Source organism: Flavobacterium sp. FG19 (genome assembly GCF_057809475.1).
The window spans coordinates 115344-173014 of record NZ_JBMDKA010000013.1 but is presented as its reverse complement, the minus strand read 5'-3'; the positions used below and the strand labels follow the sequence as shown (position 1 = coordinate 173014).

Genomic DNA, 57671 nt, shown 5'->3' with positions numbered 1-57671 from the left:
CAGGTTTATCCAACAAGCCAGCATCCGATTGTGAAAAGTCTGGGCGGAATTAAATTTGATTTTGCCAGCCCTATTGATACTTTGAAAAACGGAATTAAAAAGACCGTTTTACTTCAGTCTTCTTTCTACTCTAAACCTATTGGAACTCCTTCTGAAGTTAATCTGAATATGGTAACGGAAGAATTTTCAAAAGATAATTACACAGGAAACAAAGGCAGTCTCATTCTTTCGGTTTTATTGGAAGGCAGTTTCCATTCTGTTTTTGAAAATCGTGTCCTGCCGTTTAAAGAAAATACATTTCTGGCAAAGGGCAAACCGGCTAAAATGATTGTGATCGCTGATGGCGACATTGCCCGAAACCAGCTGGATAAAAATGGTATGCCAGTAGAACTGGGTTATGACCAGAGAACGGGAAATCTTTATGATAACAAAGATTTCCTTATGAATTGTGTTAATTATCTTTTAGATGATACCGGACTTATTAACATTAGAAGTAAAGATATTGAACTGCCTTTAATGGATAAAGAAAAAGTTTACGAAAATTATACCGTAACGCAATTCATAACTATCGGACTTCCAATCCTAATTTTACTGGTTTTCGGATTGGTATTTACCTTTATCCGAAAAAGAAAATACAGCCGATAGATGTTAATAAAAAATTTGCGAAACTAAGAATGTTTACGATATATTTGTAAAACCTTACTTAGTTGAAGAGAAACTGAGAGAAAGAGCAAAAAATAAAACAAAAGACGATGAAATTTATAGTATCGAGTTCGTACTTATTAAAACAATTACAGGTTTTAGGCAGTGTTATTAACAGTAACAATACACTTCCTATTTTAGATAACTTTTTATTTGAACTGGATAATAGCGAGTTGACTGTTTCGGCTTCAGACCTTGAAACCACTATGTCGGCTACATTATCAATCGATTCTAAAAGTAAAGGAAGTGTTGCTGTACCGGCAAAACTTTTACTTGAGATTTTGAAAACATTTCCGGAGCAGCCTTTAACTTTTACCGTTGAAGACAACAATACTGTTGAAATCAGTTCAAATTCTGGTAAATATGCTTTAGCATATGCGGCCGGTGAAGAGTTTCCTAAATCTGTAAGTCTTGAAGATCCGTCTGTAACTTTAGTGCCTGCCGATGTATTGGCAACTGCTGTAAGTAAAACTATTTTTGCTGCCGGAAACGATGATTTACGTCCGGTAATGTCGGGAGTTTTCTTCCAATTTTCTCCGGAAGGATTAACTTTTGTGGCAACAGATGCCCATAAATTAGTAAAATATGCCAGAGCTGATGTAAAAGCGTCACAAGTGGCTGATTTTATTATGCCTAAGAAACCTTTAAATATCTTAAAGATTATTTTAGGAAGCTCTGATGCTGAGGTTAAAATTGAATACAACGATTCAAATGCGACTTTCTCATTTGACAATTATATCTTAATGTGTCGTTTAATTGATGGAAAATATCCTAATTACGAAGCGGTAATTCCAAAAGAAAATCCAAACAAATTAATGATTGACCGTTCTTTATTCTTAAGTTCTGTTCGTCGTGTTGCGATTTTCTCAAACAAAACTACACACCAGATCCGTTTAAAAATTGCAGGAGCTGAATTAAATGTTTCTGCTGAAGATATCGACTACTCTAACAAAGCTGAAGAAAGGCTAACCTGTGATTATCAGGGAGATGATCTTCAGATTGGTTTCAACTCTCGTTTCTTAATCGAGATGCTGACAAACCTGCAGTCAGACATGATTATGCTGGAAATGTCATTACCAAACAGAGCCGGAATTTTAACTCCGGTTGATGGTCTGGAAGAAGGCGAAACAGTAACGATGCTGGTAATGCCTGTAATGTTAAATAGTTAACATCAAAACTTCTTTTTGTTACAGGGATTTTTTTTAGTTTCGAATTAAAGACATATCATTGTAAAAAAAAATATCGCTATTAACCAACCATTTTTTATACCTAGAAACCGCAGTTCTTTTTTAAGATCTGCGGTTTTTTAGTTTAAGCTGATTTCATGTTTCTGGTTTTGAGTGAAAGCGATTTTTTTTTTTTTTACCGCAAAGACGCAAAGTTTTTTGATATGCAGAATCTATTTTTACCGCAAAGACGCAAAGTTTTTGATATGCAGAATCTATAAAAACGCAAAGTCCGCAAAGCATTGTGTAAAAACTTTTCGAACTTAGCGTAAACCTTTGCGTGCTTTGCGGTTAAATATCAATACTTAGTTCAAAACATTTTATACCCAAAAATCATTTATTTTTTACCACAAAGACGCAAAGTTTTTGATAGGCAGAATCTATAAAACACAAAGTCCGCAAAGCAATGTGTAAAAACTTTGCGAACCTAGCGTAAACCTTTGCGCGCTTTGCGGTTAAATTATGCCTCTGGTAAATCAACCTGAAACCTGAAACAAATTTTTTCAGTACTTTTGTAAAATGAAAATAGAAATTTGGTCGGACATCATGTGTCCGTTTTGTTATATCGGAAAAAGACAATTGGAAACCGCTCTGGCGGAGTTTCCTGAAAACGAATTTGAAATTGAGTGGAAAAGTTTCCAGCTCGATCCTACTATCACACCGCAGTCCGGAAAAGACGTTTATGCGTTCTTAGCCGAACGAAAAGGCATGTCGCTTGAACAATCAAAGGAAATGCACAAAGGTGTTGCAGAACGTGCTAAAAGTGTTGGTCTGGACTACAACTTTGATAAAGCTGTTATCTCTAATTCTTTAGAGGCCCACAGAATCATTCAGCTGGCTAAAACCAAAAAGCTGGGCGATGCAATGGAAGAAATTTTCTTTAAAGCGTATTTCACAGAAGGAAAGGATTTAAATGACGGTCCTACTTTAATTGAATTGGCTGAAGAAGCCGGACTGACCCGAAATGAAGTACTTGAAGTTTTAGAAAGTGATGATTTGTATCTAAAAGAAGTACAGCACGATATTAAAGAAGCACAGGAAATTGGTGTACAAGGTGTTCCTTTTTTTGTTTTTGACCGAAAATATGCGGTTTCCGGTGCCCAGCCTGTTCAGGCTTTTGTACAGACTATCAGAGAAGGATTAAAATAACAACTTAAACAAGTAAAAGAAAACGGATGAGTATTTACTCATCCGTTTTCTTTTTAAACTTAATTAGAAAGGAAACTTACTGCTCCGAGCAAAGCTGCCATTTCATTATCAGTAGAAACAGAAACCTGTATATTAATACCAGATTCTTTTACGTTTTTTTGAAATGAAGACAAAAAGAAAGTACTCGCATTGGCTATTTTTCCTCCAATGATAATATGATCAGCGGAAAATTGCTTTAACCATGGTATTAACACTGCTGCCAGGTTTTCTCCCATGGTTTCAAACACTGTAACTGCTGATTGGTCTCCCCTATTTGCCAGATCATAAAGTTCCAGACCATTTTGAAGCGAGATACCGCTTAAACTTTTATAATGGGCCAAAAGACCACGCACTGAAACATAATCCTCTGCAATACCTTCTTTAAAAGGCAGATTGTAAATTTCACCATCTTCAGGCACGAGATTTCCTGAATTGATGGACACACCTTTATCAATAAAACAAGCCCCTAAACCAGTGCCTAAAGTAACCGCAATTACCTTTTGAGACCGGTTTTCCAGCTGCTTAAAAACTTCCCCTTTTCCAAAACAGACTGCATCATTCTCAAAAATTACCGGAAAATCGGATGAAAAATTAAGGCTTTCCAGAAGCAGATCTCTTACGTTCAGTCCGTAAAAATGTTCGTATTTTGACTGTTCTTTGATCCAGCAGATTCCTTTTTCATAATCAAAAGGTCCGGGCATACAAATCGCAATTCCATTTATATACTCTGTTTTCGAATTTTCAATAGCATTATTAATAACCCTTTTCCAAATATCCATAACCTCGCTTACTGGTAAATTAGAATCGAATGATTCTTTATATAAGGAGGTTTCCACCGCTTTCATTTCGGTTTTATCGATAACAGCAGCCGTAATGTGCGTTCCTCCAATATCCAGCCCAATGGCATATGATGTACTCATTTTTCCGTATTTAGCTGTTTATATTAGATATTTTTATCTTTTAGGATCTGCGGATAATGAACACTGGTATGTGCAATCATTTCACCAAACAAAGTATTGGCCCAGGCAAACCATTTACGCGTAAATTTATTTACATCGTCTTTATGAAATGATTCGTGCATAAATCCTGTACCGGCATTGGTTTTAATCAGATTACTGATACAGGCCCTGATTTCTTTTTCATCAACACTTGTAATGGCTCTTAAAACGATACTCATAGGCCAGATCGTATCTACTCCTGTGTGCGGGCCTCCAATACCTTCTCCGGCTTTTCCTTTATAGAAAAACGGATTATTGTCTGACAACACTACTTTACGGGTATTAAGGTACAAAGGATCATCAGGTGCGATAGCTCCTAAATACGGAAGTGATAATAAAGAAGGTACATTAGCATCATCCATCATATGGAAACTTCCGTATCCGTTTACTTCAAAAGCAATGATTTTTCCAAATTTTGGATGGTCTATAATGCCGTGCTCTTTAAGTCCTTTTTGTACCTGATCTCTTAATTCTGTCGCTTTAGCAACCAGATCATTGTCTTTTAAAGCTGGTAAAGAGAAAATTTCGATTAAATAACCTAATATCTCAATAGCAAACATATTACTCGGAATCAGATAACCAAACAAGGTGCTGTCGTCACTTGGCCTGAAAGTAGAAACGATTAATCCGCAGGGTTTTACCGGATAACCGTAACCGCCTAGCGGAACTCCGTCTGTCGCCCATGCTGTCTGACGCTGGAAACTATATGGTCCGCCTTTGCCATCCATTCGCTGCTGTTCTTTAAAAGTCTGTAGAACTAAAAGCATCGCTTCTTTCCATTTTGCATCAAATAAACTGATATCTCCGGTTTCTTTCCAATATCCGTGTGCTAAACGAACCGGATAACACAAACTGTCAATTTCCCATTTTCTTTCATGAATTCCGGGCTGCATTTTGGTCAAATCGTTTTTCCATTCACTTTCCTTAGTAAAATCTTTATAAAAAGCATTGGCATAAGGATCGAGTAAGATACATTTTGCCTGACGGTTGATTACTCCTTTTACCAATTCAGCCAGTTTAGGATCTTCTTTTACAAAAGGAATATAGGGCCAGATTTGCGCTGTACTGTCACGCAGCCACATCGCATCAATATCGCCCGTAATAACATAGGTATCAGGTTTACCGTCAATAATTTCAAAATCAACAGTGGTATCCAGTGTATTTGGGAAACAATTTTCAAATATCCAGGCCAGTTCAGGGTTTCCAATTTGCTTTTTGATTTTTACGATAGCCGCTTCGACTGCTTTACTGGTAAATTTTCTCTCTGCCAGCGGAGGTCTCTGAGTTACAAAATCTTTTAAAGGAAACTGAAAAGAATCCAAATTAAGTCCAAAAACATCGGTCTGAAGAGCTAATAATCCAGCGGAAAAAATTCCGGTATTTTTTATAAATTTTCTACGTGACTGCATCATATTATTTTGAATTTGAGTAAGAGTATGGGTATGAATCTTTTGTTGTACCTCTGTTAAGATTAGGAGAACTGGTCATATCAAAATTGAGTTCGCCTCCTTTCAGCATATCAAAATGATTGATATAATTTTTAGTATGAACAGAATTATTCCATCTTAACTCGTTTACATACCGGTTGGTTTCTGAATTTTCGGGTGCCTTAATAATAAGCTGCTTTCCGTTTTCAAGCTGTAAAGTGGTTTTCTTAAACAAAGGAGCTCCTAGTACATATTCATCTGTTGCCGGACAAACGGGATAAAATCCCATTGCGGAAAATATATACCAGGCAGAAGTCTGTCCGTTATCCTCATCGCCGCAATAACCATCTGGTGTCGGCTTATACAAACGGTTCATAACTTCTCTTGACCAGTATTGTGTTTTCCATGGTTCGCCAGCATAGTTATACAAATAAATCATATGCTGAATAGGCTGATTTCCGTGAGCGTACTGCCCCATATTCATAATCTGCATTTCTCTTATTTCGTGTATAACGGCTCCGTAATAAGTATCATCAAAAACAGGAGGCGTTGTAAAAACAGCATCCAGTTTTGCTGTAAATTTTTTCTCTCCGCCCATTAAATCAATCAGCCCCTGTATATCATGAAATACGCTCCAGCTGTAATGCCAGCTGTTACCTTCTGTAAAAGCGTCTCCCCATTTAAAAGGATTAAAATGAGCCGGAAAACTACCGTCTTTGTTTCGTCCGCTCATCAACCCGACGGAAGAATTATATAGTTTTTTATAATTCAGCATCCGTTTTTCAAGCAGATTAATTTCCTTTTTAGGTCGGTCTAAGGCCTTGGCCAGTTTCCAGATCGCAAAATCATCATAAGCATATTCAAGGGTCCTCGCTGCATTTTCGTTTATATTTACATCATAAGGAATATACCCCAGTGTATTATAATACTGTACTCCTTTTCGGCCCACAGCATCCATTGGTCCCTCATTATTGGCACCATGCTGCAGGGCTTCATATAAAGTATTGATATCATAACCTCGTAATCCTTTCATATAGGCATCAGAAACTACTGAAGCGGAATTATTTCCAACCATTACGTTTCTAAAACCGGGACTTGACCATTCCGGTAAGAAGCCGCCTTCTTTATAATCGTTTAATAAACCTTCCTGCATTTCTTTGTTAACCGAAGGATAAATCAGATTTAACAAAGGATATAAGGCACGAAAAGTGTCCCAGAATCCGGTTCCGGCATACATATAACCCGGCAGTATTTTTCCGTTATACGGACTGTAATGTACAATTTCCCCGTCTTTACTAATTTCATACTGCTTTTGCGGAAAACAGACCGTACGATACAAACAGGAATAAAAAGTCTTTAACTGGTCAATATTATTGTCTTCGACCTGTACTTTTCCTAAAATCCTGTTCCACTCGTTTTTAGATTGTACCACGTTTTCATCAAAAGAGGCAGTACCTAATTCATTTTTTAAATTTAGTTCAGCCTGTTCCGGGCTTATAAAAGAAGAGGCAATTCTAACATTCACTTTCTCTCCTTTTTGGGTTTTAAATCCAACCACAGCTCCTGTATGAAGCCCCGCAGCTTCCAGTTTGTCTTTGATAAGTATTTTGTCTGTCCAGGTTGAAATGTTTAAAAACGGTTTATCAAATACTAAAACAAAATAATTTTTAAAATTCTCAGGAACACCGCCGCTGTTTCGGGTAGTATAACCTGTCACTTTGTTTTCAGACGGGATGATTCTGATATAAGAACCTTTATCAAATGCATCGATCACAACTGAAGAATGTTCATTCTCCGGGAAGGTAATCTGAAAATGAGCCGCTCTTTCTGTTGTTGTGATTTCGGTTGTCACATCATGGTCAGCCAGATAAACACTGTAATAATACGGTTTGGAAACTTCTGCTTTATGACTGAACCAGCTGGCTCTTTCTTCTTCGGTAAAAACGGCTTTTCCCGTAACCGGCATAATTGAAAACTGACCGTAATCGTTCATCCACGGCGAAGGCTGATGTGTCTGCTTAAATCCTCTGATTTTTTCAGCAGTATACGTATATGCCCATCCATCGCCCATTTTACCTGTCTGCGGTGTCCAGAAATTCATTCCCCAGGGCCTGCAGACTGCCGGATAGGTATTTCCGTTAGAAAGATTGTGCAGAGACTGTGTTCCCATTAACGGATTGACATATTCTACAGGATCTAAGGTTTTTACCTGTGCATTTAGAAAAAGACAGGACTGTACTATTCCTAAAAAAAATAAACTTTTTATTTTCATCATTTTGATTTTTATGCGGTAAGCTCTAGACTTTAATTTAACTTATAATGCTACCTGCAAGGTTTTGCAAATCTTACAGGAACTATAAACGGAGACTGCGACTGAAAACTAAAACGGTCTGTCTTCTTTTTTAACTCCCCAGTCTGATGAAGGTTTATTTCCCATATACAACTTCAATTCTCCTCCTTTTACAATCATATCATGTGTAATATAGGATTTTGTATAGGGTTTTCCGTTGTACTCGGCTTTTTGGATATAAATATTAGCAGTACTATTATTAACCGCATTTATGGTAAAAGAAATATCTTTTTTATGATGAATAACAGCACTATCCACTAATGGACTTCCTAAAACATATACTCCGTTTGCCGGATTAACAGAATAAAATCCCATTGATGATAAAATGTACCAGGCTGACATCTGGCCCAAATCTTCGTTTCCGCATAAACCATCTGGTTTATCAGAATAGAATTTTTCATCAATTTCACGAATCAGCTTAGCTGTTTTCCAAGGCTGGCCTGTATAAGCGTATAAATACGGAATATGATGATTAGGTTCATTACCCTGCGCATATTGTCCTATCAAACCGCTGATATCAGGAGAAACATCTTCACCTTCTACTTTATCTGTAATTAAAAAAAGGGAATCCAGTTTGGCTGTAAATTTTTCTTCGCTTCCAAACAAATCAATTAAACCGTACGGATCATGAGGAACAAGCCAGGTATACTGCCAGGCATTTCCTTCTACATAATCGTCTTTACGATGAGCTGACGAAAGCGGATTAAAAGGAGTTCTCCAGTTTCCGTCAGTTAATTTACCTCTCATAAAAGTGGTTTCTTTATCAAAATACAATTTATACAAATTGGCTCTTTTGCTAAAATAGGTATAATCTTCTGTTTTGTTTAATGCTTTTGCCATTAGGGCAATGCAGTAATCATCAATGGCATATTCGAGAGCGTTTCCAACAGATTCGAGCATTTTATCGGCAGGAATATATTCTAATTTTTGTACATAATCCATTCCGTCACGAGTCTGCATCGCCGTTTGTTTGATGGCCTCATAAGCCAGTTCGGTATCATAATCCCGGTATCCTTTCAGATAAGCATCAACAATAACGGCTATTGAATGATTTCCATTCATGGTATTGGTTTCATTACCCATTAAATGCCAGACCGGAAGTCTTCCCTGCTGTTCATAAATGGCTAAAAATGATTTTACAATATCATTAATTTTATCCGGCTGCGTAATGGTATATAAGGGATGTAAAGCTCTGTAAGTATCCCAAAGTGAAAAAGTGGTATAGTTAGTAAAACCTGCTTTTTCATAAACTTTTTTGTCGGTTCCCCAGTAATCTCCGTTTACATCGTTAAAAACAGAAGGCGCAAACATAGTGTGATACAATCCGGTATAAAAAACTTTCATTGTTTTTTCATCTGCTTTTATCTGAATTTTGCTCAGTTCTTTATTCCATTTGGAAGCAGCTGTTTTTACAATCTGATCAAAATCCCAGTCCGGAATTTCTGCTTTGATATTGGCTTCTGCATTTTCTGAACTCACAGGGGAAATTCCCACTTTCACCAAAACCTGTTTCTTTTTCAGGTTTTTAAAATCTAAAACGGCTTTCATTTTCAGACCTTCACCTGCATTTCCTTTTGCAACAGCAGTACTGTCATACAATTTTACATTCGAAAATGGTTCTGAAAATTCCATTGTAAAATAAATACGCTGATCTGCCGCCCAGCCGGCAGAATAACGATAACCAACAATTTTAGTATCGCTTACCTTTTTTATAAAAGTTTTTACAGGCCGGTCCCAGCCTACACCATCTGCAAGATCTACTAAAATATGAGCGTCATTGGCTGTGTTAAAAGTATATTTATGAAAACCTGTTCTTTCACTGGCGGTTAATTCGGCTTTGATTTTATATTTATCCAAAACAACACTATAATAGCCTGGTTTCACTACCTCTTTATCATGTGAAAAATAAGAACCGTAACCATTTATCATATCATCTTTAGTTCCTTTGGTCAAGGCTGTTTTCCCGCTAAATGGCAACACTAAAATATCATTCATATCGCCAATTCCTGTTCCGCTTAAATGCGTGTGCGTAAAACCTAAAATAGTATTACCGGCGTAATTATAACCGCTGCACCAATCCCAGCCTTCAAAGACATTCACTGGTCCCAGCTGCACGGCGCCAAAAGGAACATTGGCTCCTACAAATACATGACCATGCCCTGCCGAACCAATAAGCGGATTGACGTACTGTGTATAATCAGGACTCGTTTGTTTTGTTTTTTTCTGCTGTGCCGCCGCCGGATTGGCAAAAAATAAATGTAAAGCCACAAAACCGCTAAATAGTATTCTCATATATTTTTATTTTTTTTAAAATTTTTATAGAAAGATTCACTAAAGCATACTTCTACATTCAAACCTTTTCATATTTGTCTCGCTGAACCTTTGCTCCTCTTTATTCCTATTTTTTCAGGACGTCAAAAAGAGAAAAGATCTTTATATCCTCTTTAGCCATTTTTCCTTCAGAGGAAATTATTTTTTCTTCTTCGGCTTTCAGATCAAAATAATTATCACTCCATTTTCCGGTATATCCTTTCATTGAAATGTAAACATATTTTGCCGGTTTTACTGCTTTCACAATCATTTTATTTCCTTTCAGCTTCCAGGTCAGATGCGGATCCTGTAATGGTAAATCTTTTGGACGGGTAAAATCAGTTTTGGGAGTTGTATCGTCTCTGTAAGCTTCTTTTATAGCGTACCATCCTGCTTTGGGTTCCCGATTGTTATAATCTGTTATACTCCAGCTTGCTGTGGGCCAGCAGTCATTCAGCTGCCATACCAGAGTTCCCATATTATACGGTGCTTTTGAACGATGCGTTTCCACAATATTTTTAATGGAATAATATTGCAGACATTGTGTCAGATACGTATAATCCTCTACCGACATACTCTTAATTTTAGCTGAATCAATAAAATACCGGTTCAGATAGGAGTCTAACTTTTCAAATCCTTTTCCTGATTTTTGATGGGCCAGCAGTACATCAGAATATAAAAAACGGTCTTCCGGTTTCGTAAACACTTCAAGTGAAGTATAATTTGGCATAGACAGCATACCATATTCGCTTACAAACCTTCCCGTTTTTTTAGTAACTGCTTCAATATCTTCCAGTCCCCACCAGATTCCCCAGTAATGACTGTCGCCTTCTGTAATACTTTTTGGTTTAGACCAGTGATATAAAGGAGAAGAACTTAAATAGGGACGTTTGCCATCCACTTCTTTAACCCATTTGGGAATACTGTCCTGAAACAAACGAACATAATCTTTCCACAAGCGGGTTGAATCCTGTTTTGTGATTTTAAAATTCTTCATCCAGCCCCAGTTTTTAAAGGCTTCATCTGATTCGTTGTTTCCGCACCATAATACAATACTCGGATGATGACGGAGTCGTTTTACCTGATACTGTACTTCTGCTTTTACATTATCAAAAAAGGCTTTGTCGCCCGGTACCATTGTCCCGGCAAACATAAAGTCCTGCCAGACATTAATCCCGTACTGATCGCACAAATCATAAAAATAGTCGTCTTCATAAATACCGCCTCCCCAGACCCGAAGCATATTCATATTGGCTTCTTTGGCTGTAGAGATTATCTTTTCATACTCTTTTTTTGTTACTCTTGACAGAAAAGCATCTGACGGAATATAATTGGCTCCTTTCATGTAAACAGGCTTTCCGTCGATCTTAAAATAAAAAGATTTCCCCAGACTGTCCGACTGCTGTATTAGCTCTATTTTTCGGTTTAGAACGTATGGTTTCTCTGCTGCTTTTGCATCGTAAGCTTCTAAACGTGGTGTTTTCCAGATTCCACAAGTAGTATATTTAGGCCCCCAGTCCCATCCAAAATGATACTGTGCTTTACGTACATACGCACGGGGATTATCGGGAATCACATAGGGCAGATCGTTTTTAGCCAGTGAATCTACAACGTTTTGAGCCGACCGGAATACCACTACCAAATCGTTATTGCCCAGGCGAACTGCTTTTTTTATATCAACCCTCCATTGGCGAAACATATTATCCGCTTTTAAAATCAGCTGGTTATTGAGATATACAGAAGCATAGGTGTCCAGTCCGTCAAAAACCAATTCTGTTTTTTTCTTTTTCAACAGCGCCGCCGAAACTTTAAAAGTGGTTTTGTATTCCCAGTTTTTTCGTTCTATCCAGGACAATTTCTTTTCGCTGTCTCTGTAAAACGGATCAGGTATTTGTTTGTTCCGTAATAAGTCGGTATGAATTTCTCCCGGAACGGAAGCCGGAAACCATTCTTTTGTTTTTTCTTCACGATAACTCCAATTCTCCTTTAAATCAAGTGTTTGAGAAAAAACAGCTGATGTAAAACTGATCATATAAATACAGAGTAACCTGCGAAGTGTTTTTGCATTATTCATTCTACTGCATGATAGTATTAGTCCCTTTTTTTTAAAATCACCCAAAAGGTAAGACATTTTTAGTATTTGGCAGTCCAGAGAAGGAACAGGACGTACTAATAGTTCCTTCTCTTTAGAATTTAAATCCTGTTATTAACTCAAAAAATAACCAGAAACATTTCCTTACTACTGCCTGAACTTTAATTTGTTGGTTTTGTTTTTAAATATGCTTATGCACTGATTTTTAAAACAATTAAACTTAAAAACTTACAGAGAATAATCCCTTCTTTTTCAGCATCAGTTTTTCCACTGCGAAAAAAAAGGTATTTCTATCTCATCAGTAAAAGCTTTTTTAAGTTGTTTTGTTTTTTATTCCGGAACAAAAGAGATTTAAAAATAAGCCGGGCATGCTCAGTACCCGACTTATCTTAACTAACCAACCAAATTTAAAAATTATTTATCCCACCAAATTCTTGTGGTCATTAGATCTAATCCCTGACGCTGAATGGCCTCTTTGTAATTTGCAGCATTGGTAATAAGTTCTGACTGATCGTAAATCAATCTTCTTGGAATTGTTCCCTGTGTTTCGCCTGTTGGATCATTAACCGGAACTAAAGCAGGATAACCTGTTCTTCTGTACTCAGAGAATGCTTCAAAACCATTGAAGAGTAGTACAATCCATTTTTGTGTAATAATCTGTTCGATTTTCTGCGCTTCTGTTCCCGCTGCTTTAAAAGGATAAGTTGTTATATATGTATTGTATTCAGCTGTAGTAACGGCTGGTACTTTATCACCAAAGATTGTCAGGATATTCATCGCTGCCTTTACTCCGTTTTCATAATAGGTCTGTGCCGAACCGCCTACATTCCATCCTTTTACGGCAGCTTCTGCCAGAATAAATTGTACTTCGGCATAAGACATAATCAGGGTTGGTGCATCTAAACGTAATACTGTTGATGTATTGGGATCTGAGAAAAGCTTTTTATCTCCTCCCGGAAATTCTTTAGCATCATTAGCAAGCCCCTGCTGACTCGCCGGATTATTATCTCCTGTTGCTTCTAATTTTGCATAAATTCTTAAACGCGGATCGTTTGTATTTTTCAGTAAATCAATAAATGTTTTGCTGAATTTAATATTAGATTCTCCTCCGTTCAGATCATTTCTAACCCAAGAAGACGTAATTGGATTTGTTTTTACCCCGGCCGGACCAGCATCGTGTTTTAAAACCAGACTGTCATCATTGGAAGTAAAAACTCCTTTCGAATACGCTTTTTCTACATATTCTTTTGCTTTGGCAGGATTCACTTTAGACAAACGCATCGCTACTCTCAACATTAAAGAGTTGGCCAGTTTTTTCCATCTTGCCACATCACTCTGGTAATATAAATCGGCGTTGTCAACAAAAGGTTTTGACGCATCTAATGCTGTACCGGCTTCATCCAGTTCTTTTAGAAGGTCATTGTAGATGGCTTCCTGCGTATCATACTTAGGAGCAAAAATATTTCCGTTATATCCTTTTCCAGCTTCGAAATAAGGTACTTCGCCATAAGTATCTGTCAGTTTTTGGAAAAGAAAAACTTTCATAATCCTGCAGGCCTGAATCATATTTGAATTTTCTGCATTATTATCCACTACGGATAATAACTGGAAAATCTGGTTTAATCCTTTACCATAAGTTTCGCCAAAAAGCGCTGCTGAATATTCAGAAGAGTAGGTATATTTAGAACCCGGGCCTCCTAAGGAAGAAAAATGCTGAACAATCTGGGCAGCGTATAAGTTGTTTCCTCTTGTATTAGAAAAATCCTGTCCGTCAACATAAATCTCAGCCAGCGTAAACATTGATTTTACTGCCGGATCTGTTAAAGCATTCGGATTCTTGTTCATTTCTTCGAATCCTTTATCACATGAAGCTAATGTCAGGGCACTAACTGCTGCAACACAAAATATTTTGATATATCTGTTTTTCATCTTTTTAAATATTAGAATTTGACATTAAGTGCAAAACCATAGTTTCTTGTCAAAGGCATAGAAGCTCTTTCCATTCCCTGTGCATTGCTGTTAGAGTAATTAGACTCCGGATCAATGTTAGGAACCTTGTCATAAATCGTCCATAAATTATGTGCTGAAAAAGCTAAACTTACAGATTGAAATGGTGTTTTTTGTAAAAACGCTTTTGGGAAATTATATGCAAAAGAAATTGCTCTTAGTTTCACAAAATCAGCATCGTATACAAAGTTTGAGGTAACATCACTATAACTTCTCCAGTAATCGTAGGCAGAAACTGTACGGTTAACCGGATTTCCGTTTACATCTGTTCCGCTGACCTGTACTCCGTTTTCACGGCCCGGAAGCGTAATTTCTGTTAATCCGTAACGTGTCCCTAACTGGTTCGTTGCCGAATAGATTTCGCCTCCAAACTTAGCATCCACAAAAACAGACAGTGTAAAGTTTTTATATGAAAAGTCATTTGAAAGTCCCATAGAAGTTGGAGCAACACCCTGACCGGCAATAATAAGATCTCCTCTCAGAAATCTGCCATTAGTATCCAGAACAATATTTCCGTTGGCATCTCTTAAATAATCATAAGCTTTAATTACACCAAAAGGCTGTCCTTTTTCTAAGACTACAGAAGCTCTTCCGTCTCTGTTTCCTTCTAATGATTTCGTATTGATTTTATCTGAAAGACTGATTACTTCACTATCATTGTATGCAAAGTTGTACCCAATATTCCATGAGAAACTTGGTGTTTTTACTGCTTTTACATTTAAGGCAAATTCTACTCCTTTATTCAGGATTTCACCCACATTAATTTTAGTTGTTCGGTAACCCGATGCCTGAGAAATATCGGCATCAGCAATATCTTTTGTTGTTTTCTTGCTGTAGAATGTTAAATCTGTACTCACTCTGTTATTGAAGAAAGTATTTTCAAAACCAAATTCAATAGTACTTACATTATACGGTTTTAAAAACTTATTAGGAACCGTTTCACCATTAACGCCTAAAATAGGCTGTCCAAGCGAATCTGTCTGACCGTCTGGTGTATTATAAGTTAACAGTAAAGCATAGGCTTCCTGTAATCCTCCTCCAACATTACCCCATCCTGCTCTAATTTTACCATAAGACATCCATTCCGGTAATTTTATAACTTCAGAGTAAATAAAACTGGTACTTACAGATGGATAAAATATACTGTTATCTTCGATATTTAAAGTCGAGAACCAATCCTGACGTCCTGTAAGACTTACATAAAGGAAATCTTTATACCCTAAATCTGCTGAATAAAACATAGAGTTTACCTGCATTTTCGAGAATAATTTTTCTGTTCTGTCCGGTTGTGTATTGGCATAAAAGTATTTGAAGGGAACAATAAAATTATTTCCTTTCATTTTAATACCGCTGTATCGGTTGTCCTGACGATTGGCTCCTATAAAAGCATCCAGCGAAAGATTCTTTACGATATCGCCTTTGTAGCCCACATACCCTGCTGCATTAAATTCAGAACGGTTTTCCACTCTGTTTTCATAAGATCCTCCAGGGCTGTAATTAATTCCGGTAGGTTCTATTTCAGTATATTCATAATTAATATCATCAATTCCAAGCACAGCCTTTGCATAAATCTTGTCTGTAATGTTATAAGTCACTTTAGTTGAACCAATAAAACGCTTTCTTAAATCATCGTTTAAAGGCGATTTAGTAGCAAAATACGGGTTAGTATGGTATACGTTAGCTCCCAGATAATCTTCTTCTCCTCCATTGGCATCATACGGATTGCTTAACCATCTGATATCTGTGCCCGGTGTCATAAAAGTAGTCGGGAAAGAAGGGTTTCTTGGTGAATCGTTTAAGTATGGACGGTTATGGCTTTTTTCGGAAATATACTGCGCATTACTTTCTACGTTAATTTTTTTATTAGGCGCAGAATTTAAACTTAAAGCCACATTGTTTCTGCCAAAAGTTGTTCCCGGCATAATTGATTCATCTTTGGTATTTCCAAAAGACAATCTGAAGTTTGTCGTTTCATTTCCTCCTGAGACCGCCAGTGTGTTACTGAAAGAATATCCTGTTCTGTAGAAATTCTCAACATTGTCTTTTCCGTAAGCCTGATATGGTCTGGTATTTCCGTCAAGACCTATAGAAGGTGTTCCGTCATATTTATCTCCCCAGGCAAAGTAGTACGAATCCCTAAGTTCCTGTAAGTTGGTAAATCTGGCAGGTGCACCACTAGCATTAGGAGCTCCCGCACCGTACTGATCCTGCCATCTCAAAAGACTTGCCGGTGTGTTGAATGTTGAGTTAGTACTAAAATCAACTCCTATTCCAGTTCCGTTTTTTCCTTTTTTAGTAGTAATTAAGATAACCCCGTTTGATCCTCTGTATCCGTAAAGAGCTGATGCAGCACTACCTTTTAAAACCGAAATCGAAGCAATATCATCCGGATTAAAAGAAGACATACCGTCACCTTTATCTGCTCCTCCCCACATTCCGGCATTTCCCTGCTGGGTATTATCGATTGGGATTCCGTCTACAACATACAACGGCTGGTTAAGTCCCGATGCTGAAGTTGCCCCTCGAATTACCACACGGCTGGAACCAGAAGGACCTGTAACGGGTGCAGAAACGTTTACCCCCGCAATTTTACCCTGAAGAGCATTCCCTAAGTTAATCTCCTTATTTTTGGTAAGGTCATCGCCTTTTAATTCCCCAACGGCATAACCCAGGCTCTTTTTCTGTTTTTTAACCCCAAAAGAAGTAACTACCACATCTTTTAATTCCTGTGTTGTTTCTTCTAATATTACTGAAACTCTGGTTTCATTTTCCTGAACTTGTATCGATTTGGACTGAAATCCTATTGAAGATACGTTTAAGCTCACTTTACCTTCCGGTACATTCATTCTAAAACGCCCTTCGGCATCTGTAATAGCACTAAATGGCTTTCCCTGGACTTCCACTGATGCGGCCACAATTCCTTTGTTCTCTGCATCCGTCACTATCCCTGTTATTAATCGGTTTTGCGCTGCAGCACTTAAGCCGCTCAGCAATACCAGTCCTAACACTGCTAATAATCGTTTCATAAGCATTTTTTTTGGTTATTTGTTTGATTTGATTTTTGTTTTAATGTTTAGTTTTAGTGTTTCCTTTTTAAATTATTAATAGATTATTTATTGAACTTTTTATTTTAAAAGCCTTATGGTATCAGGCAAAGAAATCCCGGTACACTATTATTTTTTCATAATAATGTATATGGTATGTAATTCTAAAATCAGCAGCTTAGTTAACTAAAACGATTTAGTAAAATGATTAAAAAAAAAGCTTTTCCCTTTTTTCATTTTTCATGATTTTTAATAATATATGAGGTATAATTTAAACTGATTCTCTAACAATGAGTGTTCCTTTTTTGAGCACTTTTTCAATTTTAAAATCATCCAGATTTGTCATCTGATCCATCAGCAATTGTATTGATTTTACGGCTATTTCTTCTATTGGCTGCGCCACTACCGAAATTGTGGGGGTATGCAGTCTGAAACTGTCATGGTCATCAAAACTGATAACCGAAAGATCATCCGGTATCTTATACTTTAAACTTCTAAAAGCCTGCAGTCCGGCCAGTCCCAGGTAATTTGCTAAAAACAATACAGCATCTATCTCCGGGCGTTCTTTAAAAAAACGTATAATAGCATCGATACGGTTTTGTTCGCTGGCATGATAATCTAAATAAAGCGTATACTCTTTATTATAAATTCCTTCCTCTTTTAAAGCTTCGGCATATCCTTTTTCCCTCAGTTTCATCTGAATCATTCCTGACTCATTATTTACAACCGCAATATTCTTACGGCCTTTACTAATCAAAAATTTTGCAGCTGAATAAGCTCCTTCATAATTGTCCATTAAAACGTGACTCACTTTCTGATGGGCAAAGTACCTGTCAATTAATACTACAGGCTTCTGCATTTTTAAAAGACTTCCGATTGTTTTTTCGAGGTTTCGGGTCGGTGTAATAATAAATCCTTCAACATTCGCCTGTAAAAGACTCTGCACTAATTCTTCTGAACGTTCATTATCATCACCTGTACTGCAATAAAAAACTCTGTAATTAATGTTTTTTGCTTCGTCTTCGATTACCCTGGCCAGGTCAGCAAAAAACTGGTTTGATATGTCTTCTACTATAAGTCCTATAGATCTGGTTTTTCCAGTTCTTAAGCTGCTGGCAATCATACTTGGCTTATATTGAAGTTTTTGAGCAACATCCTGCACCTTTCTTATTACTGCCGGACTAATTGCCATTTTCTCTCCTTTCCCGTTGATCACAAAAGAAACTGTTGAAATAGACACCTCTGCCTGTTTAGCAATATCTCTAATTGTAATCTTTTTCATCTGCTACGTAAATTATTGTTGAATATTTTAGTACATCACAAATATATGCAAACGAAACTTACAAAAACGTTTTAGTAAAATTTATTTTTAATAAATCGTTAATTTATTGCCAAAATAAAACATAATAATCAGTAATTACAGTATTTTGATTAGTTATTGTCATTTTGACTTTTAATATTGATTTTGTTGTTTTTACCTCAATCTGATGGGTTTTTGATGTGGTATATAAGAATTTTATAATCTGAAAAAACAGAAACATAGCACTGATAAATTCTTTTGAGTTATTTCCAAATTTTAAAAAATAAAGCAAAACTTATAAATGAGAACATCAAAAAAACAATACTGTTTTCTAATAAAAAAGCCGGAAGAATTTTGACACTACTCCGGCTTCTTATTGCTATAAATTTATTTACTGTAAAATCCCAAATTCCAAATCCCAAATTCCAAATCCCAAATTCCAAATTCCAAAATCCAAATTCCAAAATCCAAAATCTACAATCCCTAAATAACTCCCATTTTCTGCATTAAAAAAGTAGCGCTTCTGTTTTTACAGATTCCGCTGCGGAGTTTGTAATCGAAATGCAGTTCATTATTTTGGATTTCAACTTCAAAACACTGATTGGTTAATACATCCGGATATTCATTAGTTGTTAAACAAACTTCAATATCATGTGTCGCAATAGCTCCTATTGCTCTTTTAGTAATAACTTTTTTCACTACTTCAATGGTACCGTTTCGTTTATCATCAGAATTGGTTCCCCTTAAAATTTCATCCAGTAAAACAAAAGCCGGACCTTCTGCAAGTGTATCCATAATCTGTTTTAAACGCTTAATTTCGGCAAAGAAATACGATTCACTATCCGCCAGAGAGTCGGATAACCGCATTGAAACTAATACTGGAAGTGGGTGTACATGAGCTTCTGAAGCACAAACTACTGAACCTATTCCCGATAATACCATATTAATCCCTAAACTTCGTAAAAAAGTACTTTTTCCTGACATGTTGGATCCCGTTAAAATCATGAACGATTGCGGATAAAAATGAGTATCATTTCCTACTCTGGTTTTCGGGTTTAATAACGGATGGCTTAAATTTTTAAAACCTATTTTATAGTCGGAATTGATTTTAGGAAAGACAAAATCAGGACTATTAAAACTTAAATTCGCCAGACTGTTTAAGGCTTCAAATTCGCCAATTACACAGATCCACTTTTCAAGATCTTCGGAATGTTCTTCTTTCCATTTTAAAAGTGCTTTTAAAACATGCAGATTAAATAAAAAGGAGCCGTTGAGAACAATAGCGGTAACCAAATTGTTGATGGTATCCATTCTTGAGAACAATTCTGAAAGCTGTTTTAAATGGGAACTGGCCGGAGCATTTTTAGCTTTGAGCTGCTCCTGCAAATCGATTAATCGTTTGGAACTAAACTTTTCGTTTTCAATTTTCTCAACAATCAGACTGTAATGTTTAATCGTTTTATCAATATTGTCTGCCTTGGTAATCTCAGACTGAATTCGTTTAAGTGACCTTCCTAAAACCATTAAATTACCAATAAAAACATAAGTGGCATATGATAAAAGGATTGCTTTTGAAGTGATGAAATAAGCGGCGATGCAGCCCAAAAACACTGTCGGGAGTATAATAGAAAGTGCTGCTAAAACTTTAGGTAAACTGTTATTTTTAAATGATGTCCAATAAATTAAGGAGTCATAACTGATTTTATTGTCATAACTGACAGCGGCCAGAGCCTGAAAATCCTGACGCCAGTCAATTTTTGACGAAAGCTCTGCAACTGCTTCCTGATTGGCCAGAATAGTTTCGTTTGAAAAATGGCGCAGTAAAGTATCGGCCAATGTTTTTTTTCCAATAAAAGTGGCCGTCCTGTTTAAATTCTGGAACAGTGAATACTCTCCAAAAATATCTAAATCGTACGCATAAGGATGATGAAAATCATTAAATTCTATCCCGTTTTCAAAATCCGTTTTTTCTCTTTTTAAATACAGGATTTCGTCTTCATTTATTTTGAGGATTGCTTTTGTAAGTTCTCTTTTAAATGAAAGTTTAGAATGAATTCTCATCAAAAAAAGAAAACCAGCAAAAGATACAAAAGCAAGTATTGCGTATAAATTTTCATTTGTTTTAATGTAATAAAACAACATGAACAAACCGAAAAATACACTTAAAAGTCTCAGAAGACTGATGCTGTTATATCTTTTGCTGATTTGGGTATAAACTTTTGAATACTGCTCAACCTTGTGTAAATATACTTCCATTTTATAATTTTAATGAAATACAAATATAGGTTTTACACTTTCAAAAAAGCCAATCCGCAACTGTTAATTCTCATGCATAACCAATACCGGAACAGATACTTCTTTGGTGATTTTTTTACTGAAACTCGAATCAAAAATAGATTCAAAGAAAGAGCGTTTGTGCGTGATCGTAGTCAAAATATCGATATCCTTATACAATATAAAATCGAGTATGGTTTCCTTTACTTCATCACTCGGCAGTATCTGAAATTCTACATTTTCACCTGCAAATTCTTTTTCCCATTCTTTAATCACCTGATCTGAAACATCAGAATCTGAAGTTTTTACATACAGACTTTTTACCTTTGCCTCTGTCTTTTTTGCGATTTTAAGAATCTTTCTCAGCACGGCTTTATCTTTCTCACGATATCTGGTAGTAAACCCGATCGTTTTAATTTTTTTAAACTTCGCATCAACAGGAACACATAAAACCGGTACATTGACTTCCGAAATAACGGAATTGGTGTTAGATCCGGTAAAGAATTTTGTCCAGTCAGAAACTCCGGTAGTTCCCATTATCACAAAATCGATCTCGTCTTCTTCCACTGCATTTTTAAGATTGTATATCAGATCACCATCCATCAGGCGGTGTTTTATCACAATATCGTCGAGTTTACGTTCTGCCGCAATAGCTCTGAGTTTTGGGATCTCATCTTTAAACATTTCAAATTTTGCTAACTCAATGGAGCTGTATATAGAAGCATAATTTTCAGGGAAAAACTGACTGTCGTAAACCGGGATCTCAAAAGTATGCAGTAAAACGAGTTCGGCTTTGACATTTTTTGCAAATTCTAAAGCGTGTACAAACGCATTTGTTGCGGCTTCAGAGAAATCTGTAGGGAATAATATCTTTTTCATTTTGTTGAGATTTTAGGTTTGTTACTCAAATTTAATCATTCTAAATGCAATATAAACTGACAATTATCAGGAATTTAACAGTTAATAATTTCTTAATAAGCCCTGCTTTTCATTGCTGAATATCATTGTTTATCCTCATACTTATGACTTTAGAGTTTTCTGCTTTTTTCATACCTTTGCACCATGATAAATCAAGATTCTATTGTGGCATTGGCTACTCCGTCCGGAGCCGGAGCTATTGCGGTTATTCGTATTTCAGGGGCCGAGGCCATTTCAATAGGCAGTTCGGTTTTTAAATCGGTTAAAAATAAAGATTTAACAAAACAGAAAACGCATACCCTGCATTTGGGACATATTGTAGATAATGAGAAAACACTGGATGAAGTTTTGGTTTCTGTTTTTAAGGGACCTAACTCTTATACAGGTGAAGATACCATTGAAATTTCCTGTCACGGATCGACTTATATCCAGCAGCAGATTATACAGTTATTACTTCGAAAAGGCTGCAGAATGGCAGACGCAGGTGAATTTACTCTTAGGGCTTTCCTTAACGGAAAACTGGATTTATCGCAGGCAGAAGCTGTTGCTGATTTGATTTCGTCTGACAATGAAGCTTCTCACCAGATTGCCATGCAGCAGATGCGCGGCGGATTTAGTAATGAAATTGCCAAACTGCGTGAGGAACTTTTAAATTTTGCTTCTTTAATTGAACTGGAACTCGACTTTGCTGAAGAAGATGTGGAATTTGCCGACAGAACGCAGTTTTATGAATTGCTAAATCGTATTGAATTTGTTTTGAAACGCCTTATCGATTCATTTGCTGTTGGAAACGTAATTAAAAACGGTATTCCGGTGGCGATTGTTGGAGAACCTAATGTAGGGAAATCGACTTTACTGAATGCTTTGTTAAATGAAGAACGTGCTATTGTTTCTGACATAGCCGGAACTACCCGTGATACTATTGAAGACGAACTGGTGATTGGCGGTGTAGGCTTTAGGTTTATCGATACAGCCGGAATTCGGGAAACGAAAGATGTTGTAGAAAGCATCGGGATCAAAAAAACATTCGAAAAAATTGAACAGGCACAGGTGGTTATTTACTTGTTTGATGGTTTAAAGTTTAAAGCTTCAAGTGCCGAATTTGTTTCGGAAATAGAACAAATTAAGAATAAATATCCGCTAAAACCTTTAGTCATCATAGTAAACAAAAAAGATCTTTTATCTGAAGAAGATGTCTTAAATATCGCCAATCAGCTTGAAAACTTAAATGCGAAACTCCTTTTGATTTCGGCAAAAGAGAAATTGGGTGTCGAGGATTTAAAGAACCAGCTGCTTTCTTTTGTAAATACAGGCGCACTTCGTAATAATGAAACAATTGTTACCAATACAAGGCATTATGATTCTTTACTTAAAGCACTTGACGAAATACAAAAAGTAAAATTCGGACTCGAAACCAATCTTTCAAGCGACCTGATTGCACTGGATATCCGGGAAGCTCTCTACCAGTTTGGATTGATTACCGGTCAGGTAACCAACGATGAATTGCTGGGTAATATTTTTGCTAATTTCTGTATCGGGAAATAGAGGGACAAAATATCACAAAACAAAAACAAACAAACGAGTTAAAGTATTGACAAACAATATTTTAACTCGTTTTTTAATTTCGTTTTCTTTTGGATATTTGGTGATGTTTTGATTAAATTTGTACCTCATTTGTACCTCGAAAAAACGAGCTGCAGATAATATTTTTTTTTGGCCAAATGATGGCACGTAGAGACACACATAGTCACAGTGGGACACTTAAAGTCACATTTCTATGAGTTCAAAAATCGAGATTACCAGAATCTGCAATTTCTGTAAAAATGAGTTTACAGCACGCACAACAAAGACACTTTACTGTTCGCTTAAATGCAGTTCAAGAGCCTATAAATCAAGGACTAGGCAGTCAAAAATTGATAAAAGCAACAAGGAGGCAGAATCGGCCAAAAAGGTCAATTTAGAAGCAATTAAAGCTAAAGATTTCATCGATGTTAATTTGGCCAGTAATTTGCTCGGTATCAGCAAAAGGACTATCTACAGGCTGATTGAGCGGGGTGAACTTGATATCGCAAAATTCGGCAGAAGAACCATCATTCGAAGATGTGATCTGGACAGCTTTTTCTCTATTCCCTTAGAAGAATGGATGTTGCGGCCTGTTCAGGAATTTCCAGGGCTGGACAAATGCTACAACATCACACAGATACAGCAGAAATTTAAAATTTCAGCAGGTGCCCTGTATATGCTTATACAAAGGCATGGAATAGTTAAATATTCTGTTGGAAAGTTTAATTACGTCGCAAAAAAAGATATTGATATTATATTTAATGCAGGAGAAAAATGAAAAAGACTAATGTAACATTGAGAAAAAAAGTGCTGGCTGATGGCAGAATATCCCTTTATCTGGATTTTTATCCTCCAATACTGGACCCTGAAACTAACAAACATACTAGACGAGAATTTTTAAAACTGTATCTTTTTGAGAAACCCAAAAAACAGATTCAGAAAATTGCAAACATCGAGAATCTTCATACGGCTGAACTGATTCAAATCCAAAGACAGAATGAACTCCGTAAACATAACGTGTATTCGACCTTTGAAAAAGAACAACTTGAATTACAGAGAATAGGTAAAGGTTCGTTTATAAATTATTTTAAGGATCTGGCTGAGAGAAAAGAGGGAAAAAATTTCGCAGTCTGGAATAGTGCAATTGCACATTTTTTAGATTTTGCTGAAGGTAATGATTTATGTTTTAAGGATATTACTGTGACTTTGGTAAATGACTACAAAGAGTATCTTATCAAAGCTAAAAGCAGAAGAGAAACCGGAAATGTTCTAGCCCGCAATACGGCACTTTCCTATTACAACAAGCTAAAAACTACACTTAAAAAAGCTTATAAAGAGGGAAAATTGAGAACTGATATTAACGCTGGGATCGACTCAATAAAAGAATCTGAAACGCAGCGGAATTTCCTGACTTTAAATGAGGCTAAAAGACTTTTTAAAACTTCATGTTCAAGCCAAATTGTATTTAAAATATCTATGTTTTCTACATTGACAGGACTTAGGTACTCAGATATAGCAAAATTAACATGGTCAGAAATTGAATTTATTGAAGATGACGGATACTACATAAGGTTCAAACAGAAAAAGACCGAAGGCCTCCAGACCATGCCTATTTCGGAAGAAGCTTACCAATTGCTAGGCGAGAGGACTAATGAAAATGAAAAAGTTTTTTTGGGACTAAAAAAATGGGACGTAGATAGAGTTCTTCCCGTATGGCTTGCTGATGCAAATATAAAAAAGCACATCACATTTCACTGTTTCCGCCACACCTATGCTACATTACAGATTTTTTCGGGTACCGATATCTTTACTATATCCAAAATGCTTGGCCATAAAAGTGTAAAAACAACTCAGATATATACCAAAATAATTGACGAGAAGAAAAGGGAAGCGTCACTGAAAATTAGTTTAAAATGAAATACTATAAATAAAAACAAAGACATTCGATATGTCTTTGTTTTTATTTAAACGATTCCCTCAAATTAAATTTTGCTTCAGTTTCATGCTGTATTTCAGAAATGTTTTTAATACGCCCTAAATTTTATCCAGTTAAGTAACTTTCTTTACAATTAAAAGTAAAAAGTTAAGCAGCAACACTTAAACAATTGTAATAAAAAACTTTATTCTTAAATATTTTTAAATCTAAAAGTCTTTCCAAATCTTGCAAAAATGGGTGGTTTGGAATTTGTATCGTAGAGTTCACTACTCGGGACAAAAGAAAAATATCATCTTTTGTTCCGTTTTTTTTTGCCCGTAATCTATTGTTTACCAAATAGATACAGTTGATCATTTCATTGATTCGGGTGGTGCGGATTTTCTTTTCTTCAAATGTGAAATTTTCGGGAAAAATTAAACCAATTAGTTCTCTACAATCGGCTAAAGTCGCACTATCAAAGGCCTCACCTAACTTTAAAAGGTTTTCCAATCCTGTCGTCGTTAGATGCTCTATACTTGCCCTATCGTCTTCTACATTTCCAATGTCTTTTTCCAGTTTACTGATAACTGCATTGTATTCAGTTTTCATCAGATTATAATCTTCAGCATCGATTTTCTCAGTAACTAATAAATTTCTGGCAACTGATAATTTCTTTTCATAAACCGCAATCTGCTCAAGGGACTTCTTTTTTTCACCAGCTATTACTCCGGTATGCTCTCTATAACCTTCAAGCAGAACTGCAGTATATAATTTCTTTACTTCTGCTAAAGGTTTAAATTTATTCAAATGTTCCTTAAATATTTTATTGACTACTTCTGAGTTTATTCTCCATTTGCAAACTTTATCACAGTGATAATAGTAGTAATATTTATTTCTCCCTTTGCATTTACTTCCTGTTAACTTCTGACCGCACTTTGGACAAAGAAAAAAACCTCGCAAAGGAAAATTCTCAACAGTCTTAATTTTCGGTCTGTACGTCCGCGCTTTACTGTCAAGAACATCCTGCACCCTGTAAAACAATCCCTCGCTTACAATCGCATCATGCTGTCCTGCCACCCACTTTTCCTCTTCATCCTTGTATTTAGGAACAACTATTTTTCCGCAGTAAAGCGGATTTCTCAGAATTACCCACAAATTGCTCTTAGACAACACAAGACCTTTATCTTTTGCCATCTGATAAATAGATTCAGTACTGAAGACATTTCTTGCAACCTGTTCAAATATCCAAATAAGTTTTGCTGCTTTCTCAGGCACAATGGCTATATATTTCTTTCCATCCTCAGTAACCTTATTAGCATACCCATAGGGTGCCATACCCATATGCCTTCCCTCCTTCTTTCCGCGTCTAAGTCCTTGAAAAGTATTTAAGGCCCGACGGTCATTTTCAACTTCCGGCGCGGCCAGATAAAATGCCAGCATCATTTTGTTCTCTGGAACACTTAGATCAAGAGGTTGCTCTATAGCTTGTGGCTCGACCCCTAATTTCCTCAACTGATTAATCATTTGGTAAGCGTCTCCGGCATTACGGCTGAACCTATCCCATTTCATAAAAAGAATAAGATTGATCTTATTTTTATGTTTTTTTATATTGGCGAGAAATTTTTTCCATTGAGGTCTATTGAAGGTCTTAGCCGAATGATCTTCATATATTACAGTACGTATCTGTATGTGATTTATACTGCAATATTTTCTCAGCATTTCCTCCTGATTGCGCTGTGAGAAACCTTTTTCTGCCTGCTCGTCAGTACTTACGCGAATATACAAATCTGCTATCTTGCTCATTTTATTCTATTTAAATGTTTCAACACGGCGATATTAGCGATTATTCTTAAGAAATACAAAATTTCCTGTGCTTGTTCAATAGTAACATCTAACCCCTCAGATTTAAGCATTTGTAAAGCTTTTTCTGCTGTTAACTTTGAATTACTATAGTCTATATCTTTTTCCATAATACACTTTTTAAAATCCACAAAATGCAATTTAAACTAAAAGTGTTTAAACCTTATTGATCATCATGATTTGTCATTGAAAGGAAGTCTATTTCCTCCTTCAATCTTTTACCTTTAAGTACAATAACAAACTCATCTCTTAAAGCAATTCGAATAGATCACAAAAAAGGTATCTCCTACTACAGACTAATTCAAAAAAAGTGGTCAGTATAACTAAATACTGACCACTTTTAGAAAAGCTTTAATCTTGAATTAAGAATTTCTACTAATCATCTGTTTCAACTGCAAGTTCAATAACGTGATGAACCAGAAAAGCATCGATTAGAGAAAGTGCATAGTCACGATCAATTGGTATCATTTCTGGTTTTAACAGGATGTCATCAATATAATCCTCAGCATTCCATAGATTTCTAACTAACTCTGGATGTTTCGGTTCAACTCTACCCAAGACTTTCTCGAAAACCAAATCAGCCGTTCTGATAAACTCCAATCTGTCTTCACCAGCTAATGGTAATGCAACAATTTGTACAGGTGTCTTATTCATCCTCTTCTTTGGTTTACCATTTTGATTTTTATCTGATACTTTTTCAGATTTTGATAATCGATAATCATATCCATCAGATTGATGACCATCTACTTGATCAAAAACTGTTTCAAAGATATCCAGTTTAAGATCGTCATCGAAGGCAAAACCGTTCTCTCGCTCTTGTGCTGAGATATAAATATCCCATTCAATAATGCTAATCTTATGCATATTTCTAAACAGTAGTTCAGATAGTCTCAATGCTGAAGAAGAAGCATCCAGCATTTCGGTCCATTTTCTAAATCCAGCCAAATTTGCAATGTAATGCTGAGCTTTCATTAGTGTAAAATTTGCTTCTTCGATATCAAAATCAAGAACAAGAGCGTTTATATCAAAATACTTGGGCGTATATTGATAAAATTCACGGCCATAATCGGCATCAAAATAAGGGGTTTGTGTTTTAAAATCTTTGTAAAGATTTTTTGCTTGCAGTTTGAAGTACTCAATAGTTTCCATAATACATTCCTTTTAACACCGGCTGCACTATCCTATTTCTTTGCGTTCGTAATCTTGTTTGGATAATAAGCAGGCAGGTTTGCATTATTAAACTATTGGCTGATCAAATCTTTGCACGAACGGGCATGCTTGCCAACAAGCATAAACAAAGATAGCAATAAATCTAATAATCACAATACACAAATCGTTTTTAATTAACGTTTTACATAATTTGTATCTAAAGAAGATTGTAGAAAATCATGTCTACAAGGTCTCTCGTGTGCATAAAAAAACCTAACCAGTGCGAAAAATATTGATTTAATTAGCGGTAAAACAAGAAGAATATTTTTTAAAATTGAATTAACCTTCTATTTTTGCATATTCAATTTAACAATATAAAAACATGAAAGATTTAGTAGCAAAAATCAATGCGGAAATCGAAACATTTAAAACAGAATCAGATTCACTAATTGAAAAAGGTGTGAAAGCCGCTGGAGCCAGAGCTCGTAAATCAACCTTGGAAATTGAGAAACTTTTAAAAGAGTTTAGAAAAGTTTCTATTGAAGAATCAAAAAAATAAATTCATTCTTACTTTTATTAGATTGGCCTTTCAGATTCTGAAAGGCTTTTTTATACTATAATATTAATGTTCATTAATCTTTCATATATGAGAAACCATTATTACTAGCAATAGTAATTAAAGGCTGAATGGTTTCTTTAAATCTTAAATAATCCCATCCGCTGTCATCTAACTCAGGAAAAATGCTAAGATATTCTTCCAAATATTTATTCTTGGAGTTATAACTTTTAACTATTTCAAAAGCTGTCTTCTGCAGAGTATAAAATTTATCAAAATGTTTATCTATCACAGGGAGCCTATTACTCTTAAATGAATTAAAATTTTTATCGATTGGAATTAAATTCCAAATTAAATCATGAGAAACAAATGCATGAGGAACAAAATGGTCCAAAGCATATTTTTTCTCATCAAAAACTAATTTTTTATTAGTAAAAATACAATCTACTGCTCCTAATTCATTAAAGACAAATTTCCAATATTCGTTTGTTTGCTTGATCAATGAATTTCTTGTAACTGTCTTGCATATTTTATTTGGAATGTCTGGAACATTTGGATTTCTTTTTTGAAGAAAAAGCGACAAATTCCAATAACAGAAGTCTTTTAATATTTTTGAATTCGACTGTAAATAGCCAGTCCAAACAGGGTTAATTTCTATATAATCTCTTTGCAAACGATACAGCGCACCGTGCTCAAAATTTTGAGAATTGGCGTATATTTCATTACGCCCCCCTGAAAACCAGGATGAAATAAACCAATGCGGGACATTTTTATCAAAATGATTTAATATTTTTACAGTTTCGGTCTTCTTGGTATTTTCTAAAACAGAATTTATGATATTTTTATTTTCATTTACCTTAAGATTTTCAATACTCATAATAGCTCTCACTGCATCCTGAATAAGATCTTGCTTGCCAAAAGATACTTGAAAATAATTAACCGTATACCATGAGTTACTAATCATCCTTGAGAATATTTTTCTTTTCTCGATATAAAAATTATCCATTTCCACTAACTCGAGAATTGCTAGAAACCAATAAAATTTATAAGTAGCAGATGTACTTGAAAATACCGATGATAATTTATCTATTTGAAGATGCTGAGAAATTGGAAGATTCATAGAATTTTATATAAACTTAAGCTATTCTTATTATCTAAATAACAAATTATAGATATAAGTTATCTTTGCATATTCAACTAATTTTTCAAGTTCAATAAAACTTTCTTTTGCCAGTCGATTCATTTCTTTGGTCTCCTGTTCAACTAAACTCCTATTTTCCTTTAAATTGTCTTTGTTTGGAATAAAATAATGATCACCTCCATACAAATGCACCGAACTATATTCGTGAAAATCGTTTAATTTTTCAGTGAAATTATTTATTAAAGCTTGAAGCTTACTGTCGGTTACTCTATTTTTTATCAATCGAGCATTATAAATAAAGCTGATACTCTTCCTGATCGCCTCTTTTTTATATCCATACCAAGAATTCTGTTCAAATATATCTTCATGAAAACTGTCTAAGTCTAAAACTTGTAATAATTTCTGAATTATTTTTTTATCACTTTTTTTTGGAACAAAAACTTATAATTCCTTTTTAAGATTTCTCAATTCATACATTAAAATAGAGACAAGTAGAACTAATGAGACTATTACCGAATACTGCCCGTTCTTAAAAATATCCGGATGTGAAAAATAAGAGGTAAAATACGTGAGAAGTATGGGGATAATAAAAATACTTAAATACCATTTTTCAACTATTTTTTTCATTCGTCGCAAATTTTGTTTCTTGCTGCAAATATATCCTTATCAGCTTACAAATTCAACATAGTGCCTATTGATTCTGAAATACAATAAAGATTAGCCGTCTAATGTAATAAAACGTTAATTTAAATTAACATTAATCATTTTTATTATGCAAATAGTCAACACAATATTCGCATATATCAAGATCATCCTCAAGATCACTTTCAAAAATTTGACTGCATTGACTACAAATTCTAAGATCATCATTTTCGTTAGTTTCAAAACAACTAAAACATACATACCCGTCATCTCCTTTTGCTACAAATGTATCAGCTTCGTAACAGTGAATACAATCAATCACTGGAAATTCGCCACCATCTTTTGCGCATATAAAAGAGCTTTCTCCTAAAATATTTTCAGCATACAGCACGGCAACTTTATGTGGTTCGTCTGAATATCCACAAAATAAACACTCCAAAGGCTCATTCAAAACAAAAGTAGATTGTCTGCAAAGAGGACAACTTTCGATTTTAAATTCCTTCTGAGCCAACTCTAGCTTTGATTTTATCTGAGATGCACGTAAAAGCACAAACTCTTTAAATTTAGCAAGGGCTTCTCTTAATCTTTCAACGTATTCTTGAGAAGTTGCTGAAAGAAATTTAAAATCAAAATTATTATTTATAAAATTTAATATAACACAGAGAACCTTTGAAGAAATTGACTTTATTGCTTTTATATTTTCATCAAACTCGAAATGCTCGATTTTATTTCTAAGTTTTTTTAATTGTCTAAGAATGGATTTATCCTTATCAGAAAGCTCAATTAAACATATATTAGTTAATCTAACTAATAAAGTTTCAAAATCGACACTCTTAAAATCACCTATTTTTAATAATTCAAATTTTGCTGAATTTGGGTTTTCAAAAATTAAAGACCAATGCTCATTTTTAAGTAACTCTTTTAATAAAAGTTCTGTCCCCGCAGATAAATGAAGAATTGCATATTTTAATTTGTGCGGAGAATAATCTACTAAGACATGTTCTATCCCTGAAGCAATAAAATCTAGTCCATTTTCTAATAAATCAAATTGTATGTTCTCTAAATATCTATTTTTCATAATATTATTTCAACAATTAAATTCAATGATAGATTAACTACTTAACTCAAAAATAGCAAAAAAAATATCATATACCCTTCTATTTAGATCATAAAAAAAAATATATTTGTCAAATAATACGTCTGACAATATTATTAATTAGCGAAAATAAAAACATTAAAGTGGTCTCAAAATTTCGGTATATGCAACTTTCAAAGTATTTTAGCAGACTTAATCATTTCAACGATTATAATCAATAAAAAACTGCAATAATATTCTTTCTGTTTTTTAAATACTATTTAAGGTTTATTTCAACAAATCAATTATTTTAAATGCAAACTTTAAAAATTTTATAATAACTGTAATAAATATGGGAAAACCTTTTAGAGACGAAATAAGTAAAATACAAGAGACATATAATTGGGCATTAAATGTAGATATAGAGAATTTACAATCTATTCGTGATTTACTATTAAAAAAATCTCTCTTTATAGTTGGATCTGGTGGATCTACGTGTAGTTGTTGTCTTTTTTCGATGCTTCATCAAGAGGAAGGAAAAATGGCAAGTTCAATTACTCCATTAGAACTTCAATATGTTAAAAATGTAATCAACAAGAATACAAATGTAGTTTTCATTAGTGCTGGTGGAAGAAATTCTGATATATTATTTGCCTTCGATACGGCAATAAATCAAGAACCTTCTAATATTCTGAGTATTTGTTTTAATGAAAATAGTCCTTTAGCAAAAAAAAGCGCGAAATTTTCTACTGCTAAAATGATGAATTTAGAGAATCCTGCTGGAAAAGATGGTTTTTTAGCAACTAATTCAACAATAGCTTACTTTACTATAATTTCAAGATTATATAATTACCCAATAAGTCTTAAAAATTTAATACCTTCAAAATCGTTTTTAACGGAAATTTCTAAGTTCTCAAATTTACTACACGAAGACTTTACAATAACTGTTCTTTATAGTGGGTGGAGTAAGCCGGTTGCGATAGATATTGAATCTAAATTTTCAGAAGCTGGATTAGGAAATATATTGTTGACTGACTATCGAAATTTTGGACATGGCAGACATAACTGGTTTGACAAAAAGCAAAAACAATCAGCAATAGTTGCATTAATAAATAATGACGACTTTGAACTTGCAAATAAAACCATAAACATATTACCTCACAAAATCCCTGTATTGAAAATCATTTCGAAAAATGATGCATGTAATGCAAGTATTGAACTTCTTGCTAAATCATATTATTTAGTTGATGAAATCGGCAGATTAAAAGGTATCGACCCAGGAAGACCTGGTGTCCCTTCCTATGGTAGTGAACTTTACCATTTAAAATATTCTAAGTATTATTTAAAAAAGAGCAAACTAAAAAGTAATATTAGAATAGCTATTAAAAGAAAATTTGGTGACCCTGATCACCCGTCAAATGAATCTTTTCTTCCAAAATGGTTACATTCATATAAAAATTTTGTTAGTAGTATTCGAAAAGCCAAGTTTAAAGGAATAATGCTTGATTATGATGGGACAATTTGTTCTACTGAAGAACGTTTTGACTCACCAAGACAAGAGATTATTAAAAAACTAATCTTTTTTTTAGAAAATAATATAACAATAGGAATTATTACAGGAAGAGGAAAATCAGTCCGAAATACTTTTCAGGATTTAATTCCTAAAGAATATTGGTCAAAATTTTTAATAGGATATTACAATGGTGCACAAATTGGTACATTAGATGACAACAATTTACCGATTGTTAACGAAAATGATATATTATTTACTGAAATATTTAAAACTTTAAAAGCTGAAGATCTGATTGATCTTAATAGTGAAATTGAATTAAGAAAAGGTCAATTAACTGTTATAATTAAAAATAAAAATAAATCAGAAGTAATTAAAAACATGATGAGAGATATTTTAAAAAGATTATATCCATTTGAAGTACAAGTCTTGGAATCGAGCCATTCAATTGATATAATATCTTCAAAAACGTCCAAAAATTCAATTTTAGATTATTATCGACAAAATCATGGTGATTACGATAAAAATGATATTTTTTTATTTATTGGTGATAGAGGAAAATGGCCGGGTAATGATTTTCAATTACTATCAAATGACTTTTCTCTAAGTGTTGACGAAGTTTCAAGTGATCCGTATACATGCTGGAATCTATCTTCCATTGGAAATAATTGTGTGGAGACAACTCTTGAATATTTTGAAAATATAAAACCTTCCGAAAATGGTTATTTTAAAATGACATTGTAATATATGAGAGCGGCACTAGCAGAAAAACTCTTAGTTAAGATAATGGAATGGGATTCAACACAAATAACTAAAGAACGCCCACTAATTCAAGCCTTATCAAGTTTTAAATATAACGAATATCAACAGTTTTCAATTGGAACAAGATTTATTGAGAGCCTCGTTAAGTGGCTAAACCAATTCGAAACACTGGAAGAGCGAAACATAGCATATGATTTTATTATGCAGAGACTAATTTTCATCTCTAACGATCAAATGTTACATCTTGTAAATATAACATTTAGTGATAAAATTAATCCCTTTCTAATAAAGAAAAGTGCTGAAGCTCTGAAAATTAATGCTTTTCATATCACAAAAATAATTAAAAGCACCGAATATGCTTCAATAACCAGAAGAAGCTTATTTATTGGCTTAAGTGATGGTTCCAGAATTGATCAGCTTAGACGATACAGTGGGCTTAACAATGAGCAAGTAGTTCCTACCTATCAAATCAATAAAGAAAAGATTGATGATATGATTAATGAATTAAGGAATAGCAATGTAAAAGATAGCTTTAATACAATTTTTTTAATTGATGATTTCACTGCTAGTGGGACAAGTTATTTTAGAATAGAAGACGAAAATAAAAGAAAAGGGAAAATTTACAAAGTAATCTCTGCTCTTTATGACAATGAGGCTGATTTATACAATTTAATTGATCATTCCGAAAATGCTGATGTTATCGATATAAATATAATATTTTATATAGCTACAGATGAAGCTATCAACAAGCTTGAAACAGAAATAAATGAATGGCAAAATGAATTTTCAGATAGATTTAAATTTAATATTGAAGTTGTACAAAAAATAAATGATGCGGTAAAAATAAATCCATTAACTGATAATAATTTTATTGAATTGTCAAAAAAATATATCACATCTGATATTGTTGATATACACTTCAAAAAAGCAAAACACGAAATGTATTTTCTCGGTTACAATGAATGTGCACTACCTTTAATATTAGTCCATAACACCCCAAACAATTCAATGCCTCTCTTATGGTGGACACCAGCCAATAAAGACTTTATTGGTCTGTTTCCAAGAGTTACACGTCACAGATAATTATGAGTAATAAGCTTAGAAATCCCTTCAAAATAAGAGCATCTGAAAAAATTGATTCAGAAGCTGGCTTTTTACGTTTATTTAGCCCCTTAGTTCTTGAATCACTTCATGAAAAATATCAATCTGGTAAATTATGGGATAATGTCATGTATATACATAGTTCCCCAGGTGCTGGTAAATCATCGTTAATTAGAGTTTTTGAACCATCAACGCTAAAAATACTGATTAACAGTAAGTCTTCACCAGATTTCAAAGAGCTCTTCAATTCATTAAAAAAAATTGAAGTAATTAACCAAGATAAAATAGAGATTCTTGGTGTATCAATGCAATGTACAAGAAACTACGAAATATTAGAAGAGTTAAATATAAATTCAGGACAAAAAGCTCGATTCTTCTTCTCTCTTTTAAATTCAAGAATAATCATAGCTACACTTAGAAGTACTTGTGTAATGCTAAATAAGAGATTTCCAGAAGATTTAGAAGAAATTAATTTTAATTACAATAATTCTGATAATTATTTTAAGACATTAAAACTTCCTTGCACTGGTCAAGATCTTTATCAATGGGCATCCAAAATTGAGAGAAATATCTATAAGGCAATTGATAGTTTTTTACCTCTTGAAGACACAGAATTAGAAGGGCATGATGAATTATTTTCCCTAATTACTCTTACACCTGAAAATCTTAGTTATAAAAATCAATTAATCTGTTCAAAAATTTTATTTGTATTAGATGACGCACATAAATTGTCAACTGATCAAAGGAGAAGACTGAAAAAGTATTTAGCAGAAAAAAGAGGAGATTTCTCTATTTGGATTTCTGAAAGATTAGAAGCATTAGAATCAATTGAAAACTTAGGATCAACGCTAGAGAGAGATTATAATGAAATAAATTTAGAAGATTTCTGGCGAGATTATCCAGGCAAATTCGAAAAAATCGTAAGAAGTATCTCAGAAAAAAGAGCAAACATTTCCACTGAGGATGTATCTTCATTCCAAAATTATTTATCCGATAATTTAAATGAGGAAAACAATAAAGAGCAATTTTCAGATTATAATATTTCCAAAATTAATTTTTTTGGTGAGATTTCTAAATACACTAATAAGTTTGATGAATGGATAGAGTATGTAACGACTTTAAATATTAATGAATATGAAAAGGCATTAGCTTTAGGTGAATTAGAAATACTAATTAATAGAAATATGGGAAAGCAACAGTTAAGTTTTGAGTTCCCACTTACAGTTGAAGAATACAAACATAAAAAAAATTATGATGTAGCGACAGCATCAAATTTGTTCTTATCAAATTCTATGAAATTACCATATTATTTCGGTTTTGGTTCATTAGCAAAGGCTTCTTCATCTAATATAGAACAATTCTTGACTTTTTCAGGTGCATTATTTGAAGAAATGATTTCAAAAAAAATATCTGGAGATGATTTAGTACTAGCAGATTTTGAACAACATAAGATTTTAAAAGATGTTTCAAAACAAAAATGGAAAGAATTAAGACGAATTATACCATTTCAAGAATCAGTGATTAGTTTTCTAACTTTCCTAGGAGAGTTCTCTAAAAAAGAAACTTTTAAACCTAATGCCCCGTATGCACCTGGTGTCAACGGATTCGCAATTAAGCCTAATAAAGAAATTAAACTAATTCATAATTTTAATAATTGGACAGATGAACCATCTTACGAATTATTGGTTAATGTTTTGTCAACATGTGTAGCATACAACTTATTAGAGATAAAAAGTACCAATCAAGGAAAGAAAGATCAAAGTTGGGACGTCTATTATTTAAATAGATGGCTGTGTATTTTTTTTGATTTGCCCTTGTCCCATGGAGGATGGAGACATAAATCACCATCTGAATTAACTAAATGGTTAAAGTAATGAAAGAAAATAGATGGAATCCGTACATTCTATTACAAAACAATTCAGTAGAAGAATTGTGGTGTAATCATTTTGCTGATAAAAATAAGAAAGTATTATTTATACTTGGCAAAGGCTTTGATGTAAGAATGAATATAGGAATAAGTAGTTTAATTGATAAATGTCCTACTTTAAATTTAGACTGCATACTTGTGGGACTGACAGAAGGTAAAGATTCAAGTTCCCATAAACTACAGGATCTAGTTAATGAAAATGTAGAAGAAATAACAAAACTCTTAGCTGGTAAAACGATCATAAATAAAGAATTAAAACTTTGGATTACCAAAGAAAAAAAGAAAATAAAAATCGGGGATAGAGAAGCAGCAAATTTAATTGGTTCATATGATGAAATAAAAGATTATACAGATATTATTGTTGACATTAGTTCTCTTCCTAGAGGAGTTTATTTCTCATTAATTGGCAAACTACTGGCGCTAATTGACTTATATTCAAATAATTCACAAAACTTAATGATCTGTATCGCAGAAAATGCTAAAATAGATGAACTTACAAAGGAGAATGTTTCAGAGGGAGATATAAATTTTTTGCATGGTTTTGGCGGAGGTATCGAAGTAACATCTGAAAATGATAAACCTTTAGTATGGTTTCCTGTATTAGGAGAAGATAAATTACCGCATGTTAGAAAGGCATTTGGTAAAATTACAGAAACTAAGAACAGACTTTACGAAATTTGTCCCACTTTCCCATTCCCATCTAAGGATCCTCGAAGATCAGATTCAATTTTAATTGAATATCATGAATTGTTGTTTGATGAGTTAGGTATTGAACCTCAAAACATAATGTATGTCTCTGAGAGAAACCCTTTTGAAGCTTATATTCAATTGAATAATGCAATAAAAAATTACAAAAAATCGTTAGAAATAATTAATGGATGCAAAGCAGTTTTATCTAATTTTTCAAGTAAACTTTTGTCTATTGGAACTCTTCTTGCCGCTTATGAAGATCGAGAAGATATAGGTGTTCTAAACATAGATTCTCAAGGATATGATTATGTTAATAAAAATGAAGTAAAAAAACTAAGATCTGAAAGTGAACTTTTCGTAACTTGGCTGACTGGAGAACCTTATAATGATTAGTATAAATAAAATAGAAAATAAGACGTCAATTTGTGTCGGTAGTGGACTAATTGCTCTTGACGTAATTTTGAATGGAAAACCATCTACACCTGCTAAGCTTTGCGCTGGTGGATCATGCGGTAATGTCCTTTCAATCCTTGCCTTTCTTGGTTGGGAATCTAAACCTATCGGAAGATTAGCAGAAAACAAAGCATCTGAAAAGTTATTTGATGATTTTTTAAAATTTGATGTCAATTTAACTTTAATGACAACTACCCAAGATGGGAACACTCCTATAATAATTCATCGAATTTTAAAGGACAAAGAGGGAAATGCAAAACATAAATTTGAATTTAAAAACCCTGCAACAAATACATGGTTACCTATGTATAAGCCTGTTTTGGCATCATCGGTTGATTCATTAACTTTAAAACAAGCGCACTCTAATGTTTTTTACTTCGACAGAGTTTCAAGAGCAACAATAAATTTGGCAAAATATTACAAATCGAAGGGAGCATTAATCATCTTTGAGCCTTCTTCTTACAAAGAGGATAAGCAATTTAAAGAATGTTTAGAAATCTCTAATATTATTAAATTTTCAAGTGACAGAATACTAAACTACTCAATTTTACACCCTACTGCAAAAGCTGATTTAGAAATTGAAACACTTGGCAGTAAAGGGCTAAAATATAGACTAAAATCGGATAGAAAGTCAGATTGGAAAACAATATCTTCTTTTGAATTTAGTGACATTAAGGATTCTGCAGGGGCAGGTGATTGGTGCACAGCAGGAATAATAAATGAACTTGGTTTTAATGGAATCAGATCTTTTGAAAACGCGGATCGTAATGCCATTGAAAAAGCACTACTTATTGGTCAGGTGTTTGGCGGTTTAAACTGCAATTATGATGGTGCTAGAGGTATAATGTACAATATCAATTATTCCTCATTTATTGAAATCGCTGAAGCTATACTAAATAAAACGATTACACCTCTTCCGCAAAGTAGTGGTATAAAAATCACTTCAATCGATGATTTTAAATTTGAATCAATTTTGTAGAACTTTTGTACTACTTAAAAAATAAAAAAGATGCAATGTGCATCTTTTTTATTTTTTAAGCTTTATTATCTTATATACAAGCTAAATAATATCTAAAATAACAATTTTGCGATTATAAGAGATAATACTCCCAAAATTATTAGTAAACCACTAATGAGTGATAAAATATTCTCGATAAAAGGTGTCAACAAGGAACTTCTATAATTTTTAAAGCCTTCACCGCCTAAAGAATTTCTACGATAAAACTTTCTCCTACCAATTAAGAGTTTAAATACAATTCCTATTATTAAAGCCAAAACACCAAAAATTATGAGTACAGCATTGTTTCTATCCATAATTATTTAATAATGTTTAAATAAAAGTTCTTTTCTTTAAATCAACTTAACTAGTCACTTTAAATATTTTCTATACGAAATTATACTTTATCATTAGATTTCGCTACAAAGTCATCATTGATTTTTGAACCATGCTTTTCTTCAATCAGTCTAAAAAAATCTGAGAGTGAAATCTTCTTATAAAAACACATTATTGCCAAAGTTGACATCGGAATTCTATATCCATCTACATCTTTTATCTTGGTTAGTATATGTCTATGGACTCCCAATTCTTTACTCTGTTTATTAATTGATTTTTTAGTGTCAATCCAATTACTAGAAATAAAATTGCATACAAACTTATCAAGTAAAAATACTTTACCTGTTTCCTGCATTATGTCCTTATCTCTACTATTCTTAGCCATTATAACAAAAAAAGAAATTATTTACAAATATTTTTGTCACGATAGTGACAGTTTTGTGATATTTTAGTATATTTGCAATTGATTATATATATTTGCGATTCTTCATAGAAAATTTTTGAAGCATTCGCTTTGAATCTTGCACTAGAAAAAACTGGACACTTTTTCAAATGCGCGCAAGAAGATAAGTGCAAATGCTCACGCCATAAATGGCGTGGGCTCACTTATGCGCGCAAGGTCGTCCAGTAAATCCTTCTAGTGTATAAGCTGAGAACGACCCACGCCTCCTTTTTTGGATATATCTCAACTTCTCAAAGCTACTTCTGATTTATATAAAGATTTGCATATAGCAACAACTTTAAATTTAATTATATGGAAATAGCATTACTCAACCCAAATTAGAAAAAGGAATATTACTGCTAATCTTAAATCTTTTAAAACAAATGCCCATGAAACAATCAAATTGAGTCACATTTGGGACCTCAATTTATTTTAATATAAAAATGGCCCTCTGCAGTAGCGACTAAACTTTAGCAGAGGACCTTAGCTAATCAAATACCATTTAACTAACCAATCCCAATATTATGAATTATTTTTCATTTTACAAGGATGGGAAAGCGCTTTATTGCCTTATTTTTGCAAGCTTGCTGCTCTCTTCCCCTCCTTCTTTAGCCAAAACAAGCATACGGAATTCAAAAACATTCATCCAACAGCATCAGATACAGGGAACTGTCACTGATGGAAGCTCTCCCCTGCCGGGTGTTACCATCGCTGTAAAAGGCAATCCAAAAACGGCTGTAATTTCAGACTACAATGGAGAGTACAATATTTCCGCATCTGCTCAAGACACTCTGATGGTTTCTTATTTGGGTTTTAAAACAGTTTTTATCCCCATAAAGAACCGTTCTAAAATTGACATTGCGCTTAAGTATGACACCACTACTCTGCAGGAGGTAAAAGTTAATGCAGGCTATTATTCCGTAAAAGAAAGCGAACGCACAGGGAATATTGCCCGTATTACTTCCAAAGATATAGCCACACAGCCTGTCACCAATGTTCTGGCCGCAATGCAGGGACGCATGGCGGGAGTTAATATTACACAGAATACAGGTGTTCCCGGCGGAGGTTTTAATATTCAGATTCGAGGCCAGAACAGCATACGTGCAGATGCCAATTCGCCTCTCTATATTATTGACGGAGTTCCCTACGCTTCTGAAACAATCGGCTACAGCCAGACCTCTACGATTTTTCCATCCACAACAAGTCCGCTTAACAGTATAAATCCAGATGCCATAGAAAGCATCGAAGTGCTTAAAGATGCTGATGCCACCGCAATTTACGGTTCACGCGGAGCAAATGGTGTAGTTCTTATAACCACAAAAAAAGGGAAAGAAGGGAAAACAAAATTTTCCTTCAATGCTTCAACGGGAGCCGGAACCGTGACACGTTTAATGACTATGATGAACACGGAGCAATATCTTGAAATGCGACGTCAGGCATTTGCTAATGATAAGGTAAGCACCTACCCGGCCAGTGCTTATGACATCAACGGAACATGGGACCAGAACCGCTATACCGACTGGCAGAAAGAACTTATAGGAGGCACATCAGTCCTCTCAGAACTGCGTGGAAGTGTCAATGGAGGAACACAACTCACCCAGTTTCTTTTCAGCGGCAACTATCACAACTCGACCAGCGTATTTCCAGGCAGTTATATCTATAAGAAAGGCAGTTCAAATCTTAATCTTAACCATCAATCTTCAGACGGTAGGTTTCGCATGAATTTTTCTGCCGGCTATACTGTGCAGAACAATGACCAGCCTGCTTCAGATTTCACAAACGAATCAAAATTGATTGTTCCCAATGCACCTGCCCTTTATAGTGACGACGGCAGTCTTAACTGGGAGAATGGAACATGGAATAATCCGCTACGAGGCTTAAAAGCAGAATACCTTTCCAAAACAAAAGATATTCTAGCCAATACTCTTCTCTCCTATGAAATTGCGCCTGATCTCATACTCAAAAGCAGTTTCGGCTATACTGACCTTCAGCATAACGAATTAAGAACCGCTCCTTCTACTATGTACAATCCTTCCTTGGGCTATACAAGTGCCAACTCTGTATTATACCATAACAATACGGCAAGAAGTTCATGGATCATTGAGCCTCAGATCAATTGGGATAAACAATTCGCTGGCGGAAAGCTTGGAATAATTGCTGGCGGTACATTCCAGAGACAAAATTCTCTTCGGCTGATACAGTCTGGAAGCGGTTTCAGCTCCAACAGTCTTATCTATGATCTTGCCTCGGCAGTTACTAAACAGGTGCAGTTCAGCGATGAAACTATTTATAAATATCAGGCCTTCTTTGGAAGAATTAACTACAACTGGAAAAATCGGTATATAATTAATCTCACAGCAAGACGTGACGGATCAAGCAGATTCGGTCCCGGGAACCAATTTGCAAGCTTTGGCGCAGTGGGAGCTGCCTGGCTGATATCTGAGGAAAGCTTTTTAAAAAACAGTTCAGTTATTAGTTTTGCCAAAGTTCGAGGCAGTTACGGAACCACTGGAAGTGATCAGATTGGAGATTATCAATTTCTAGACACCTATACATCCTCGGGAGTGAATTATCAAAATATTATCGGGCTTCAGCCCTCTAGACTATTCAACCCAGATTTTGGTTGGGAGATCAATAAAAAGCTGGAAGCTGCTCTCGAAATTGGATTTTTTGCCGACCGTTTGTTTATGACCGCAGCATGGTATCGAAACCGTTCCTCTAATCAGCTGGTTGGAATTCCCCTGCCTGGAACTACAGGTTTTCCACAGCTGCAGGCAAATCTAGATGCGGATGTTCAAAACACAGGATATGAATTTACACTGCGTACCGTCAATTTTAACCGTAAAAATTTTAACTGGATAAGCAGCTTCAATATTAGTCTTTCCAGAAATAAACTGCTCAGCTTTCCTAATCTGGAAAGCTCAACCTACAAGGATAAATACAGAATTGGACAGCCGCTTAACATTCAGCTGTCATACAGATATTTAGGAGTTGATCCCGATACTGGAATTTATCGATTTGCAGATGAAAACGGAGATGGTCTTCTATCCTCGCCAAATGATAAGCAGACTGCGGTAAATTTAAACCCAGAGTTTTTTGGCGGCCTGCAGAATCAGATCACATTTAAAAACTGGAAATTGGACTTCCTTTTTCAGTTTGTCAAGCAGCGCAACTTTAGCTATGGAAGCATTCCGGGAATGATGTACAACCAGCCCCGGCGTATTGCAGGCAACAGCTGGCTCAATCCGGGCGACAATGCGACATATCAAATATATACCGCGGGATACAGTGCCGCTGCCATGAATGCACAATCACGCTACAGCAGCAGTAATGCAGGTATCGTGGATGCATCTTACATAAGACTGAAAAACATAGCGCTGACCTACCAGATCCCGCTGCATTTAAAAGACATGCAGTGCAATTTTATCCTGCAGGGACAGAACCTGCTGACTTTTACCCCATACAAGGACGGAGATCCTGAATTTACAAGCAGCGGTTACCTTCCTCCTCTTAAAATCATTACCGGAGGCATCCAATTCACTTTTTAATATTCAATTATGAAACCAACAATCCAAAAATACCATTCATTTTTCCCTGCAGGCGGAATAAAAATCTTTTGTCTGCTGTCCATATTTTTCTGCTCATGCGATTCATTTTTGGAGACCGATATGCCGAAATCCCAGCTTAACCGCGACAATGTCTTTGAAGATTATCTGACGGCTAATGCTGCAATGGCCGATGTATTTTCAAAAGTAAGGGACAGAGGCGTACTAACCGGCACTCAGTTTGGGCTCAACAACTATCTAGGGAATTACACCGATGAACTTACATTTTATGGTTCTGCCTCCAATGCAACCTCTGCTTTTTATACCAACACGGTGCTTCCATCAAACAGCACCTTGGCATTATTCTGGAATAATTCGTATAATCAGATTTATGCTTCAAATTCAGTACTTGAAGGTGTTCTCTCCTCTGCGTTAAGTTCCAGAGAAAAAAGCCAATTAGAAGGTGAAGCTCTATTTGTGCGCGGACTGCTGCATTTTTACCTGCTGCAGCTTTTTGGCGATGTTCCATATATCAAATCTACTGACTACAAAACAAACAGCACGGTAAGCCGAATGCCGGAAAACCTAGTCTATGACAACATTATCGACGATTTGAAAACTGCTTCAGCCCTCCTTCTTCCAGCTTACTCGTCAACGGAGAGGGTAAGGCCCAACCGTTTCGCCGCCAAGGCACTTTTGGCAAGGGTATGCCTTTACAGACAAGACTGGCAGCAGGCTTCTCAATTCTCAACAGAAGTTATCGAACAGACCCAATTATACACATTTGAGGAAAATCTCGATAATGTGTTTCTTAAAGGTTCTACCGAAGCTATCTGGCAGTTTATGCCAAGCATTACCGGTAAAAATACAGACGAAGGCGTTTTATTTACTTTTATTTCGGGGCCTCCCTCTTTAATCTCTCTGAGCCAGTCTTTGCTAAATTCTTTTGAAGTTAATGACAGGCGCAAACAGCGCTGGACCACAGCGGTCAGTAATGCATCCGGCACTTGGCATTATGCTTCTAAATATAAAGAGTCTAAAGTTTCAGGCACTTCAAAAGAATATTCTATGGTGCTGCGTTTGACTGAACAGTATATGATACGGGCTGAAGCCCAACTGAAATTGAAAAATACAGCAGGCGCTGTTGAAGATCTCAATAAGATTAGAAAAAGAGCCGGTCTGCCTGCTGTTGAAATAAGTACGGAGGAAGAGATAATGGATGTTATAATTCAAGAAAGAAGAAAAGAGTTTTTCACAGAATACGGGCACCGCTTTTTTGATCTGAAGAGAACAGACAGACTAGATGCTGTATTGAATGTGAAACCTGGCTGGAACTCCTCTGACAGGCTTCTTCCGATTCCTGAAAGTGAATTTATTGTTAACCCTAATCTGGGATCGCAAAATCCTCATTAATTGGATAAAAGATATGATATGAAAATATATTTTAAACCAAACCTTAGAATACACCGCCGTAAGGCATCCTTTATATTCGTTTTATATTTGCAATTAGTGGCCTGCCCTTTAATGGGGCAGGTTAAGCAAAAAAAATGGGTTACAAGCTCAGATTATTCGAAATGGGGAACATTGCGAATTAATAACTTGAGTCCTGAAGGAAGCTGGGCTGCTTATAGTCTTTCATACGAAAGTGCACATGATACCTTGTTCATAAAAAACATAAAATCTATGCAGACTTTTGCTTTTCCGCAGGCAAATACGGAGACATTTGCGGGCTCAGAATGGTTTTTCTTCCGTAATGCTCAAGGCCTTAATATTTTTAATCTAAAGACAGGCAGAAACACCATCATTGCAAATGTCCTGCAATATATTTATTCACCTGCCGCAAAAAAAATTATCGTTCTGACAAACTCCAGTGAAAGGGAAAAAACACTGCTGATCTGTGGCTTGGATGGAAAGATCCAAAAGAAGATTTCCAAAGTGGACCAGTTTATAGCCAGCAATGATAAAAAAATGCTCCTTTACACTACATCAAAAAATGGCACACAAACCATTTCTATATCAGATCTAACTGGAGCAAAACAAGATAAAGATCTTTTGAACTGCCGGACTTCATTTTCAAATCTGATCTGGCATCCTAAGGGGAATGCATTGGCATTTACTCAAACTCCAGAAGCCGCAAACACGTCAGCCACGACTCTTATATATTACAGCTTGTCAACTGATAAAATATATAAATCCAGCAAGGAAGATCTTACAAGGAATGTTTTGGGAGATTCACTTGCTGTAGCAGGGAAAAACAAACTGAAAATTTCAGATGATTTCCATAATTTTTTTTTCTTAGCAGAACTGAAATACAGCGCAAAAAAAAGTAGCAGTTCGGATTTGCAGTTTTGGAATACAAACTCAAAATGGATCTATCCGATCGATGAAAAACGCAAAAAATCCAGAAAAACATATCTAGCTCTCTGGATTCCTATGGAAAATAAGTATGAGCTTATTTCGAATGATACCTTGCCAAGTTATATGCTGACAGGAGATCAGCGTTACGCTGTCCTTTCCAATCCCCAGAAATACGAACCCCAGTTTGATTATGAAGCAAAAAGGGACTTTTATATAAAAAATCTTTCTAGTGGAGAAAGCAGATTATTATTAAAAAGTCACTCTGCCCATTATGATCACACAATTCCTTCTCCCTGCGGGAAATATATTGCCTACTTTAAAGATGAAAACTGGTGGATTTATGACATCAAAAACGGAAAACATAATAATTTTACACAAAACTTAGGCAGCACTTTTGCCAGCATTGAAAAACAGCACCCAAATAAAGATGCCTACCCTGTAATAGGATGGACTCAAAATGATAAGGAAATACTGTTATGTGATGCTTATGATCTCTGGGCTTTAACTCCTGACGGAGCTTCTGCACGGAGACTTACAAAAGGCAGGGAAACCCATACGCAATTCCGTCTTTGTAGCAATTTACAAAAGAGCGGCGCTAAATCAGATTACAGCGGAATAATTAGTTTACCTATAGACATGGAGCAAGGTTTACTGTTGGAAACTATAGATAATAATGGTAATTATGGGTTTTATAAATGGCATCCTAATACTCTGAAACAAATTTTATCTTCAAGCAATGCGCGCCTGGATCAGCTGATAGAATCCGCGGGAAGAGATGTTATCGCTTACACCGAGGAGCGTTATGATCTTCCGCCACGGCTTATGATAAGAAACCTGCGTGAAAAAAAATCAAAGTGTATTTTTCAAAGCAACCCGCACCAAGAGTTTTTTCATTGGGGTAAATCAGAAATGATAAATTATAAAAATTCTAAAGGAGAATCTCTTAAAGGAATTTTATTTTATCCAGCACAATACAGCGTAGAGAAAAAATATCCTATGATTGTCTATATTTATGAGAAACTTGCAAAAGATCTTAATCATAAATACTTAAACCCTTCCCAATACTATGGTGACGGTTCTTTTAATATTTCCAATTTTACCACTCAGGGATATTTTGTACTGGCGCCTGATATATCTTATGAACTCGGAAACCCTGGATTATCAGCCGTTGACTGTGTTGAAGCAGCTACAAAGAAAATTATCTCCGCTGGGCTGGTATATCCAGATAAGATCGGAATTACGGGCCATTCGTTTGGAGGATATGAAACAAATTTCATAATTACACAATCCAGTCTCTTTGCCGCGGCACTATCAGGAAGTGGAGCTTCAGATCTTACAAGTTTATATCTGAACATTGGAAATTCAGGCCGGCCTGACATCTGGCGTTTTGAAAACCAGCAGTGGCGTATGGGCAGATCACTATTCGAAGATAAAGAAGCCTACGACAGAAATACACCTATTTTATACGCTAAAAATATTACAGCACCTCTTCTTTTCTGGACAGGGGGAGATGACAAACAGGTGAACTGGAATCAGAGCATTGAGTTATATCTTGCTTTAAGACGGCTCAAAAAAAAACATATATTACTGCTGTATCCTGGCGAAGGCCACACACTTGCAAAAAAAGAAAATCAAAAAGATTTATCTGAAAAGTTTCAAGAGTGGTTTGATTATCATCTCAAAGATATTACGCCAGCAAATTGGATAGAAACAGGTCTTCAGTAAGTAAAACTATACAAAAACAGCAATGCAGTTCAAAATGAACTGCATTGCATTAAATTAAAATTAAAAAATCACTTTATGGACGATAAATCTCTTGAGAGCAAGATGTTTCGCTGTCATCATCCAACGCTTTAGCCTGTGGCCCGTCTGGGTAGAAAAGTCGGCATAACTGCCCAACCTGATCACTGCATTCTACCTGAATGCCGCATGGATCATCGGGAGTAGCTACGTATCCTATCACAGGAGCCATTTCTGCTTTTGCGGACTGCATAGAGGTTGTAGCAAATGCTCCTAAAATTCCCAGTGCAAAAATTGCAATGGGCAAAACTTTTTTAAAATTTATTAATTTCATAACAATATAATTTAAAGTTAATAGCGATCTACTTTTTTCTACAGGTGTTCGATCTCGTTCCTGATACTTGCGCTAGTATATTTTAAATGTATCATCGGTTGTTAGATACTATTTTCATCACTTTTTTAAGCAGTTCCCCAAGTTCATATATCACCATTTTTTCATCTATGAGTGCATACAACAAATTCTCAGCAACTAGAAAACTTCGAATTTTTTTTCCATCTATATTATAAATATGAAAGCTGAATAAATAGGCTTTTGCATTAAGATCATAAACATCAATTACCGAAGCCTGGTTCCAAACACTTTTTTTTTCAAAATGACCCGGCACATTCGAATTGACAAATAATAAATGTCCTGAAACGCAACTTGAAGCATTAACGCTCAAAATAGGAGTCGCCACTGTCTGTTCTGTTTTATCTTTAAGATAGGCAACTTTAATTTTGGCATGAGAAATAGTGTCGATTGTATTGGCTCGGTAGACTAATTTACCACTCTGATCAGCTACAATATATTGGTTCCTGTAACTGTAGACATAAACTATACGCTTCAATTCTTCACTGTAATTAAGCATTCCGTCTGTATCAAATATACCATCGACCTGTTTTTCTAAAAGATTTTTTGCCATAACTACTCGGCGCTTATTCCCAGCTTTATAAAATCCTAAAATGTTTGCATTCTTACTGATTGCTCTAAAAGCTATAGTTAAACTGTCTACTGGTACGGCAATATTAAAATACGGCGGTTTGGGTTCCTGTAAAAAGGCTTGCCAGTCTTTTGTTTCTCCAATAAAAACTGCTGGAGTCCTTCCGTCTATAATGTAAAAATGAGGTGGTTGCACAGCCAGTTTGATTGATTTAAACAAGAACGTATCACGATCCAATTTAACTCTTATTTTCTGCTGCTTTAATTTTGCGTCTATAGATAATAAATAAAGCGGTACTGTTGAATTTCCAAGATAAATTCTGTCACCTGCTGATCCGGCAAAATAATAAGAATTGTACTTAAGGTCCACGGTACTCTTCAACGTTACAGTGTGATGGGGATAACGTCTGATGAATGGGTTTTTGTGCTGCATAATTTCTTCTGAGGATAGATATAATAAAATAACAGCTATTGTTCCTCCAAAAAAACCAGTAAACAGATAAAATTTAATCGAGAGACTAGAAGATTTTTTTCTACTCCCCTTTAAATCATCATAATTAATCCATAATGCAAACCCAGCCAACAAGACAAACAATAAATTAAATATAAGATGTTGTGTCCAGGTCATTTTCTCTAAAATTCCACCGCAGGAACACGGAATAAAAGAACTGAAATACAGCATAATAAAAATATAGGCGCTAAACATGCTCATAAGGCAAAAACCTGCATATAGGGCTCTCATCTGAGTTTTGGGAATGAGTAGAAAAAATACAATAATGAATTCTGCCAGCAGTACACTCCACGAAATCCAGCCTGCAAAAGCACTGAACAATGGCGACTGGCCAAGCTGTACTTGAAATTTCTCAAAATCCAATATTTTACTTACAGCTGCATAAACAAACAGCAGTATATAAAATAAGCAGACTATTTCAAAAATAATCTTTTTAAATCTGGAACTGATTATGACTGCCATAGCATATTGGTTTAAAATTCAACAATGTAAAATTCTGAATTTCAAAATTATAGCGCTTATATTATCGGGAGCAAGAATTAATTATCAAGGATTAAGACCATCCAATGGCAAAAAACCGCCGTTCTTCCCTCTCCCGAGCTCTTTAGGCGGGAATCCAAATTCCTTTTTGAATGATTTGGAAAAATTGGGATAGCTGTTAAAACCGTTCATAAAGGAGATATTCTTAAGAGGAATATCGGTCTGCTGTATCATTATGTATGCCCTCTTTAGGCGCTCCTGTGTATAAAGCCTATACACGCTTGTATGAAACAAATGCCTGAAGCCGTCCTTAAGTTTAAAGTCATTTGTGCCGAACTGCCTTGCCAGCTCCTTAATGGTTGGCAGCGGCTCGGTAAGATTAGCCAAAATATAATCATAAACCTGCTGCATCAGGCGAACATCTGTTTGTTTGAAACTGGAATGTTTGTCTGTTTTAACTTCCAATGGTTCCGAAAAATTTTCATTAATGCGGAGAAAAGGAGCCACAAAATTTAGCACGGTAAACCTGCCATCCGATAATTTCGATACGGAACATTCGGCAGTTACAATAAGTTTTTTAAAGGTTATAAAATTAAGGGTAATGATTTCACCTGACAAAAGCAGCTCTTCCAGTTCCTTTCTCTCATCCTCCGACATCCCGCTGAAATCATCCTTTAAGAAATCCTGCACAGGGCGTGTGAGCATTTCTTGTGCATCATAGCCCAAAATTTCTAATGCACCCTGATTTACATTTTTTATGCAATGGTTTTCATCTAAGATAAAAGTCGCAGGCGTTACCATTCTGTGTGTAATGTAGGGATTCACAAAACCGGAATGAAAGGCAGATTCCTTGAGTTCTTCGGCGACCATGTTAACCAGAACCACCAGAGTTTCAATTTCATCATCATAGGCACTGAGTGGAATATGCCCATTGAAGTTGCCCCGTGCCATTTCAAATAACATGGTGTGCATGGATATAAGGCGCTGGCGGTTGTGGGGTCTTTTCATGTGTCCTGATTTTATAAACATTGACCTGTCTAGACTGGCCGAATCTGTTTTAAATAAAGTCTTTAAGGTAATCCAGTGCCTCCTGTTCTATGCTAAAAACCATTGTCGGCACTGAGGGTTTGCTGATCTGCAGATAAAAAGTACTCATTGTCATGGAGACGTTTTCACTGCCGATCAAAGCCACTGCTTTTGCAAGGAGAGATCCGGATTTGGCCAGATAATCTCGAGCTGCTTTGTCAATAGACACTATTCCTCTGGTATCGCAGAATACAGGAAGCGGTCTTTCATTTTGAAATGCAATCCTGTCTGCTACAACACGCATAGCTACTTCTAAATCAACTGCAGTATTGGGTTTATATTCAAAAAAGAGGATTCCCTTTTCAATCCAAAACCGTGCATTTTGATTCTCATAAGATTCATTTGCCACAATCATGTCCTGTCAGTTTTTAAATAAAGGGTTGTAATTTAACAAAAATATAAAGATTAAGAAACAACCCTATTGTCAAATATGGATTATTAGTTGCGCAAAAAGACCTATTTGTTATTAAATCGGGAATTACACTTGCCGATTTGGGAGTAAAATATCTGTAAATAAAAGTACTTCCAATTTTTATAAGGAATTTTAGATTTCTGTTTTTCAAGCACTTAAATCAAATAATTTCAAAAATCAAAAAATCTTATAAAAATGGCAAAAATAAAGCACAACAATTTTATCGATACAGTAGACACTGTTTTCAGCAGTGCAAAACAAAAAGGCATACTGCACCTTTACGCAGAAGGTGAACATCTAAATGGGAGAACCATAAAAATTAACGGAAATGAAATGCTTCATTTCGGAACTACAGGATATCTAGGACTGGAACAGGATCGAAGGCTCAAAGAAGCCGCTGTAAAAGCTGTAAATAATTATGGCACTCAATTTCCGCTTTCAAAAACTTATCTCTCGCATCCCCTGTATGCTGAGCTGGAAAGCAACATTGAGCAGATGTACGGTATACCGCCGATAATCACTAAGAACAGCACCCTTGGTCATATGGCAATCATCCCGACCCTTGTAAGGGATGAAGATGCAGTTATTCTCGATCATCAGGTGCACTGGAGTGTGCAGAATGCCTGCCAGGTTCTTAAGCTCAGAGGAATACCAGTGGAGATGATTCGCCACAACAGCCTGCAGATGCTTGAAGACAAAATTCGCATGCTACTAGGTAAATCGGGCAAAATCTGGTACATGGCCGATGGAGTTTATTCCATGTACGGAGATTATGCTCCTGTAAAGGAGCTTTTAAACCTCTCAAGAAAATATCCGCAGCTCCACCTCTATTTTGATGATGTGCATGGAATGAGCTGGAAAGGAAAAAACGGAACAGGTTTTATATTTGATTCTATTGGAAGACTTGAAGAAAATATAGTTGTTGTCAGCACACTGAGCAAGACATTTGGCGCCAGCGGCGCTACATTTTTCTGCAGGAATGCTAAACTGCGTGAAAAAATTAAAACTTTCGGCGGACCACTTACCTTCTCTGCCCAGCTTGAACCGGCCTCCGTTGCTGCTGCAATCGCATCATGCGGCATACATCTATCAGAGGAAATATATGAGCGTCAAGCTGAACTTGCAAAGAAAACAGCCCATTTCAGCAAGTTGCTTTCAAAAAGCAGTCTCCCGCTAGTTTCCGAAAACGATTCTCCTGTTTACTTTATTGGAATGGGAACGCCCGCTACTGCCTATAATTTTACCAAGCGCCTATTCTCCGAAGGCTTTTACCTCAATCTTGGCATATACCCCGCAGTTCCCATAAAAAATACCGGAATCCGTATCACGATATCAGCGCACAACCAGATCAAAGATATCACAGATCTTGCTCAGGCAATGGATCATCATTTCCACAAGGCAGTGGAAGAAACGGCAAGCAGTGAACAGAAGATACGGCAGGCTTTTAGAATGGATATTAAAACCAAACTGCCTGCCGAAAAACAGCATACTGAACTGCTACATATTGAAGAGCAAACAACAATAGCCAAGATCAATAAAGAGGAATGGAATAAATATCTCGGTGCTCATAATATCTTTGATTGGCAAGGAATGCTCTACCTTGAGCAGACCTTTACAAACGCTCAGGATCCTGGGAACAAATGGGACTTCTTTTACTTTATAATCCGTGACCAGAACATGCAGGCTGTTTTAATGACCTTCTGTACACTTGGGATCTGGAAAGATGATATGCTGGCAGCTGAATCCGTATGAAGACAACTGGAAGAGGTTCGAAAATCAGATCCAATGCATTTGACTTCCAAAGTACTAAGTATAGGCTCACTGTTTACCGAGGGACAGCACTGCTACATTGACAAGAATCATCCTTTGGCTGAGAAATCATTGCAAATGCTTTTGGATAAACTTGAAGAAAAATACAATATCCTTGAAGCAGATATGCTTGTTCTGCGTGATTTTGAGCATGGATTCCCCTGGGATGAGACGATCAGAAACCAAGGTTATTTCAGGATAGACATGCCGGAATCATGTATTATTGAGCATAAGCACCTTGGTGAATATAACAATTATGGTTTGATGCTTTCCTCCCGCTCCCGCCAGCACTTCAATCGGGATGTGCTCAAATATGAAAAGTTCTATGACGTGGAAATAAAAGACACCCTGAGCCAAGAGGAATTAAACAGGGCTTACCAGCTTTACTGTAGTGTAAAGCAGCGCAATCTGGCCATAAACACCTTTACCTATACCAAGCAGGTATTTGAAAACATGAACAGCTGTGCAAACTGGGAGTCCATTATCTTAAGACTCAAGAATCGGAATGCAGAAGATTTCATAGGCGTAATGTTCTGCTACAAAAATTCCTCAATCGCTTATGTTCCCGAACTGATAGGAATGGACTACACGGCAGGTGACGGTTACAATCTGTACAGACAGCTTTTATACCAAACAATAAAAAGGGCAAGAGAGCTTCAAATTGAACGGATAAACTTCGGTATATCAGCAAGTTTTGAGAAGCGAAAACTCGGCGCGTCTATAATACCCAAAGTGGCTTATGTACAAGCAAGGGATAATTTTGCTATGGAGCTCATGCAGACACTGCAGAATGAAACCAGCAACCCACGCTGATTCATCTCTACAGCGATTCAAGAGAAAAGTGAAGCATCAACTTATCCGGGCAGCTATGCCCCGCCCCTGCTTGCTTAAATAAATCTAAATTCTGTTGTCATGATAAGATCTACATGTGAAAATGCATTTCAGGTTATTAGAAAAGCAGAACAGCAATTCAGCCTGGATCCCGAAGATATAATTGAGAAATCCTACCATATGACTACCGTGATTCGAAACCTTCTTGGTACGATTAAAAAAAATGTTTTAGAAAAGGGATTCTCTGATGAAAATGAAGAGATCAATTTTTTCAAAAGCATCAAACCCCAAATACTTGGAAAACTGATTTTCTACAATAAAGTTTTCCGAATTGAGGCATCATGTCCGGTTGTAAGCGGAAAAATGCATCATAAATATTTTTCAAATGAGCTTAATCTGCTCAAGCAGGAATATAAAGAGCACTTTTACAACACTGACTTTTACCGTTACTACCGCACAGGAAGAACCGAATGGGACCACCATTTTTTCTGCCTCGGAAAAATAGACCTCCATGAAGGCGTCAATAGCTTCGTTTTTGAAATTGACCCTCAGTTTTCCACCTATTATGATTATAAAGTAGCACGTATAATCGCCAACGAACTGCTTTACGTCTACCTTACATCCAAAATTGAACCTGAACCGCAGCAGAACAGGATTTTTTCAGACGAAAATACTGTTAACAGGGATTTTTTCTGGACAGATTCGAAGAATGCCCTGATCGAATTGATTTATGCGCTTCATGCATCAGGGAGCATCTCAAATGGGAAGGCCGGCATACGAAAAATAAGTATGGTCTTCCAGCTGCTTTTCAGGATACAGCTGGGCGATGTGCATCATGCCTTCCATAGGATGAAAGACAGGACTGACAGTAAAAGCATTTTTTTGGATCAGCTTAAATTATCACTTAAACAGCACATGGAAAAAGAGCTCTAGCTTTTTTTAAATCCGTCAGTTCTTGTGCCAATGAATGCCAATTGGCAAGAAAGCTAGCTATTGTTTAAAATTGAACTTATTCACTTCTACCTATTCTAGATCAACATTTTACATACTTTTTAAAATTGTTAAAATTTTCTTAAAACTATATTTTACATTGGCATGCATTGGCAATGTAAAACTTATTTCATTGGCAACTTTGCATCATTAATGCAAAACATACAGCCATGAATATAGATAGAATGGAATTCATCTCCTGGATGGAACGGATAATAGAACGCTTTGATCTTTTGAGCGCCCATATATGCGAGCTTGAGAAAAAACGGGGAAGTGTTGATGGAGAAGAGCTATTGGACAACCAGGACATACTACAGATGCTTAAGATAAGCGGAAGATCACTGCAGCGTTACAGATCCTTAGGCAGGCTGCCCTACTATACCATAAGCGGAAAAATATATTACAAGCTGTCTGACGTGCATCAGTTCATCAGGGAGAGTTTTAATGCCCGAACACCCAAGACCTGTGCCAGAGAGTGACAAAGGATGCCCTAATATTCCAGCTTTAAACCAGTACTTCTTCCCCTTCTAATTTCGCATATAAATCTAAAAACTAAAGATTATGGACGAAAAGAATAAAGATACGATTAACACTTCCGAAGAGTTATCGGACATACTGCTGGTATTGGATAAAGAAAAAAAAAAATCATGGCTGTAAAAGGCATTGATCAAAATGGCAATCTGGAAACCGTTGAGCCCAACCGCAAAAATCAGAATCAATTTATGCGCGTAGACAAGCAGGGAGATTTGTTTTCGAATTTCTTTACCAATTTTTTCAGCCAGCTAAAGAACCCGACTAATTTTTCATTCTTCAAAGTACCAGCTCTGCTGGCAGTCGATACATCAAAAGATATGCAGAAACAGATAGATCATCCGACAGTTGAAGGGGAGCAATTAATGAAAGAGCATGAAGTAAAAGAAAATCAACAAAAAAATGAAATTAATATGGAAACAGCACAGACAAATCCAGAAACAAGCGAGTACAAATACAAACCGGAACAGATCGATTGGGAAACGCTAAACCACTTAGGCTTAAGCAAAGAAAAACTAGAAAAAATGAGCCTCCTTGACCCGCTTCTCAAAGGGTATAAAACAAACGAGCTTGTCTCTGTAAGCCTCAATCTTGGAACTGCAGTTACCAAAATGGATGCCCGCTTATCACTCAAACAAAATGATGAAGGCCAGGTGGTTCTTGCCATTCACGGCATACGCAAAACTCCCAATCTTAATTTTTCCTTTTTCGGCCACGAATTCAGCAAGGAAGATAAAGAGAATCTGCTGCAGACAGGTAATATGGGACGAGTAGTCAATCTCACCAATCCAAAAAGCAATGAAATCATGCCCTCCATTATCAGCATAGACAGACTTACCAACGAGGTGGTGGCACTGCGAACCGATTTCATTAAAATACCCGATGAAATTAAAGGAGTAAAATTGAGTGAAGAGCAAAAACAGACTCTGGCTGAAGGTAAACCCCTCGCATTGGAAGGCATGGTTTCTAAAAAGGGAACTGTCTTTGACGCGACCGTTCAATTCAACGCAGACAAACGTTTTGTAGAATTTCTCTTTGACAGAAATGAAACCAACAAACATACACAAGACAATCAGCAGAACCAGGCCCAAGGAGCGCCAAAAGCCTTCAGAGACAAAGAACTTGATAGTGATCAGCATCAAAAACTAAAAGACGGCCAGACGGTTTATATCAGCGGCTTAGTGGATAAAAAAGGAAAAGAATACAATGGATATATCACCTACAACAAAGAGACCAACAAAACAGATTTCTCCTTTCAAAATCCCGATAAGATCAAAGAACAGATCAAACCTTCTGAGGCTCATAAAACTCAGACAGCCGTCAATTCCGAGGGAAAAACTAATGAAGCGACAAAGAACATAAAAGAGCCCTTAAAATCAGGACAGACTAATCCCGATAACAAGAAACAGCAGCTGCAACAAGAAGAATCTAACACGCCTGCTAAATCAAAAGGGCGTAAAATGTAATAAAATATGATAACAATTATTACAGAAAAACCCAGTGTAGCAAGGGAAATAGCCGTTATAATCAGAGCCACAGAAAAAAAGGAGGGCTATCTGACAGGTAACGGCTATTTTGTTACATGGGCACTAGGACATCTTGTAGGATTGGGCATGCCAGAAGATTACGGGATTACGGGATTTGACAAGGAATCACTGCCCATAATCCCAAACCCTTTTTTACTGACTGCCAGAAAGGTCAAAAAAGATAAGGGCTGCACTGCCGATATAGGCGCAGCAAAACAGCTGAAAATCATCGAAAAGCTCTTTAAAAACAGCAATAGTATTATAGCGGCCACAGACGCTGGACGAGAGGGCGAGCTTATTTTCAGATACATTTATAAGTACCTGAAATGCACCAAACCATTCAAACGGCTCTGGATAAGCTCTCTTACTGAAAAAGCCATAAAACAAGGTTTTGAAAATTTGAGAGAAGGAAAAGAATTTGCCCCACTATATTTGGCCGCCCAAGCAAGAAGTCGTGCCGACTGGCTGGTGGGCATCAATGCGACACAAGCGCTCTCTGTAGCAGCGTCCAATGGGGTTTATTCCCTTGGAAGGGTGCAGACACCAGCACTGGCCTTAATCTGCAGACGATATCTTGAGAACAGGAATTTCCCCGTAAAAAATTACTGGCAGATCCAGCTGTCACATAACAAGGAACTTATAAATTTTAAAAGCATATCAAAAATTAAATGGGAGGATAAAAAACTTGCTGATAATATACTCAAAACCATTCAAAGAATCCAAACGGCAATTGTGACAAGTACAGAATCCAAAATCGTCACAGAGCCCCCGCCTTTATTGTTCGACCTTACCGGTCTGCAGAAAGAATCCAATAAAAAACTGAACCTTTCTGCCGAGGAAACTCTCAACATTGCTCAGAGCCTTTATGAAAAGAAATTTATCACCTACCCGCGTACCGGAAGCAGGTACATTCCTGAG

General features: G+C 35.7%; 41 protein-coding genes and 1 pseudogene (2 of these 42 cut by a window edge). 21 read left to right on the top strand and 21 right to left on the bottom strand.

Going from position 1 to position 57671, the window contains the following annotated elements:
- The 3 genes from gldG to ACODST_RS14650 form a co-directional block, all read left to right on the top strand.
- On the top strand, positions 1-645 hold the final stretch of the coding sequence (gene gldG, locus ACODST_RS14660; protein ID WP_488932861.1) for a gliding motility-associated ABC transporter substrate-binding protein GldG. It extends 1044 nt beyond the left edge of the window; only the last 645 of its 1689 coding nucleotides appear in the window; its start codon lies off the left edge, out of view; the stop codon is at positions 643-645.
- Between the two features lie 107 nt (positions 646-752).
- Positions 753-1871, top strand: a complete 1119-nt coding sequence (gene dnaN, locus ACODST_RS14655; protein WP_488932860.1) for a DNA polymerase III subunit beta — start codon at positions 753-755, stop codon at positions 1869-1871.
- 576 nt (positions 1872-2447) lie between these two features.
- On the top strand, positions 2448-3077 hold the full coding sequence (locus tag ACODST_RS14650) for a DsbA family oxidoreductase (protein ID WP_488932859.1): 630 nt from the start codon (positions 2448-2450) through the stop codon (positions 3075-3077).
- 59 nt (positions 3078-3136) lie between these two features.
- Here the strand turns inward: ACODST_RS14650 and ACODST_RS14645 are convergent, their stop codons facing one another.
- The 10 genes from ACODST_RS14645 to ACODST_RS14600 all read right to left on the bottom strand — a co-directional run bounded on the left by ACODST_RS14645 (position 3137) and on the right by ACODST_RS14600 (position 21797).
- Entirely contained in the window at positions 3137-4036 is a 900-nt protein-coding gene (locus ACODST_RS14645) for an ROK family protein (RefSeq protein WP_488932858.1), read from the bottom strand.
- 23 nt (positions 4037-4059) lie between these two features.
- Positions 4060-5523, bottom strand: coding sequence for a glycoside hydrolase family 125 protein (locus ACODST_RS14640; RefSeq protein WP_488932882.1), 1464 nt, complete (start codon positions 5521-5523; stop codon positions 4060-4062).
- Between the two features lie 4 nt (positions 5524-5527).
- Positions 5528-7813: a GH92 family glycosyl hydrolase gene (locus tag ACODST_RS14635; protein ID WP_488932881.1), complete on the bottom strand. Its 2286-nt coding sequence runs from the start codon at positions 7811-7813 to the stop codon at positions 5528-5530.
- Positions 7814-7921: 108 nt separating this feature from the next.
- Positions 7922-10183, bottom strand: coding sequence for a GH92 family glycosyl hydrolase (locus tag ACODST_RS14630; RefSeq protein WP_488932857.1), 2262 nt, complete (start codon positions 10181-10183; stop codon positions 7922-7924).
- A gap of 106 nt (positions 10184-10289) precedes the next feature.
- Positions 10290-12275, bottom strand: a complete 1986-nt coding sequence (locus tag ACODST_RS14625) for a beta-mannosidase (RefSeq protein WP_488932856.1) — start codon at positions 12273-12275, stop codon at positions 10290-10292.
- Between the two features lie 432 nt (positions 12276-12707).
- Positions 12708-14222 carry a SusD/RagB family nutrient-binding outer membrane lipoprotein gene (locus ACODST_RS14620; protein WP_488932855.1) on the bottom strand — a complete coding sequence of 505 codons (1515 nt, stop codon included), beginning with the start codon at positions 14220-14222 and terminating at the stop codon, positions 12708-12710.
- Positions 14223-14233: 11 nt separating this feature from the next.
- The gene (locus ACODST_RS14615) at positions 14234-17326 is read right to left on the bottom strand and encodes a SusC/RagA family TonB-linked outer membrane protein (RefSeq protein WP_488932854.1); all 3093 of its coding nucleotides are present in this window, start codon (positions 17324-17326) and stop codon (positions 14234-14236) included.
- 289 nt (positions 17327-17615) lie between these two features.
- Positions 17616-18626 carry a LacI family DNA-binding transcriptional regulator gene (locus tag ACODST_RS14610; RefSeq protein WP_488932853.1) on the bottom strand — a complete coding sequence of 337 codons (1011 nt, stop codon included), beginning with the start codon at positions 18624-18626 and terminating at the stop codon, positions 17616-17618.
- A 501-nt stretch (positions 18627-19127) separates the two neighbouring features.
- Positions 19128-20900 carry a MutS-related protein gene (locus tag ACODST_RS14605; protein WP_488932852.1) on the bottom strand — a complete coding sequence of 591 codons (1773 nt, stop codon included), beginning with the start codon at positions 20898-20900 and terminating at the stop codon, positions 19128-19130.
- Positions 20901-20963: 63 nt separating this feature from the next.
- A complete protein-coding gene (locus ACODST_RS14600) occupies positions 20964-21797 on the bottom strand; it encodes a universal stress protein (RefSeq protein ID WP_488932851.1) in 834 nt (277 codons plus the stop codon).
- A 183-nt stretch (positions 21798-21980) separates the two neighbouring features.
- Between ACODST_RS14600 and mnmE the strand changes: the two genes are divergently transcribed.
- The 3 genes from mnmE (at position 21981) to ACODST_RS14585 (ending at position 25316) form a co-directional block, all read left to right on the top strand.
- Entirely contained in the window at positions 21981-23381 is a 1401-nt protein-coding gene (mnmE, locus tag ACODST_RS14595) for a tRNA uridine-5-carboxymethylaminomethyl(34) synthesis GTPase MnmE (RefSeq protein ID WP_488932850.1), read from the top strand.
- A 232-nt stretch (positions 23382-23613) separates the two neighbouring features.
- Entirely contained in the window at positions 23614-24177 is a 564-nt protein-coding gene (locus ACODST_RS14590) for a helix-turn-helix domain-containing protein (RefSeq protein ID WP_488932849.1), read from the top strand.
- Positions 24174-25316 (top strand): tyrosine-type recombinase/integrase, encoded by a 1143-nt coding sequence (locus ACODST_RS14585; protein ID WP_488932848.1) that lies wholly within the window; start codon positions 24174-24176, stop codon positions 25314-25316. The genes ACODST_RS14590 and ACODST_RS14585 overlap by 4 nt, the downstream gene beginning before the upstream one ends.
- Before the next feature lie 166 nt (positions 25317-25482).
- On the opposite strand, the gene ACODST_RS14580 is transcribed toward ACODST_RS14585, so the two are convergent.
- From ACODST_RS14580 to ACODST_RS14570, 3 genes are all read right to left on the bottom strand, one after another.
- Positions 25483-27117 (bottom strand): recombinase family protein, encoded by a 1635-nt coding sequence (locus ACODST_RS14580; protein WP_488932847.1) that lies wholly within the window; start codon positions 27115-27117, stop codon positions 25483-25485.
- On the bottom strand, positions 27114-27284 hold the full coding sequence (locus tag ACODST_RS14575; protein WP_488932846.1) for a hypothetical protein: 171 nt from the start codon (positions 27282-27284) through the stop codon (positions 27114-27116). Before ACODST_RS14575 ends, ACODST_RS14580 begins: the two co-directional genes overlap by 4 nt.
- 265 nt (positions 27285-27549) lie before the next feature.
- Positions 27550-28323: a hypothetical protein gene (locus ACODST_RS14570; protein WP_488932845.1), complete on the bottom strand. Its 774-nt coding sequence runs from the start codon at positions 28321-28323 to the stop codon at positions 27550-27552.
- Positions 28324-28705: 382 nt separating this feature from the next.
- Here ACODST_RS14570 and ACODST_RS14565 point away from each other — a divergent pair, with 382 nt between their 5' ends.
- Positions 28706-28882: a histone H1 gene (locus ACODST_RS14565; protein WP_072974225.1), complete on the top strand. Its 177-nt coding sequence runs from the start codon at positions 28706-28708 to the stop codon at positions 28880-28882.
- Between the two features lie 73 nt (positions 28883-28955).
- Here the strand turns inward: ACODST_RS14565 and ACODST_RS14560 are convergent, their stop codons facing one another.
- The 3 genes from ACODST_RS14560 to ACODST_RS14550 form a co-directional block, all read right to left on the bottom strand.
- Complete coding sequence (locus ACODST_RS14560) at positions 28956-29999, bottom strand: HNH endonuclease domain-containing protein (protein WP_488932844.1); 1044 nt, start codon at positions 29997-29999, stop codon at positions 28956-28958.
- Between the two features lie 30 nt (positions 30000-30029).
- The gene (locus tag ACODST_RS14555; protein WP_488932843.1) at positions 30030-30302 is read right to left on the bottom strand and encodes a hypothetical protein; all 273 of its coding nucleotides are present in this window, start codon (positions 30300-30302) and stop codon (positions 30030-30032) included.
- A 475-nt stretch (positions 30303-30777) separates the two neighbouring features.
- A complete protein-coding gene (locus ACODST_RS14550; protein WP_488932842.1) occupies positions 30778-31740 on the bottom strand; it encodes a hypothetical protein in 963 nt (320 codons plus the stop codon).
- Positions 31741-32089: 349 nt separating this feature from the next.
- Here ACODST_RS14550 and ACODST_RS14545 point away from each other — a divergent pair, with 349 nt between their 5' ends.
- From ACODST_RS14545 to ACODST_RS14525, 5 genes are read left to right on the top strand one after another with little or no spacing between them, the layout of a single operon-like run.
- Complete coding sequence (locus tag ACODST_RS14545) at positions 32090-33991, top strand: HAD hydrolase family protein (RefSeq protein ID WP_488932841.1); 1902 nt, start codon at positions 32090-32092, stop codon at positions 33989-33991.
- Positions 33992-33994: 3 nt separating this feature from the next.
- Complete coding sequence (locus ACODST_RS14540; protein WP_488932840.1) at positions 33995-35092, top strand: phosphoribosyltransferase-like protein; 1098 nt, start codon at positions 33995-33997, stop codon at positions 35090-35092.
- 2 nt (positions 35093-35094) lie between these two features.
- On the top strand, positions 35095-36984 hold the full coding sequence (locus ACODST_RS14535) for an ORC-CDC6 family AAA ATPase (protein ID WP_488932839.1): 1890 nt from the start codon (positions 35095-35097) through the stop codon (positions 36982-36984).
- Entirely contained in the window at positions 36984-38120 is a 1137-nt protein-coding gene (locus ACODST_RS14530; protein WP_488932838.1) for a hypothetical protein, read from the top strand. The genes ACODST_RS14535 and ACODST_RS14530 overlap by 1 nt, the downstream gene beginning before the upstream one ends.
- Positions 38113-39159, top strand: coding sequence for a hypothetical protein (locus ACODST_RS14525; RefSeq protein WP_488932837.1), 1047 nt, complete (start codon positions 38113-38115; stop codon positions 39157-39159). The genes ACODST_RS14530 and ACODST_RS14525 overlap by 8 nt, the downstream gene beginning before the upstream one ends.
- Before the next feature lie 415 nt (positions 39160-39574).
- Here the strand turns inward: ACODST_RS14525 and ACODST_RS14520 are convergent, their stop codons facing one another.
- Positions 39575-39898 carry a hypothetical protein gene (locus tag ACODST_RS14520; RefSeq protein WP_488932836.1) on the bottom strand — a complete coding sequence of 108 codons (324 nt, stop codon included), beginning with the start codon at positions 39896-39898 and terminating at the stop codon, positions 39575-39577.
- 581 nt (positions 39899-40479) lie between these two features.
- Here ACODST_RS14520 and ACODST_RS14515 point away from each other — a divergent pair.
- The 3 genes from ACODST_RS14515 to ACODST_RS14505 all read left to right on the top strand — a co-directional run bounded on the left by ACODST_RS14515 (position 40480) and on the right by ACODST_RS14505 (position 47583).
- A complete protein-coding gene (locus ACODST_RS14515; RefSeq protein ID WP_488932835.1) occupies positions 40480-43503 on the top strand; it encodes a SusC/RagA family TonB-linked outer membrane protein in 3024 nt (1007 codons plus the stop codon).
- Positions 43504-43512: 9 nt separating this feature from the next.
- Positions 43513-44913: a RagB/SusD family nutrient uptake outer membrane protein gene (locus tag ACODST_RS14510; protein WP_488932834.1), complete on the top strand. Its 1401-nt coding sequence runs from the start codon at positions 43513-43515 to the stop codon at positions 44911-44913.
- Between the two features lie 270 nt (positions 44914-45183).
- A complete protein-coding gene (locus ACODST_RS14505; RefSeq protein WP_488932833.1) occupies positions 45184-47583 on the top strand; it encodes a S9 family peptidase in 2400 nt (799 codons plus the stop codon).
- A 73-nt stretch (positions 47584-47656) separates the two neighbouring features.
- On the opposite strand, the gene ACODST_RS14500 is transcribed toward ACODST_RS14505, so the two are convergent.
- The 4 genes from ACODST_RS14500 to ACODST_RS14485 all read right to left on the bottom strand — a co-directional run bounded on the left by ACODST_RS14500 (position 47657) and on the right by ACODST_RS14485 (position 51009).
- The gene (locus ACODST_RS14500; RefSeq protein ID WP_488932832.1) at positions 47657-47932 is read right to left on the bottom strand and encodes a DUF6520 family protein; all 276 of its coding nucleotides are present in this window, start codon (positions 47930-47932) and stop codon (positions 47657-47659) included.
- A gap of 91 nt (positions 47933-48023) precedes the next feature.
- Entirely contained in the window at positions 48024-49550 is a 1527-nt protein-coding gene (locus tag ACODST_RS14495; RefSeq protein WP_488932831.1) for a MauE/DoxX family redox-associated membrane protein, read from the bottom strand.
- An 84-nt stretch (positions 49551-49634) separates the two neighbouring features.
- Positions 49635-50576 carry a helix-turn-helix transcriptional regulator gene (locus ACODST_RS14490; RefSeq protein WP_488932830.1) on the bottom strand — a complete coding sequence of 314 codons (942 nt, stop codon included), beginning with the start codon at positions 50574-50576 and terminating at the stop codon, positions 49635-49637.
- Between the two features lie 49 nt (positions 50577-50625).
- Positions 50626-51009: a DUF7793 family protein gene (locus ACODST_RS14485; RefSeq protein ID WP_488932829.1), complete on the bottom strand. Its 384-nt coding sequence runs from the start codon at positions 51007-51009 to the stop codon at positions 50626-50628.
- Between the two features lie 252 nt (positions 51010-51261).
- On the opposite strand from ACODST_RS14485, the gene ACODST_RS14480 reads away from it, so the two are divergent.
- From ACODST_RS14480 to ACODST_RS14455, 6 genes and pseudogenes are all read left to right on the top strand, one after another.
- A complete protein-coding gene (locus ACODST_RS14480) occupies positions 51262-52818 on the top strand; it encodes an aminotransferase class I/II-fold pyridoxal phosphate-dependent enzyme (protein WP_488932828.1) in 1557 nt (518 codons plus the stop codon).
- Between the two features lie 114 nt (positions 52819-52932).
- Entirely contained in the window at positions 52933-53688 is a 756-nt protein-coding gene (locus ACODST_RS14475; protein ID WP_488932827.1) for a GNAT family N-acetyltransferase, read from the top strand.
- A 99-nt stretch (positions 53689-53787) separates the two neighbouring features.
- Positions 53788-54639 carry an RteC domain-containing protein gene (locus ACODST_RS14470; protein WP_488932826.1) on the top strand — a complete coding sequence of 284 codons (852 nt, stop codon included), beginning with the start codon at positions 53788-53790 and terminating at the stop codon, positions 54637-54639.
- Between the two features lie 227 nt (positions 54640-54866).
- On the top strand, positions 54867-55175 hold the full coding sequence (locus tag ACODST_RS14465; protein WP_488932825.1) for a helix-turn-helix domain-containing protein: 309 nt from the start codon (positions 54867-54869) through the stop codon (positions 55173-55175).
- 82 nt (positions 55176-55257) lie between these two features.
- Positions 55258-56693 (top strand): annotated as a pseudogene (locus ACODST_RS14460) (DUF3945 domain-containing protein).
- Between the two features lie 6 nt (positions 56694-56699).
- Positions 56700-57671: the start of a type IA DNA topoisomerase gene (locus tag ACODST_RS14455; protein WP_488932824.1), read on the top strand. 1119 nt of this gene lie beyond the right edge of the window; 972 of the gene's 2091 nt are visible here — the first part of the coding sequence; it begins with the start codon at positions 56700-56702; the stop codon falls past the right edge of the window.

Excerpts from the sequence above, each read along its gene's own strand:
- dnaN (WP_488932860.1), top strand. The coding sequence starts at position 753 with ATGAAATTTATAGTATCGAGTTCGTACTTATTAAAACAATTACAGGTT.
- ACODST_RS14650 (WP_488932859.1), top strand. The coding sequence starts at position 2,448 with ATGAAAATAGAAATTTGGTCGGACATCATGTGTCCGTTTTGTTATATC.
- ACODST_RS14645 (WP_488932858.1), bottom strand. The coding sequence starts at position 4,036 with ATGAGTACATCATATGCCATTGGGCTGGATATTGGAGGAACGCACATT.
- ACODST_RS14640 (WP_488932882.1), bottom strand. The coding sequence starts at position 5,523 with ATGCAGTCACGTAGAAAATTTATAAAAAATACCGGAATTTTTTCCGCT.
- ACODST_RS14635 (WP_488932881.1), bottom strand. The coding sequence starts at position 7,813 with ATGAAAATAAAAAGTTTATTTTTTTTAGGAATAGTACAGTCCTGTCTT.
- ACODST_RS14630 (WP_488932857.1), bottom strand. The coding sequence starts at position 10,183 with ATGAGAATACTATTTAGCGGTTTTGTGGCTTTACATTTATTTTTTGCC.
- ACODST_RS14625 (WP_488932856.1), bottom strand. The coding sequence starts at position 12,275 with ATGAATAATGCAAAAACACTTCGCAGGTTACTCTGTATTTATATGATC.
- ACODST_RS14620 (WP_488932855.1), bottom strand. The coding sequence starts at position 14,222 with ATGAAAAACAGATATATCAAAATATTTTGTGTTGCAGCAGTTAGTGCC.
- ACODST_RS14615 (WP_488932854.1), bottom strand. The coding sequence starts at position 17,326 with ATGAAACGATTATTAGCAGTGTTAGGACTGGTATTGCTGAGCGGCTTA.
- ACODST_RS14610 (WP_488932853.1), bottom strand. The coding sequence starts at position 18,626 with ATGAAAAAGATTACAATTAGAGATATTGCTAAACAGGCAGAGGTGTCT.
- ACODST_RS14605 (WP_488932852.1), bottom strand. The coding sequence starts at position 20,900 with ATGGAAGTATATTTACACAAGGTTGAGCAGTATTCAAAAGTTTATACC.
- ACODST_RS14600 (WP_488932851.1), bottom strand. The coding sequence starts at position 21,797 with ATGAAAAAGATATTATTCCCTACAGATTTCTCTGAAGCCGCAACAAAT.
- mnmE (WP_488932850.1), top strand. The coding sequence starts at position 21,981 with ATGATAAATCAAGATTCTATTGTGGCATTGGCTACTCCGTCCGGAGCC.
- ACODST_RS14590 (WP_488932849.1), top strand. The coding sequence starts at position 23,614 with ATGAGTTCAAAAATCGAGATTACCAGAATCTGCAATTTCTGTAAAAAT.
- ACODST_RS14585 (WP_488932848.1), top strand. The coding sequence starts at position 24,174 with ATGAAAAAGACTAATGTAACATTGAGAAAAAAAGTGCTGGCTGATGGC.
- ACODST_RS14580 (WP_488932847.1), bottom strand. The coding sequence starts at position 27,117 with ATGAGCAAGATAGCAGATTTGTATATTCGCGTAAGTACTGACGAGCAG.
- ACODST_RS14575 (WP_488932846.1), bottom strand. The coding sequence starts at position 27,284 with ATGGAAAAAGATATAGACTATAGTAATTCAAAGTTAACAGCAGAAAAA.
- ACODST_RS14570 (WP_488932845.1), bottom strand. The coding sequence starts at position 28,323 with ATGGAAACTATTGAGTACTTCAAACTGCAAGCAAAAAATCTTTACAAA.
- ACODST_RS14565 (WP_072974225.1), top strand. The coding sequence starts at position 28,706 with ATGAAAGATTTAGTAGCAAAAATCAATGCGGAAATCGAAACATTTAAA.
- ACODST_RS14560 (WP_488932844.1), bottom strand. The coding sequence starts at position 29,999 with ATGAATCTTCCAATTTCTCAGCATCTTCAAATAGATAAATTATCATCG.
- ACODST_RS14550 (WP_488932842.1), bottom strand. The coding sequence starts at position 31,740 with ATGAAAAATAGATATTTAGAGAACATACAATTTGATTTATTAGAAAAT.
- ACODST_RS14545 (WP_488932841.1), top strand. The coding sequence starts at position 32,090 with ATGGGAAAACCTTTTAGAGACGAAATAAGTAAAATACAAGAGACATAT.
- ACODST_RS14540 (WP_488932840.1), top strand. The coding sequence starts at position 33,995 with ATGAGAGCGGCACTAGCAGAAAAACTCTTAGTTAAGATAATGGAATGG.
- ACODST_RS14535 (WP_488932839.1), top strand. The coding sequence starts at position 35,095 with ATGAGTAATAAGCTTAGAAATCCCTTCAAAATAAGAGCATCTGAAAAA.
- ACODST_RS14530 (WP_488932838.1), top strand. The coding sequence starts at position 36,984 with ATGAAAGAAAATAGATGGAATCCGTACATTCTATTACAAAACAATTCA.
- ACODST_RS14525 (WP_488932837.1), top strand. The coding sequence starts at position 38,113 with ATGATTAGTATAAATAAAATAGAAAATAAGACGTCAATTTGTGTCGGT.
- ACODST_RS14520 (WP_488932836.1), bottom strand. The coding sequence starts at position 39,898 with ATGGCTAAGAATAGTAGAGATAAGGACATAATGCAGGAAACAGGTAAA.
- ACODST_RS14515 (WP_488932835.1), top strand. The coding sequence starts at position 40,480 with ATGAATTATTTTTCATTTTACAAGGATGGGAAAGCGCTTTATTGCCTT.
- ACODST_RS14510 (WP_488932834.1), top strand. The coding sequence starts at position 43,513 with ATGAAACCAACAATCCAAAAATACCATTCATTTTTCCCTGCAGGCGGA.
- ACODST_RS14505 (WP_488932833.1), top strand. The coding sequence starts at position 45,184 with ATGCAGACTTTTGCTTTTCCGCAGGCAAATACGGAGACATTTGCGGGC.
- ACODST_RS14500 (WP_488932832.1), bottom strand. The coding sequence starts at position 47,932 with ATGAAATTAATAAATTTTAAAAAAGTTTTGCCCATTGCAATTTTTGCA.
- ACODST_RS14495 (WP_488932831.1), bottom strand. The coding sequence starts at position 49,550 with ATGGCAGTCATAATCAGTTCCAGATTTAAAAAGATTATTTTTGAAATA.
- ACODST_RS14490 (WP_488932830.1), bottom strand. The coding sequence starts at position 50,576 with ATGAAAAGACCCCACAACCGCCAGCGCCTTATATCCATGCACACCATG.
- ACODST_RS14485 (WP_488932829.1), bottom strand. The coding sequence starts at position 51,009 with ATGATTGTGGCAAATGAATCTTATGAGAATCAAAATGCACGGTTTTGG.
- ACODST_RS14480 (WP_488932828.1), top strand. The coding sequence starts at position 51,262 with ATGGCAAAAATAAAGCACAACAATTTTATCGATACAGTAGACACTGTT.
- ACODST_RS14470 (WP_488932826.1), top strand. The coding sequence starts at position 53,788 with ATGATAAGATCTACATGTGAAAATGCATTTCAGGTTATTAGAAAAGCA.
- ACODST_RS14465 (WP_488932825.1), top strand. The coding sequence starts at position 54,867 with ATGAATATAGATAGAATGGAATTCATCTCCTGGATGGAACGGATAATA.